General features: G+C 59.6%; 50 protein-coding genes (1 of these 50 running past the window's edge). 35 read left to right on the forward strand and 15 right to left on the reverse strand.

Annotation, left to right across the window (positions count from 1 at the left end; all coding sequences use genetic code 11):
• Window positions 1-88: 88 nt before the first annotated feature.
• The 4 genes from gyrB to dnaA are packed head-to-tail and all read right to left on the reverse strand — an operon-like array spanning window position 89 to window position 6,296.
• Window positions 89-2,506 carry a DNA topoisomerase (ATP-hydrolyzing) subunit B gene (gene gyrB, locus D8U60_RS12710; RefSeq protein ID WP_130900231.1) on the reverse strand — a complete coding sequence of 806 codons (2,418 nt, stop codon included), beginning with the start codon at window positions 2,504-2,506 and terminating at the stop codon, window positions 89-91.
• Window positions 2,507-2,511: 5 nt separating this feature from the next.
• Window positions 2,512-3,615, reverse strand: a complete 1,104-nt coding sequence (recF, locus tag D8U60_RS12715; RefSeq protein WP_016772389.1) for a DNA replication/repair protein RecF — start codon at window positions 3,613-3,615, stop codon at window positions 2,512-2,514.
• 14 nt (window positions 3,616-3,629) lie between these two features.
• Complete coding sequence (gene dnaN, locus D8U60_RS12720; protein ID WP_016772390.1) at window positions 3,630-4,733, reverse strand: DNA polymerase III subunit beta; 1,104 nt, start codon at window positions 4,731-4,733, stop codon at window positions 3,630-3,632.
• A gap of 39 nt (window positions 4,734-4,772) precedes the next feature.
• A complete protein-coding gene (gene dnaA, locus D8U60_RS12725) occupies window positions 4,773-6,296 on the reverse strand; it encodes a chromosomal replication initiator protein DnaA (RefSeq protein ID WP_024014947.1) in 1,524 nt (507 codons plus the stop codon).
• A gap of 566 nt (window positions 6,297-6,862) precedes the next feature.
• Between dnaA and rpmH the strand changes: the two genes are divergently transcribed.
• From rpmH to D8U60_RS12845, 23 genes are all read left to right on the forward strand, one after another.
• On the forward strand, window positions 6,863-6,997 hold the full coding sequence (rpmH, locus tag D8U60_RS12730; RefSeq protein WP_003213577.1) for a 50S ribosomal protein L34: 135 nt from the start codon (window positions 6,863-6,865) through the stop codon (window positions 6,995-6,997).
• A gap of 16 nt (window positions 6,998-7,013) precedes the next feature.
• Window positions 7,014-7,415 carry a ribonuclease P protein component gene (rnpA, locus tag D8U60_RS12735; RefSeq protein WP_024014946.1) on the forward strand — a complete coding sequence of 134 codons (402 nt, stop codon included), beginning with the start codon at window positions 7,014-7,016 and terminating at the stop codon, window positions 7,413-7,415.
• Complete coding sequence (yidD, locus tag D8U60_RS12740) at window positions 7,408-7,653, forward strand: membrane protein insertion efficiency factor YidD (RefSeq protein ID WP_027901580.1); 246 nt, start codon at window positions 7,408-7,410, stop codon at window positions 7,651-7,653. The genes rnpA and yidD overlap by 8 nt, the downstream gene beginning before the upstream one ends.
• Window positions 7,654-7,655: 2 nt before the next feature.
• Window positions 7,656-9,335 carry a membrane protein insertase YidC gene (yidC, locus tag D8U60_RS12745; RefSeq protein ID WP_071173916.1) on the forward strand — a complete coding sequence of 560 codons (1,680 nt, stop codon included), beginning with the start codon at window positions 7,656-7,658 and terminating at the stop codon, window positions 9,333-9,335.
• A gap of 81 nt (window positions 9,336-9,416) precedes the next feature.
• Window positions 9,417-10,784 (forward strand): tRNA uridine-5-carboxymethylaminomethyl(34) synthesis GTPase MnmE, encoded by a 1,368-nt coding sequence (gene mnmE, locus D8U60_RS12750; RefSeq protein ID WP_130900232.1) that lies wholly within the window; start codon window positions 9,417-9,419, stop codon window positions 10,782-10,784.
• Window positions 10,785-11,336: 552 nt separating this feature from the next.
• Window positions 11,337-13,235, forward strand: coding sequence for a tRNA uridine-5-carboxymethylaminomethyl(34) synthesis enzyme MnmG (gene mnmG / locus D8U60_RS12760; protein WP_130900233.1), 1,899 nt, complete (start codon window positions 11,337-11,339; stop codon window positions 13,233-13,235).
• A complete protein-coding gene (gene rsmG / locus D8U60_RS12765; protein WP_016772399.1) occupies window positions 13,232-13,876 on the forward strand; it encodes a 16S rRNA (guanine(527)-N(7))-methyltransferase RsmG in 645 nt (214 codons plus the stop codon). The genes mnmG and rsmG overlap by 4 nt, the downstream gene beginning before the upstream one ends.
• An 18-nt stretch (window positions 13,877-13,894) precedes the next feature.
• Entirely contained in the window at window positions 13,895-14,692 is a 798-nt protein-coding gene (locus D8U60_RS12770) for a ParA family protein (RefSeq protein WP_016772400.1), read from the forward strand.
• A 9-nt stretch (window positions 14,693-14,701) separates the two neighbouring features.
• Window positions 14,702-15,574, forward strand: coding sequence for a ParB/RepB/Spo0J family partition protein (locus D8U60_RS12775; protein WP_130900234.1), 873 nt, complete (start codon window positions 14,702-14,704; stop codon window positions 15,572-15,574).
• A gap of 148 nt (window positions 15,575-15,722) precedes the next feature.
• A complete protein-coding gene (locus tag D8U60_RS12780) occupies window positions 15,723-16,130 on the forward strand; it encodes a F0F1 ATP synthase subunit I (protein ID WP_016772401.1) in 408 nt (135 codons plus the stop codon).
• Between the two features lie 16 nt (window positions 16,131-16,146).
• Window positions 16,147-17,016, forward strand: a complete 870-nt coding sequence (gene atpB, locus D8U60_RS12785) for a F0F1 ATP synthase subunit A (RefSeq protein ID WP_016772402.1) — start codon at window positions 16,147-16,149, stop codon at window positions 17,014-17,016.
• Window positions 17,017-17,149: 133 nt separating this feature from the next.
• On the forward strand, window positions 17,150-17,407 hold the full coding sequence (gene atpE, locus D8U60_RS12790; RefSeq protein WP_003097235.1) for a F0F1 ATP synthase subunit C: 258 nt from the start codon (window positions 17,150-17,152) through the stop codon (window positions 17,405-17,407).
• A gap of 58 nt (window positions 17,408-17,465) precedes the next feature.
• A complete protein-coding gene (locus tag D8U60_RS12795; RefSeq protein WP_016772403.1) occupies window positions 17,466-17,936 on the forward strand; it encodes a F0F1 ATP synthase subunit B in 471 nt (156 codons plus the stop codon).
• 12 nt (window positions 17,937-17,948) lie between these two features.
• Window positions 17,949-18,485 (forward strand): F0F1 ATP synthase subunit delta, encoded by a 537-nt coding sequence (locus D8U60_RS12800; RefSeq protein ID WP_016772404.1) that lies wholly within the window; start codon window positions 17,949-17,951, stop codon window positions 18,483-18,485.
• Between the two features lie 21 nt (window positions 18,486-18,506).
• Window positions 18,507-20,051: a F0F1 ATP synthase subunit alpha gene (gene atpA / locus D8U60_RS12805; RefSeq protein WP_016772405.1), complete on the forward strand. Its 1,545-nt coding sequence runs from the start codon at window positions 18,507-18,509 to the stop codon at window positions 20,049-20,051.
• 50 nt (window positions 20,052-20,101) lie between these two features.
• Window positions 20,102-20,962 carry a F0F1 ATP synthase subunit gamma gene (atpG, locus tag D8U60_RS12810; RefSeq protein WP_007911960.1) on the forward strand — a complete coding sequence of 287 codons (861 nt, stop codon included), beginning with the start codon at window positions 20,102-20,104 and terminating at the stop codon, window positions 20,960-20,962.
• A 27-nt stretch (window positions 20,963-20,989) separates the two neighbouring features.
• Window positions 20,990-22,369, forward strand: a complete 1,380-nt coding sequence (atpD, locus tag D8U60_RS12815; RefSeq protein ID WP_016772406.1) for a F0F1 ATP synthase subunit beta — start codon at window positions 20,990-20,992, stop codon at window positions 22,367-22,369.
• A gap of 45 nt (window positions 22,370-22,414) precedes the next feature.
• Complete coding sequence (locus tag D8U60_RS12820) at window positions 22,415-22,840, forward strand: F0F1 ATP synthase subunit epsilon (RefSeq protein WP_016772407.1); 426 nt, start codon at window positions 22,415-22,417, stop codon at window positions 22,838-22,840.
• 118 nt (window positions 22,841-22,958) lie between these two features.
• Window positions 22,959-24,326, forward strand: coding sequence for a bifunctional UDP-N-acetylglucosamine diphosphorylase/glucosamine-1-phosphate N-acetyltransferase GlmU (glmU, locus tag D8U60_RS12825; RefSeq protein ID WP_130900235.1), 1,368 nt, complete (start codon window positions 22,959-22,961; stop codon window positions 24,324-24,326).
• A gap of 206 nt (window positions 24,327-24,532) precedes the next feature.
• Window positions 24,533-25,309, forward strand: coding sequence for a DeoR family transcriptional regulator (locus D8U60_RS12830; RefSeq protein ID WP_130900236.1), 777 nt, complete (start codon window positions 24,533-24,535; stop codon window positions 25,307-25,309).
• A 2-nt stretch (window positions 25,310-25,311) separates the two neighbouring features.
• Complete coding sequence (gene glmS / locus D8U60_RS12835; RefSeq protein WP_076564725.1) at window positions 25,312-27,144, forward strand: glutamine--fructose-6-phosphate transaminase (isomerizing); 1,833 nt, start codon at window positions 25,312-25,314, stop codon at window positions 27,142-27,144.
• 77 nt (window positions 27,145-27,221) lie between these two features.
• Window positions 27,222-28,148 (forward strand): LysR family transcriptional regulator, encoded by a 927-nt coding sequence (locus D8U60_RS12840; RefSeq protein ID WP_024014886.1) that lies wholly within the window; start codon window positions 27,222-27,224, stop codon window positions 28,146-28,148.
• Between the two features lie 104 nt (window positions 28,149-28,252).
• The gene (locus D8U60_RS12845) at window positions 28,253-28,879 is read left to right on the forward strand and encodes a glutathione S-transferase (protein ID WP_024014885.1); all 627 of its coding nucleotides are present in this window, start codon (window positions 28,253-28,255) and stop codon (window positions 28,877-28,879) included.
• A 7-nt stretch (window positions 28,880-28,886) separates the two neighbouring features.
• Here D8U60_RS12845 and D8U60_RS12850 read toward each other — a convergent pair whose 3' ends face one another.
• Genes D8U60_RS12850 through D8U60_RS12885 form a run of 8 tightly spaced genes read right to left on the reverse strand, consistent with a single transcriptional unit; the run spans window position 28,887 to window position 37,875 of the window.
• On the reverse strand, window positions 28,887-30,017 hold the full coding sequence (locus D8U60_RS12850; protein ID WP_130900237.1) for a glycosyltransferase family 4 protein: 1,131 nt from the start codon (window positions 30,015-30,017) through the stop codon (window positions 28,887-28,889).
• Complete coding sequence (locus D8U60_RS12855) at window positions 30,018-31,148, reverse strand: glycosyltransferase family 1 protein (RefSeq protein ID WP_130900238.1); 1,131 nt, start codon at window positions 31,146-31,148, stop codon at window positions 30,018-30,020.
• Window positions 31,132-32,499, reverse strand: coding sequence for a glycosyltransferase family 1 protein (locus tag D8U60_RS12860; RefSeq protein WP_130900239.1), 1,368 nt, complete (start codon window positions 32,497-32,499; stop codon window positions 31,132-31,134). The genes D8U60_RS12855 and D8U60_RS12860 overlap by 17 nt, the downstream gene beginning before the upstream one ends.
• Window positions 32,496-33,749 (reverse strand): ABC transporter ATP-binding protein, encoded by a 1,254-nt coding sequence (locus D8U60_RS12865; protein ID WP_024014881.1) that lies wholly within the window; start codon window positions 33,747-33,749, stop codon window positions 32,496-32,498. Before D8U60_RS12865 ends, D8U60_RS12860 begins: the two co-directional genes overlap by 4 nt.
• Window positions 33,749-34,546 (reverse strand): ABC transporter permease, encoded by a 798-nt coding sequence (locus D8U60_RS12870; RefSeq protein WP_130900240.1) that lies wholly within the window; start codon window positions 34,544-34,546, stop codon window positions 33,749-33,751. The genes D8U60_RS12865 and D8U60_RS12870 overlap by 1 nt, the downstream gene beginning before the upstream one ends.
• Window positions 34,547-35,989, reverse strand: a complete 1,443-nt coding sequence (locus tag D8U60_RS12875; protein WP_130900241.1) for a mannose-1-phosphate guanylyltransferase/mannose-6-phosphate isomerase — start codon at window positions 35,987-35,989, stop codon at window positions 34,547-34,549. It lies immediately after the preceding gene.
• Window positions 35,990-35,992: 3 nt separating this feature from the next.
• A complete protein-coding gene (gmd, locus tag D8U60_RS12880) occupies window positions 35,993-36,964 on the reverse strand; it encodes a GDP-mannose 4,6-dehydratase (protein ID WP_016772418.1) in 972 nt (323 codons plus the stop codon).
• The gene (locus D8U60_RS12885) at window positions 36,961-37,875 is read right to left on the reverse strand and encodes a GDP-mannose 4,6-dehydratase (RefSeq protein WP_122612815.1); all 915 of its coding nucleotides are present in this window, start codon (window positions 37,873-37,875) and stop codon (window positions 36,961-36,963) included. Before D8U60_RS12885 ends, gmd begins: the two co-directional genes overlap by 4 nt.
• Window positions 37,876-38,303: 428 nt before the next feature.
• Here D8U60_RS12885 and D8U60_RS12890 point away from each other — a divergent pair, with 428 nt between their 5' ends.
• The 6 genes from D8U60_RS12890 to D8U60_RS12915 all read left to right on the forward strand — a co-directional run bounded on the left by D8U60_RS12890 (window position 38,304) and on the right by D8U60_RS12915 (window position 46,602).
• The gene (locus tag D8U60_RS12890; RefSeq protein WP_122880256.1) at window positions 38,304-39,881 is read left to right on the forward strand and encodes a glycosyltransferase; all 1,578 of its coding nucleotides are present in this window, start codon (window positions 38,304-38,306) and stop codon (window positions 39,879-39,881) included.
• Window positions 39,875-41,176: a glycosyltransferase gene (locus tag D8U60_RS12895; protein WP_130900242.1), complete on the forward strand. Its 1,302-nt coding sequence runs from the start codon at window positions 39,875-39,877 to the stop codon at window positions 41,174-41,176. The genes D8U60_RS12890 and D8U60_RS12895 overlap by 7 nt, the downstream gene beginning before the upstream one ends.
• On the forward strand, window positions 41,173-42,327 hold the full coding sequence (locus D8U60_RS12900; RefSeq protein WP_130900243.1) for an acyltransferase: 1,155 nt from the start codon (window positions 41,173-41,175) through the stop codon (window positions 42,325-42,327). The genes D8U60_RS12895 and D8U60_RS12900 overlap by 4 nt, the downstream gene beginning before the upstream one ends.
• On the forward strand, window positions 42,321-43,160 hold the full coding sequence (locus tag D8U60_RS12905) for a class I SAM-dependent methyltransferase (RefSeq protein ID WP_122612811.1): 840 nt from the start codon (window positions 42,321-42,323) through the stop codon (window positions 43,158-43,160). Before D8U60_RS12900 ends, D8U60_RS12905 begins: the two co-directional genes overlap by 7 nt.
• Before the next feature lie 135 nt (window positions 43,161-43,295).
• The gene (locus D8U60_RS12910; protein ID WP_130900244.1) at window positions 43,296-44,480 is read left to right on the forward strand and encodes a DUF3142 domain-containing protein; all 1,185 of its coding nucleotides are present in this window, start codon (window positions 43,296-43,298) and stop codon (window positions 44,478-44,480) included.
• Window positions 44,467-46,602 (forward strand): hypothetical protein, encoded by a 2,136-nt coding sequence (locus tag D8U60_RS12915; RefSeq protein WP_130900245.1) that lies wholly within the window; start codon window positions 44,467-44,469, stop codon window positions 46,600-46,602. The genes D8U60_RS12910 and D8U60_RS12915 overlap by 14 nt, the downstream gene beginning before the upstream one ends.
• On the opposite strand, the gene D8U60_RS12920 is transcribed toward D8U60_RS12915, so the two are convergent.
• The gene (locus D8U60_RS12920) at window positions 46,599-47,228 is read right to left on the reverse strand and encodes a LysE family translocator (RefSeq protein WP_016772426.1); all 630 of its coding nucleotides are present in this window, start codon (window positions 47,226-47,228) and stop codon (window positions 46,599-46,601) included. The genes D8U60_RS12915 and D8U60_RS12920 overlap by 4 nt on opposite strands.
• A gap of 145 nt (window positions 47,229-47,373) precedes the next feature.
• Here D8U60_RS12920 and D8U60_RS12925 point away from each other — a divergent pair, with 145 nt between their 5' ends.
• Window positions 47,374-47,847: an Lrp/AsnC family transcriptional regulator gene (locus tag D8U60_RS12925; protein WP_122612807.1), complete on the forward strand. Its 474-nt coding sequence runs from the start codon at window positions 47,374-47,376 to the stop codon at window positions 47,845-47,847.
• A 99-nt stretch (window positions 47,848-47,946) separates the two neighbouring features.
• Here the strand turns inward: D8U60_RS12925 and lpdA are convergent, their stop codons facing one another.
• Window positions 47,947-49,347 carry a dihydrolipoyl dehydrogenase gene (lpdA, locus tag D8U60_RS12930; protein WP_071171353.1) on the reverse strand — a complete coding sequence of 467 codons (1,401 nt, stop codon included), beginning with the start codon at window positions 49,345-49,347 and terminating at the stop codon, window positions 47,947-47,949.
• Between the two features lie 210 nt (window positions 49,348-49,557).
• Between lpdA and D8U60_RS12935 the strand changes: the two genes are divergently transcribed.
• The 5 genes from D8U60_RS12935 to cfaB all read left to right on the forward strand — a co-directional run bounded on the left by D8U60_RS12935 (window position 49,558) and on the right by cfaB (window position 56,877).
• Window positions 49,558-51,519, forward strand: coding sequence for a protease modulator HflK (locus tag D8U60_RS12935; RefSeq protein WP_130900246.1), 1,962 nt, complete (start codon window positions 49,558-49,560; stop codon window positions 51,517-51,519).
• Window positions 51,516-52,559 carry a protease modulator HflC gene (locus tag D8U60_RS12940; protein ID WP_130900247.1) on the forward strand — a complete coding sequence of 348 codons (1,044 nt, stop codon included), beginning with the start codon at window positions 51,516-51,518 and terminating at the stop codon, window positions 52,557-52,559. Before D8U60_RS12935 ends, D8U60_RS12940 begins: the two co-directional genes overlap by 4 nt.
• Window positions 52,556-53,605 (forward strand): protease modulator HflK, encoded by a 1,050-nt coding sequence (locus tag D8U60_RS12945; RefSeq protein ID WP_130900248.1) that lies wholly within the window; start codon window positions 52,556-52,558, stop codon window positions 53,603-53,605. Before D8U60_RS12940 ends, D8U60_RS12945 begins: the two co-directional genes overlap by 4 nt.
• Window positions 53,602-55,512, forward strand: a complete 1,911-nt coding sequence (locus D8U60_RS12950) for a cation-translocating P-type ATPase (protein WP_130900249.1) — start codon at window positions 53,602-53,604, stop codon at window positions 55,510-55,512. Before D8U60_RS12945 ends, D8U60_RS12950 begins: the two co-directional genes overlap by 4 nt.
• 177 nt (window positions 55,513-55,689) lie before the next feature.
• The gene (gene cfaB, locus D8U60_RS12955; RefSeq protein ID WP_071171358.1) at window positions 55,690-56,877 is read left to right on the forward strand and encodes a C17 cyclopropane fatty acid synthase CfaB; all 1,188 of its coding nucleotides are present in this window, start codon (window positions 55,690-55,692) and stop codon (window positions 56,875-56,877) included.
• A 10-nt stretch (window positions 56,878-56,887) separates the two neighbouring features.
• Here the strand turns inward: cfaB and cls are convergent, their stop codons facing one another.
• On the reverse strand, window positions 56,888-57,671 hold the 3' portion of the coding sequence (cls, locus tag D8U60_RS12960; RefSeq protein WP_130900250.1) for a cardiolipin synthase. Its footprint extends 656 nt past the window's final position; only the last 784 of its 1,440 coding nucleotides appear in the window; the start codon falls outside the window, past its right edge; the stop codon is at window positions 56,888-56,890.

Consider the following 57,671-nt stretch of genomic DNA (forward strand, 5'->3'; position numbering starts at 1 on the left):
GAGCATTTTCTTTGAGCGCTGCGCAGATTGCTAGGTTTTCACACAGTCTGATTGGCCGGGGTTTTTCATAAGCGGGTAGCAATCAGGATCAGAAATCCAGGTTGGAAACCGCCAATGCGTTGCTCTCGATGAAGTCTCGGCGCGGTTCGACCGCATCACCCATCAGGGTGTTGAAGATCTGGTCTGCACCGATGGCGTCTTCGATGGTGACTTTCAGCATGCGTCGCACGCTTGGGTCCATGGTGGTTTCCCACAGCTGATCAGGGTTCATTTCGCCCAGACCTTTGTAGCGCTGGATGGTGTGGCGCTTGGTGCTTTCGGCCATCAGCCAGTCGAGGGCTTCCTTGAACTCGGTAACGGCTTTCTTGCGTTCGCCACGCTGGATGTACGCGCCTTCGTCGAGCAGAGTGCTCAGTTGCGCGCCCAGGGTGACCACGGTTTTGTAGTCGTTGCTGCCGAAGAAGTCGCGGTTGAAGGTGACATAGTTCGACAGGCCGTGGGAGATCAGTTCGACCTCTGGCAGCCAGACGCCACGTTCACGGTCTTCGCGCAGGCTGGCCTTGTAGACCAGGCCGGACTTCTCGTTGGTACGCAGACGGACTTCGTACTGGGCCAGCCACTCTTGCATCGCTGCATGGTCGCCCAGGATTTCAAGGCTGACGGCCGGCAGGTAGATGAAGTGCTCGGTCAGCTCCTGTGGGTACAGGCGCGACAGGCGCTTGAGGGTCTTCATGACCATGCGGAAGTCGTTGACCAGACGCTCCAGCGCTTCACCGGAAATGCCTGGGGCTTCTTCGTTCAGGTGCAGGCTCGCATCTTCCAGGGCCGACTGCGTCATGTACTCTTCCATGGCGTCGTCGTCTTTGATGTATTGCTCTTGCTTGCCTTTCTTGACCTTGTACAGCGGTGGCTGGGCGATGTAGATGTAGCCGCGCTCGATCAGCTCCGGCAACTGACGGAAGAAGAAGGTCAGCAGCAGGGTGCGGATGTGCGAACCGTCAACGTCAGCATCGGTCATGATGATGATGTTGTGATAACGCAACTTGTCGATGTTGTACTCTTCGCGACCGATGCCGCAGCCCAGCGCGGTGATCAGCGTGCCCACTTCCTGGGACGAGATCATCTTGTCGAAACGGGCTTTCTCGACGTTGAGGATCTTGCCCTTCAACGGCAGGATCGCCTGGGTCTTGCGGTTACGTCCCTGCTTGGCAGAACCGCCCGCGGAGTCACCCTCCACCAGGTACAGTTCGGACAGCGCCGGGTCTTTCTCCTGGCAGTCAGCGAGTTTGCCCGGCAGGCCGGCGATGTCCAGCGCGCCTTTGCGGCGGGTCATCTCACGGGCCTTGCGCGCGGCTTCACGGGCGCGGGCGGCGTCGATCATCTTGCCGACCACCAGCTTGGCTTCGTTCGGGTTCTCCAAGAGGAAGTCGGAGAAGTATTTGCCCATCTCCTGCTCGACCGCAGTCTTCACTTCGGAAGACACCAGCTTGTCTTTGGTCTGCGAGCTGAACTTCGGATCCGGCACCTTCACCGAAATGATCGCGGTCAGGCCTTCACGGGCATCGTCACCGGTGGTGGCGACTTTATGCTTCTTCGCCAGACCTTCCTGCTCGATGTAGTTGTTCAGGTTACGCGTCAGTGCCGAACGGAAGCCCACCAGGTGGGTGCCGCCGTCGCGCTGCGGAATGTTGTTGGTGAAGCACAACAGGTTCTCGTTGAAGCTGTCGTTCCACTGCAAGGCGATTTCCACGCCGATGCCGTCTTCACGCTGGATGTTGAAGTGGAACACTTGGTTGACCGCAGTCTTGTTGGTGTTCAGGTATTCAACGAACGCACGCAGGCCGCCTTCGTACTTGAACAGTTCTTCCTTGCCGCTGCGCTCGTCCTTGAGGACGATGCCGACACCGGAGTTGAGGAAGGACAGTTCACGAATGCGCTTGGCGAGGATGTCCCAGCTGAAGTGAATGTTCTTGAAGGTTTCGCTGGAAGCCTTGAAGTGGATCTGGGTACCGGTGGTTTCGCTGTCGCCAACGATGGCCATCGGTGCCTGAGGCACACCGTGGACGTAGGTCTGTTCCCAGATCTTGCCACTGCGGCGAACAGTCAGGACCAGTTCTTCGGACAGTGCGTTCACTACCGACACACCTACACCGTGCAGACCGCCGGATACCTTGTAGGAGTTGTCGTCGAACTTACCGCCAGCGTGGAGGACGGTCATGATGACCTCGGCGGCGGAAACGCCTTCCTCTTTATGCACGTCTACCGGGATGCCACGACCGTTGTCTTTAACGGTGATGGATTCGTCCGGGTGGATGATGATGCTGATGTCGTCGCAATGGCCGGCGAGGGCTTCGTCGATCGAGTTGTCGACCACCTCGAACACCATGTGGTGTAGACCGCTGCCATCGTCGGTGTCACCAATGTACATACCGGGACGTTTGCGTACGGCATCCAGGCCTTTCAGCACTTTAATGCTCGTTGAGTCGTACGTATTTTCTTCGCTCAATGCCTTCACTCCCGATGGTCGTGGGTCTGGGTGATACGGCCCTGTTCCACGTGGAACAAAGCGACTGGCGTTTCCGTCTGCCAGCCTTCCCTCAGTAATTCGTGATCTACACAGGTGATGAACACCTGGCAGCGTAAGTCTTCCAGCAAGCGGCACAGCGCGCGACGGTGGCTCTCGTCCAGCTCGGACGGCAAGTCATCCACCAGATAAATACACTGTCCGCGGCGGGCCTGGCTGACCAGGTGCCCTTGGGCAATCCGTAGTGCACAGACCACAAGCTTCTGCTGACCCCGGGACAGGATGTCCGCGGCATTGTGTGCGCCCAATCTGAGACGCAAATCAGCTCGTTGCGGTCCGGCCTGGGTGTGCCCCATCTGCTGGTCCCGTTGCACGGAACCGGCGAGTACGGCGCTCAATTCGCGGTCCTTGTCCCAGCCTCGGTAATAGCTGAGCGTCAAACCCTCGAGCTCAACCAGTTCGCTCAAGGTCTGTTCGAAGACCGGTTTCAAGGCTGTGATGTAAGCGCGGCGGTATTCATCGATTTCAGCGCTGGCCTGGCACAGTTCCCTGTCCCAAACCGCTTGCGAAACGGCGTCAAGTGTACCATGCCGCAGCCAGGAGTTTCTCTGGCGCAGCGCCTTCTGCAAACGCTGCCAAGTGGCCATGAAACGCGGTTCAACGTGGAACACACCCCAGTCGAGAAACTGCCGGCGAATCTTCGGCGCGCCTTCCAGCAGACGGAAGCTGTCGGGATTGATCAACTGCAACGGCAGGATCTCCGCCAGCTGCGCAGCACTACGGGCGTTCTGGCCATCGATGCGAATCTGGAACTCGCCCTGACGGTCGCGAGAAATCCCCAGCGCACTGTGTCCGCCTTCAGCCAGCTCAACCTGACCAAATACAGTACAGGCGAGCTGTTCGTACTGAATGACCGGCAACAGCCGCGTGCTGCGAAACGAACGGGCAAGCCCCAGCAGATGAATGGCTTCCAGAACACTGGTTTTGCCGCTGCCGTTGGCGCCGTAAAGAATGTTGATGCGGGGGGAGGGGGAGAAGGTCACCGGGTGCAGATTACGCACCGCGGTGACCGAAACACGACTTAACGACATTCAGGATCAGCTGATTACAGACGCATCGGCATGACAACGTAAGCCGAGTCGTCATTGTCGGACTCTTGCACCAGCGCACTGCTGTTGGAGTCGGACAGGATCAGGCGAACCTGCTCGGTGGTCATCACGCCCAGCACGTCGAGCAGGTAGCTGACGTTGAAACCGATCTCCAGCGAGCCGCCGTTGTACTCAACGCCCACTTCTTCTTCCGCTTCTTCCTGCTCCGGGTTGTTGGCCTGGATCTTCAACTGACCGCTGGCCAGCTGCAGACGGATACCGCGGTACTTCTCGTTGGACAGAATCGCCGTACGGCTGAACGCTTCACGCAATGCCTGACGATCGCCGAGTACCAGTTTGTCGCCACCTTTCGGCAGGACGCGCTCGTAATCCGGGAATTTACCGTCGACCAGTTTCGAGGTGAAAGTGAACTCGCCCGTGGTGGCGCGGATGTGATGCTGACCGAGGACGATGCTGACATTGCCGTCCGGCTCGGTGAGCAGACGCGCCAGTTCGAGGATACCTTTGCGCGGTACGATCACCTGATGACGATCCGGCTGACCGATATCGGCCTGCATCGAGCACATCGCCAAACGGTGACCGTCGGTGGCCACGGCGCGGATCACACCAGCCGAAACTTCCAGCAACATGCCGTTGAGGTAATAACGCACGTCCTGCTGGGCCATGGCGAAGCTGGTGCGTTCGATCAAGCGACGCAGTTTGCTCTGCTCCAGGCTGCACGTCAGCGAGCCCGGGCCTTCTTCAACAGTCGGGAAGTCGTTGGCCGGCAGGGTCGACAGGGTGAAGCGGCTACGGCCGGCCTTCACCACCAGCTTCTGCTCGTCGACCTTGATGTCGATGAGCGCGTCGTTGGGCAGGCTCTTGCAGATGTCCATCAGCTTGCGCGCCGGCACGGTGATGGAGCCCGTTTCGGCCGGCTCTTCGAGTTGCACACGACCGACCAGCTCGACTTCCAGGTCGGTACCGGTCAGCGACAGTTGCTGGCCTTCGACGACCAACAGCACGTTGGACAGTACCGGCAAGGTCTGTCGGCGCTCGACGACGCCTGCGACCAGTTGCAGGGGTTTCAACAGGGCTTCGCGTTGAATGGTGAAATGCATGGTCTAGTCCCTTGCCTTAATAAGCTGCGCTGGTGTTCATCAAGTGGTCAGTGTACGCAGCAGGTTCTTGTAGTCCTCGCGGATGTCCGCGTCGGATTCCTTAAGTTCGTTGATCTTGCGGCAGGCGTGCAGCACGGTGGTGTGGTCGCGGCCGCCAAACACATCGCCGATTTCCGGCAGGCTGTGGTTGGTCAGTTCCTTGGACAACGCCATGGCGACCTGACGCGGACGAGCCACCGAGCGCGAACGGCGCTTGGACAGCAGGTCGGAAATCTTGATCTTGTAATACTCGGCGACGGTGCGCTGAATGTTATCCACAGAGACCAGTTTGTCCTGCAACGCCAGCAAGTCTTTCAGGGATTCGCGGATCAGCTCGATGGTGATGTCGCGGCCCATGAAGTGCGAGTGGGCGATTACGCGTTTCAGCGCACCTTCCAGCTCACGGACGTTGGAGCGAATGCGCTGGGCAATGAAGAACGCGGCGTCATGCGGCAACTCGACTTTGGCCTGATCGGCCTTCTTCATCAGGATCGCCACGCGGGTTTCCAGTTCCGGCGGCTCGACGGCAACCGTCAGGCCCCAGCCGAAGCGGGATTTGAGGCGTTCTTCAAGGCCTTCGATTTCTTTCGGGTAGCGGTCACTGGTGAGAATGACCTGCTGACCACCTTCAAGCAACGCATTGAAGGTGTGGAAAAACTCTTCCTGGGAACGCTCCTTGCGGGCAAAGAACTGAATATCGTCGATCAGCAAGGCGTCCACCGACCGGTAGAAACGCTTGAATTCGTTGATGGCGTTCAGTTGCAACGCCTTGACCATGTCGGCCACAAAGCGCTCGGAATGCAGGTACACGACCTTGGCATTCGGATTCTTCTTTAATAGATGGTTGCCCACCGCGTGCATCAAGTGGGTTTTACCCAAGCCGACGCCACCATAAAGGAAGAGCGGGTTGTAACCGTGCTTGGGATTGTCCGCCACCTGCCAGGCCGCCGCACGGGCGAGCTGGTTGGATTTACCTTCAACGAAGTTTTCGAAGGTGAACGTGCGATTCAGGTAACTGGTGTGCTTGAGCGCACCTTCTACCTGCACGGTGCGCTGCTCCGCGCGAACCGGGGCCTGCTGCGAAGCGGCGCCGGCCATCGGGTCGAAGCTGTCGCGGGAAGGTTCTTCGCTGACTTCAGCGGCCTTCTGTGTGGAACGTTTGGCCGGAGCAGGGGCTGGCGTCGGTGCCGGATTGCTCGCTGGCACATTATTGGCCTGCGCCTGAGCAACCTGCGCGGCCGCCAGCGGCGCATTGGGTGCAGCACGAGGTGCCGAGCTGCGTTTGCTGCCTATTAACAAGGACAGCGCCGGCGTCGAGCCATTGCCGTGCTCATCCAGCAGTTCAAGGACGCGGCCCAGGTACTTTTCGTTGACCCAGTCCAACACGAAACGATTCGGTGCGTAGACGCGCAACTCGTCGCCTTCGGCTTCGACCTGTAGTGGACGGATCCAGGTGTTGAATTGTTGGGCAGGCAGCTCTTCGCGCAAAAGCTCCACGCACTGCTGCCAAAGTTCCACTGACACGGATATCCCCTAAGTTGAAAGCCGGTGAGGCAAAAACAAGCGGCCATTGTAGCGGCGAGCGATTCACTTATCCACATGCAGGTAGGTTCGTCACCATCATTTATCAACGCGTTAACGCATTAAAAGGCGACCAACGGCATGTGAATAAGCCCTGTGGATAAATGCCCCTGAGAGCACTGGACAACTGGGGGCTAAACCCGGTGGATAACCAGCCTGTGGATAACAGCCCATTCCACGCACAGCTTATCCGATAGCGCAGCACAGGCTGAACACGGTTTTCCACTGTAGTTGTCATTCTCTGTACATCCCGTGGAATAAGGCTCCATGACAGTTATCCACAGAAGATGGTGTGCCTAGCTTTTACAAGCTTTACAGAAAAGCTTTAAATAATTCCCTTCTTTATTTCTATATCTGGCGGACAGGCTTTCAAGCTGAAACCGCGCCCGGATCTATTTATAAGGAAACGCTGGTTGGAAATTGACCTGAAGGCTTGCTTTCTCTAGAATCCCCGGTCTCTTAAAACGGGGGCCATTCCGGCCCGTTGTGGACGAACCAGGTAACACGACATGAAACGTACTTTCCAACCAAGCACTATCAAACGCGCTCGTACCCACGGTTTCCGTGCTCGCATGGCTACCAAGAACGGCCGCGCAGTCCTGTCGCGTCGTCGCGCCAAAGGTCGTGCGCGTCTGGCAGTTTGATAATCCGGTACTGGAGGTGAGTCAGGACTTCAGTCGGGAAAAGCGTCTGCTTACCCCCCGGCATTTCAAGGCAGTCTTTGACTCCCCTACCGGCAAGGTTCCGGGGAAAAATCTCCTGCTCCTTGCACGCAACAACGATCTTGATCACCCCCGTCTCGGGCTGGTTATCGGGAAAAAGAGCGTAAAGCTCTCCGTTGAGCGCAATCGCCTCAAACGTCTGATGCGCGAATCGTTCCGTCTGCACCAGGATTCACTGGTCGGCTGGGACATCGTTATCGTCGCGCGCAAAGGTTTGGGTGATGTAGAAAACCCCGAATTGATTCAGCATTTCGGCAAACTCTGGAAGCGTCTGGCACGCAACAAGCCCGTTCCGGCAGTCAAAACCGAAACTGTAGGGGTAGACAGTACCGATGCGTAAACTGGCCCTCGTTCCGATCCAGTTTTATCGCTATGCCATTAGTCCTTTAATGGCCAGCCACTGTCGCTTCTACCCCAGTTGTTCCTGCTACGCGTATGAAGCCATTGAAAATCATGGCCTTCTGCGCGGTGGCTGGCTGACCTTTCGTCGTTTAGGTCGCTGTCATCCGTGGAATCCCGGTGGTTATGACCCGGTTCCACCTGTCCCTACCTCCCGTTCTTCTTCGATGGCCGAGTAATCATGGATATCAAACGCACGATCCTGATCGTCGCCCTGGCAATCGTGTCCTACGTCATGGTTCTTAAATGGAACCAGGATTATGGCCAGGCTGCCCTGCCGACTCAGAATGTTGCTTCCAGTACGACTACATCCGGTTTGCCGGACACCGCCACTGGCACAAATGCCGCCAGTGACGATATTCCGCGCGCCGCCAGCGATACCAGCGCACCTGCCGAAACGCCGGTCGCCGCCAGCAAGGATCTGATTCAGGTCAAGACCGATGTGCTCGATCTGGCGATCGATCCACAGGGTGGCGATGTTGCGCAACTGACCCTGCCTTTGTATCCGCGTCGTCAGGATCGTCCTGACGTTCCGTTCCAGCTGTTCGATAACGGCGGCGAACGTGTATATCTGGCGCAAAGCGGTCTGATCGGTACCAACGGCCCGGATGCAAACCCGGCCGGTCGTCCGGTTTATTCCTCGGAGAAGAAGGTTTACCAACTGGCTGACGGTCAGGATCAACTCGTCGTTGACCTGAAATTCAGCAAGGACGGCGTCAACTACATCAAGCGTTTCACCCTGAAACGTGGCCTGTACGACGTCGCTGTCTCCTACATTGTGGATAACCAGAGCGCTCAGCCCTGGAACGGCGCAATGTTTGCCCAGTTGAAGCGCGATGCCAGCGCTGATCCTTCGTCGACCACTGCTACTGGCACCGCGACTTACCTGGGCGCTGCCCTGTGGACAAGTTCCGAGCCGTACAAGAAAGTGTCGATGAAGGACATGGACAAGGCGCAGCTCAAGGAAACCGTCACCGGTGGTTGGGTAGCCTGGCTGCAGCACTACTTCGTGACCGCGTGGATTCCGGCCAAGGGCGAAAACAATATCGTCCAGACCCGTAAAGACAGCAAAGGCAACTACATCATCGGTTACACCGGTCCTACTCTGACCGCTGCTCCAGGTGCAAAAGTTGAAACCAGCGCTGTGCTGTACGCCGGTCCGAAAAGCCAGGCTGTGCTGAAAGAGTTGTCCCCAGGTCTGGAACTGACCGTCGACTACGGCATTCTGTGGTTCATTGCCCAGCCGATCTTCTGGCTGCTGCAACACATCCACGCCATTGTCGGTAACTGGGGCTGGTCGATCATCTTCCTGACCATGCTGATCAAAGGGATTTTCTTCCCGCTGTCGGCCGCCAGCTACAAATCGATGGCGCGCATGCGTGCCGTGGCTCCGAAACTGGCTGCGCTGAAAGAGCAACATGGCGATGACCGGCAGAAAATGTCGCAAGCCATGATGGAGCTGTACAAGAAAGAGAAGATCAATCCACTGGGCGGCTGCTTGCCGATCCTCGTGCAGATGCCGGTCTTCCTGTCGCTGTACTGGGTTCTGCTGGAAAGCGTGGAAATGCGTCAGGCGCCGTTCATGCTGTGGATCACTGACCTGTCGATCAAGGATCCGTTCTTCATTCTGCCGATCATCATGGGCGCAACCATGTTCATCCAGCAGCAGCTGAACCCGACGCCTCCGGATCCGATGCAGGCGAAGGTCATGAAAATGATGCCAATCATCTTCACCTTCTTCTTCCTGTGGTTCCCCGCTGGTCTGGTGCTGTACTGGGTTGTGAACAACTGCCTGTCGATTGCACAACAGTGGTACATCACGCGTAAGATCGAAGCGGCGACGAAAAAAGCCGAGGCGTAACTTGCACTGTGGATAACACCACTCAAAACGCCCCCTAGTGGGGCGTTTTGCTATCTGCCACTTTTGTCTGGATGCCGCTTTATGAGCACACCCCGTGAAACCATCGCTGCTGTCGCCACTGCTCAAGGGCGCGGCGGTGTGGGCATCGTCCGTATTTCCGGGCCGTTGGCCAGCATGGCGGCAAAAGCCATCAGCGGCCGAGAACTGAAACCGCGTTACGCCCATTACGGGCCGTTTTTCAGTGACGATCAGCAAGTGCTGGATGAAGGTCTGGCTTTGTATTTCCCGGGGCCGAACTCGTTCACCGGCGAAGACGTGCTGGAACTCCAAGGTCACGGCGGCCCGATCGTGCTGGACATGTTGCTCAAGCGCTGCCTGGAACTGGGCTGCCGTCTGGCCCGTCCGGGGGAATTCAGCGAGCGCGCCTTCCTCAATGACAAACTCGATCTGGCCCAGGCCGAGGCAATCGCCGATTTGATCGAAGCCAGTTCTGCCCAGGCTGCGCGCAATGCGCTGCGTTCATTGCAGGGTGCGTTTTCCCAGCGTGTGCATAACCTGACCGAGCAACTGATCGGTTTGCGTATCTACGTTGAAGCCGCCATCGACTTCCCGGAAGAGGAAATCGACTTTCTCGCCGACGGCCACGTATTGAGCATGCTCGACAAAGTACGCGATGAGTTATCCACAGTGCTGCGCGAAGCGGGGCAGGGCGCGTTATTGCGTGATGGCATGACGGTGGTGATTGCCGGCCGTCCCAACGCGGGCAAATCCAGCCTGTTGAATGCATTGGCCGGTCGCGAGGCTGCCATCGTCACCGAGATTGCCGGCACCACGCGGGATATCCTGCGCGAACATATCCACATCGACGGCATGCCGTTGCATGTTGTCGATACTGCGGGCCTGCGTGATACCGATGATCATGTGGAAAAGATTGGCGTGGAACGGGCCTTGAAAGCCATTGGAGAAGCGGATCGGGTTTTACTGGTAGTCGATGCGACCGCACCGGAGGCACTGGATCCTTTTGCCTTGTGGCCAGAATTTCTCGAGTCTCGACCGGACCCGGCGAAAGTCACGCTGATCCGGAACAAAGCCGATCTGACCGGTGAAGCGGTTTCTCTGGAAACCAGTGACGACGGCCACGTGACCATCAGTCTCAGCGCCAAATCCGCCGAAGGCCTAGACCTGCTGCGGGACCACCTCAAGGCGTGCATGGGTTACGAGCAGACTTCGGAAAGCAGCTTCAGCGCACGTCGCCGGCATCTGGAAGCACTGCGTCACGCCAGCGCGGCACTGGAACATGGCCGCGCGCAACTGACCCTGGCCGGGGCAGGCGAATTGCTCGCCGAAGATCTGCGCCAGGCTCAGCATTCCCTGGGTGAAATTACCGGGGCGTTCAGCTCGGATGATCTGCTTGGAAGGATCTTCTCCAGCTTCTGCATCGGCAAATAACCCTCCTGCTATTCACAGACAGGTCCATTCGCGACCTGTCTGCTTCCCTCTTTTCTAAAATCCTCCAAGAGTGCCGGGCAGATTTTTTCTCCCTGAGCGGTTTTCGGCTGCCTGGTACCTCTTCGTCCATCAAATTTTTGTGGATTAAGCCCTGTGAATAACTGCCACTGAGGGCAGTTGATAAATGGGGTTGAAAACTGGATATAACCTGCACTGTGGATAACCACCCCTTTCATCCACAGGCTTAAACCGGTTATCCAATGGCCTCATTGCTACATGAACACAGAGTTTTGAATCTCTGTACATGTTGAAAAATAAGGCCTGTAGCGATGTATCCACAGAAAGGTGGTTCAGTAAGAATAAACATAAAAACAAAGGTTTTATAAATTTCTCTCTTTTTTATTCTTTTAACCTCGAGTTCTCCACAGCTGGTTAAATTTTGTGCAAAGGGTTCTTTAGAAAGGGCGAAGTCCCTATACTTGCCGACCAGGTCCAGAAACCTGAGCTCAACTATTTCCTGAATGACCTACTTAAGCAGGCACGAGGTGCGTGGTGGATTTCCCTTCCCGTTTTGAAGTGATCGTCATCGGCGGCGGTCATGCCGGTACCGAGGCAGCACTGGCGTCAGCACGCATGGGGGCAAAAACCCTGTTGCTGACGCATAACGTGGAAACCCTCGGTGCCATGAGTTGTAACCCGGCCATCGGAGGCATCGGCAAAAGCCACCTGGTCAAGGAAATCGACGCCCTCGGCGGCGCGATGGCCATGGCTACCGATAAGGGCGGCATCCAGTTTCGCGTGTTGAACAGCCGCAAGGGTCCGGCCGTACGGGCCACCCGTGCACAAGCCGACCGGATTCTCTACAAGGCAGCTGTTCGCGAAATCCTGGAAAACCAGCCGAACCTGTGGATATTTCAACAGGCTGCTGACGACCTGATCGTCGAGCAGGAACAAGTCCGTGGTGTGGTTACACAGATGGGGCTGCGTTTCTTCGCCGATTCTGTGGTGTTGACCACCGGTACATTCCTCGGCGGACTTATCCACATCGGTTTGCAGAATTTCTCCGGCGGTCGCGCCGGTGATCCACCGTCGATTGCTCTGGCCCACCGTCTGCGTGAGTTGCCCTTGCGTGTCGGGCGTCTGAAAACCGGCACGCCGCCGCGTATCGATGGCAAGTCAGTGGATTTCTCGGTGATGACCGAACAACCGGGCGATACGCCAATTCCGGTGATGTCGTTCATGGGCAACAAGGAACAGCATCCCCGGCAGGTCAGCTGCTGGATCACCCATACCAATGCCCGCACCCACGAAATCATCGCGGCGAACCTCGATCGTTCGCCGATGTATTCCGCTGCCGGTGAAATCGAAGGCGTCGGCCCGCGTTATTGCCCGTCGATCGAAGACAAGATTCATCGCTTTGCCGACAAGGAAAGCCATCAGGTGTTCATCGAACCGGAAGGTCTGACCACCCATGAGCTGTATCCGAACGGGATATCCACAAGCCTGCCGTTCGACGTGCAATTGCAGATCGTGCAATCGATCCGCGGTATGGAAAACGCGCACATTGTGCGTCCGGGTTATGCGATCGAGTACGACTACTTCGATCCGCGCGACCTGAAGTACAGCCTGGAAACCAAAGTCATCGGCGGTCTGTTCTTTGCCGGTCAGATCAACGGCACCACCGGTTACGAAGAAGCTGGCGCTCAAGGTCTGCTCGCCGGGGCCAACGCCGCGCTGCGGGCCAAGGGCAAAGAGGCCTGGTGTCCGCGCCGCGATGAAGCGTACATCGGCGTTCTGGTCGACGACCTGATCACCCTCGGTACCCAAGAGCCGTACCGTATGTTCACGTCGCGAGCCGAGTACCGCCTGATTCTGCGCGAAGACAACGCCGACCTGCGTCTTACCGAAAAAGGTCGCGAGCTCGGTCTGGTCGATGACGCGCGCTGGGCGGCCTTCTGCAAGAAACGCGAAAGCATCGAGCTTGAAGAACAGCGCCTGAAAAGCACTTGGGTAAGGCCGAATACCCCTCAGGGCGATGCTATTGCTGACAAGTTCGGCACGCCGCTGACCCACGAGTACAACCTGCTCAACCTGTTGAGCCGTCCGGAAATCGACTACGCAGGTCTGGTCGAAGTGACCGGGCAGGGCGCCGAAGATCCACAGGTCGCCGAGCAGGTTGAGATCAAGACCAAATACGCCGGTTACATCGACCGCCAACAGGACGAAATCGCCCGTCTGCGCGCCAGCGAAGACACGAAATTGCCTGTGGATATCGATTACACCAACATCTCCGGTCTGTCCAAGGAGATCCAGAGCAAGCTCGGTGCCACACGTCCCGAAACGCTGGGCCAGGCTTCGCGGATCCCGGGCGTAACTCCGGCAGCGATTTCGCTGTTGATGATTCATTTGAAAAAACGCGGCGCGGGCCGTCAGTTGGAGCAAAGCGCTTGAGTGCCAAGGTCACTTCGCAACACGCCGAAGAGTTATCCACAGGAGCCCGCGAGCTCGGTGTCAATCTCACAGAAACCCAGCACGAATTGCTGCTGGGTTATCTGGCCCTGTTGATCAAATGGAACCAGGCCTACAACCTGACCGCCGTGCGCGATCCGGACGAAATGGTTTCGCGGCACTTGCTCGATAGTCTCAGCGTGATGTCGTTTATCGAGAACGGTCGCTGGCTCGACGTCGGCAGTGGCGGTGGCATGCCTGGTATCCCGCTGGCGATCCTGTATCCGGACTCGCAGGTGACCTGTCTGGACAGCAACGGCAAGAAAACCCGCTTCCTGACTCAGGTCAAACTGGAGCTGAAGCTGGATAACCTGCAAGTTATCCACAGTCGCGTCGAAGCCTTCCAGCCTGCGCAGCCATTCAACGGGATCATTTCCCGGGCATTCAGCAGCATGGAAAACTTCACCAACTGGACTCGCCACTTGGGCGATGCCGATACACGCTGGCTGGCAATGAAGGGCGTTCATCCGGCCGATGAGCTGGTAGCATTGCCGGCAGATTTCAAACTCGATAGCGAACACGCCCTGGCCGTCCCCGGTTGCCAAGGCCAACGCCATCTGCTGATACTGCGCCGCACGGCATGATTGGGAACACAAGCAAGAATGGCTAAGGTATTCGCGATAGCGAACCAGAAGGGTGGTGTGGGCAAAACCACCACCTGCATCAACCTCGCAGCATCCCTGGTCGCGACCAAGCGCCGGGTGCTGTTGATCGATCTCGATCCACAGGGCAACGCCACCATGGGTAGCGGTGTGGATAAACATGGTCTGGAAAACTCGGTCTACGATCTGCTGATCGGTGAATGCGACCTGGGCCAGGCCATGCACTTCTCCGAGCACGGCGGCTATCAACTGCTGCCGGCCAACCGCGATCTGACCGCGGCCGAAGTGGTGCTGCTGGAAATGCAGATGAAGGAAAGCCGTCTGCGCAGTGCGCTGGCGCCGATCCGTGACAACTACGACTACATTCTCATCGACTGCCCACCGTCGCTGTCGATGCTCACACTCAATGCACTGGTCGCCGCTGATGGGGTGATTATTCCCATGCAGTGCGAATACTTTGCGCTGGAAGGTTTGAGCGACCTTGTGGATAACATCAAGCGCATCGCTGAACTGCTCAATCCGAACCTGAAAGTCGAAGGCCTGCTGCGGACCATGTACGACCCGCGCCTGAGCCTGATGAACGATGTTTCGGCGCAGCTCAAGGAACACTTCGGCGATCAGCTGTACGACACGGTGATCCCGCGCAACATTCGCTTGGCCGAAGCACCGAGCTACGGCATGCCGGCGCTGGCTTACGACAAGCAATCGCGTGGCGCTCTGGCCTATCTGGCTCTGGCGGGCGAGATGGTTCGTCGTCAGCGCAAAAATTCACGCATTGCTGCTGCTCAGCCAACTTAAGGAATCCCCATGGCCGTCAAGAAACGAGGTCTCGGACGTGGACTGGATGCACTGCTGAGTGGTCCGACGGTCAGCGCGCTGGAAGAACAAGCCGCGCAGGCCGACACCCGCGAACTGCAACACCTGCCGCTGGACCTGCTGCAGCGCGGCAAATATCAGCCGCGCCGCGACATGGACCCGCAGGCCCTGGAAGAGCTGGCGCAGTCGATCAAGGCCCAAGGCGTGATGCAGCCGATCGTGGTGCGCCCGATTGGCGGCGGTCGGTTTGAGATCATTGCCGGTGAACGCCGCTGGCGCGCCAGTCAGCAGGCCGGGCAGGAAACCATCCCGGCGATGGTTCGCGATGTGCCGGATGAAACCGCCATTGCGATTGCGCTGATCGAGAACATCCAGCGTGAAGACCTCAACCCGATCGAAGAAGCCGTCGCCTTGCAGCGCTTGCAACAGGAATTCCAGCTGACTCAGCAGCAGGTTGCCGAGGCTGTGGGTAAGTCGCGGGTGACTGTGGCTAACCTGTTGCGACTTATTGCACTGCCTGAAGTGATCAAGACCATGCTGTCGCACGGTGACCTGGAAATGGGTCACGCACGTGCCTTGCTCGGTCTACCGGACAATCAGCAGGTCGAAGGGGCGCGACATGTTGTCGCACGAGGGCTGACTGTGCGCCAAACCGAGGCACTGGTTCGTCAGTGGTTGAGTGACAAACCGGAGCCTGTGGAAGCTGCAAAACCCGACCCGGACATCGCTCGCCTCGAGCAGCGCCTGGCCGAGCGCCTAGGCTCTGCGGTGCAGATTCGCCATGGCAAGAAGGGCAAAGGCCAATTGGTGATTGGTTATAACTCGCTCGACGAGCTTCAAGGTGTGCTCGCACACATCCGCTGAAACATTTCCTCATGTAGCGCGCAGTCGGAAATCACTACCTGACAGTTGAATAGGGGCAGAACCGCCCCTATACTCTGCGCGCATTTTGTCGGCACAAATTATGCCAAGTTATTGAATTTCGGCAGCCGACCATTGGAGAGCAACTGTGATGGAAACCCGCACGCCAAACCGCTTGCCTTTCCATCGCCTGGCGGTTTTTCCGGTGTTGATGGCTCAATTTGTCATTCTGCTCATTGCCGCTTTGGCGCTCTGGCAATGGCATGGAGTCGTTGCCGGATACTCGGGACTTTGCGGAGGCCTGATAGCCTTGCTGCCCAATGTTTATTTCGCTCACAGGGCATTTCGGTTTTCCGGCGCCCGAGCAGCCCAGTCCATCGTCCGGTCTTTTTATGCCGGCGAGGCAGGCAAACTTATTTTGACGGCAGTGCTGTTTGCACTGGTGTTCGCAGGTGTGAAGCCACTGGCGCCGATCGCAGTATTCGGCGTGTTCGTGCTGACGCAGTCGGTCAGCTGGTTCGCTCCCCTGCTGATGAGAACAAGACTTTCGAGACCTTAGGGCGTTTGAGGCAACCATGGCAGAGACAACCGCTTCGGGCTATATCCAGCACCACTTGCAGAACCTGACTTTCGGTCAGCTACCCAACGGCGGCTGGGGCTTTGCCCACACCGCAGCAGAGGCCAAGGAAATGGGCTTCTGGGCTTTCCACGTCGATACCCTCGGCTGGTCGGTCGCGCTGGGTCTGATCTTCGTTCTTCTTTTCCGCATGGCGGCGAAGAAAGCGACGTCGGGTCAGCCGGGTGCCTTGCAGAACTTCGTTGAAGTATTGGTCGAATTCGTCGATGGCAGCGTGAAAGACAGCTTCCATGGCCGTAGCCCGGTGATTGCACCGCTGGCGCTGACCATCTTCGTCTGGGTGTTCCTGATGAACGCCGTCGACCTGGTACCGGTCGACTGGATTCCTCAGCTGGCCATCCTGATCTCCGGCGACGCCCACATCCCGTTCCGCGCCGTGTCGACTACCGACCCGAACGCGACTCTGGGCATGGCGTTCTCGGTGTTCGCACTGATCATTTTCTACAGCATCAAGGTCAAGGGCATCGGCGGCTTCATCGGCGAACTGACCCTGCACCCGTTCGGCAGCAAGAACATCTTCGTTCAGGCCCTGCTGATCCCGGTGAACTTCCTGCTCGAATTCGTCACCCTGATCGCCAAGCCGATCTCTCTGGCTCTGCGTCTGTTCGGCAACATGTATGCCGGCGAGCTGGTGTTCATTCTGATCGCTGTGATGTTCGGCAGCGGCCTGCTCTGGCTCAGCGGCCTGGGCGTTGTTCTGCAGTGGGCGTGGGCTGTATTCCACATCCTGATCATCACCCTGCAGGCGTTCATCTTCATGATGCTGACCATCGTCTACCTGTCGATGGCGCACGAAGAAAACCATTAAGACCAGTCTCGACTAGTCTGATGTTCCTCTCGGTCAAACGGGAGGGAGCTCCTTGCGGGGCAGCTGAAACGATTTGTTTTACCGCTTTAATCTAAAAAACCTAAACCATACGACGTAAAAGTCGGGAGGAAAGATGGAAACTGTAGTTGGTCTAACCGCTATCGCTGTTGCACTGTTGATCGGCCTGGGCGCACTGGGTACCGCAATTGGTTTCGGCCTGCTGGGCGGCAAGTTCCTGGAAGGCGCAGCGCGTCAGCCAGAAATGGTTCCAATGCTGCAAGTAAAAATGTTCATCGTTGCCGGTCTGCTCGACGCCGTAACCATGATCGGTGTTGGTATCGCTCTGTTCTTCACCTTTGCGAACCCGTTCGTTGGTCAGATCGCTGGCTGATTACTCGGATCTTCCGGGTAATTTGGTGTGATGGACAACGTAACTGCGAGGTGTTGGCGTGAACATTAATGCGACCCTGATTGGCCAGTCCGTTGCGTTCCTGATTTTTGTACTGTTCTGCATGAAGTATGTATGGCCTCCGGTCATCGCTGCTCTGCACGAACGTCAAAAGAAGATCGCTGATGGTCTGGACGCTGCCAGCCGTGCAGCTCGCGACCTGGAGTTGGCCCAAGAGAAAGCGGGTCAGCAACTGCGCGAAGCGAAAGCTCAGGCAGCTGAAATCATCGAGCAAGCCAAGAAACGCGGTAACCAGATCGTCGAAGAGGCTGTTGAAAAAGCCCGTATCGACGCTGACCGTGTGAAGGTTCAGGCTCAAGCCGAGATCGAACAGGAACTGAACAGCGTCAAAGACAAGCTGCGTGCCCAAGTGGGCTTGCTGGCTGTTGGCGGCGCCGAGAAGATCCTGGGTGCCACAATCGATCAAAACGCGCACGCAGAGCTGGTTAACCAACTGGCTGCTGAAATCTAAGCGAGGGCGATCATGGCAGAACTGACCACGTTGGCCCGACCTTACGCTAAGGCGGCCTTCGAGCACGCTCAGGCCCACCAGCAACTGGCCAATTGGTCAGCCATGCTCGGCCTGGCAGCAGCGGTGTCGCAAGACGACACCCTGCAGCGCGTGCTCAAGGCCCCGCGACTGACGAGCGCAGAAAAGGCCGCCACGTTCATTGACGTGTGCGGCGACAAGTTTGATGAAAAGGCACGCAATTTCATCAACGTCGTTGCCGAAAACGACCGTCTCCTGCTTCTGCCGGAGATCGCCGCTCTGTTCGACCTGTACAAGGCCGAACAAGAGAAATCGGTAGACGTTGAAGTGACCAGTGCATTTGCATTGAACCAAGAACAGCAAGACAAACTCGCCAAGGTTCTCAGTGCACGACTCAACCGGGAAGTGCGCCTGCAAGTTGCGGAGGACGCTGCCTTGATTGGTGGTGTCGTGATCCGCGCCGGCGACCTGGTTATCGATGGCTCGATTCGCGGCAAAATCGCGAAACTTGCCGAAGCATTGAAATCTTGAGTTTGAAGGGGCAGCAGAGCAATGCAGCAACTCAATCCTTCCGAAATAAGTGAAATTATCAAGGGCCGCATCGACAAGCTCGATGTGACCTCCCAAGCCCGTAACGAAGGCACTGTCGTCAGCGTATCTGACGGCATCGTGCGGATTCACGGTCTGGCCGACGTCATGTACGGCGAGATGATCGAGTTTCCGGGCGGCGTCTACGGTATGGCCCTCAACCTGGAGCAGGACTCCGTAGGTGCCGTGGTATTGGGCTCCTACCAGTCGCTGGCTGAAGGCATGAGCGCCAAGTGCACCGGCCGCATCCTCGAAGTTCCTGTTGGTAAGGAATTGCTGGGCCGCGTAGTCGATGCTCTGGGTAACCCTGTTGACGGCAAAGGTCCACTGGGCAACACCGAGACCGACGCGGTCGAGAAAGTTGCTCCAGGCGTGATCTGGCGTAAGTCGGTAGATCAGCCTGTACAGACTGGCTACAAGGCTGTCGATGCCATGATCCCTGTCGGCCGTGGCCAGCGTGAGCTGATCATCGGTGACCGTCAGATCGGTAAAACCGCTCTGGCGATCGACGCGATCATCAACCAGAAAGACAGCGGCATTTTCTGCGTCTACGTAGCCATCGGTCAGAAGCAATCGACCATCGCCAACGTGGTTCGCAAGCTGGAAGAAAACGGCGCCCTGGCCAACACGATCATCGTGGCTGCCAGTGCTTCGGAATCTCCTGCGCTGCAATTCCTGGCACCGTACTCCGGTTGCACCATGGGTGAATTCTTCCGCGACCGCGGTGAAGACGCGCTGATCGTTTATGACGATCTATCCAAGCAGGCAGTGGCTTACCGCCAGATCTCCCTGCTGCTGCGCCGTCCACCAGGCCGTGAAGCTTACCCAGGCGACGTGTTCTATCTCCACTCCCGTCTGCTGGAGCGCGCATCCCGCGTTTCGGAAGAATACGTAGAGAAGTTCACCAACGGCGCAGTGACCGGCAAAACCGGTTCCCTGACCGCACTGCCGATCATCGAAACCCAGGCTGGCGACGTTTCCGCGTTCGTTCCGACCAACGTGATTTCCATCACCGACGGTCAGATCTTCCTGGAATCGGCCATGTTCAACTCGGGCATCCGCCCTGCAGTGAACGCCGGTGTTTCGGTATCCCGTGTGGGTGGTGCCGCTCAGACCAAGATCATCAAGAAGCTCTCCGGTGGTATCCGTACCGCTCTGGCTCAGTACCGTGAACTGGCGGCATTCGCCCAGTTCGCTTCTGACCTGGACGAAGCGACCCGCAAGCAACTTGAGCATGGTCAGCGCGTTACCGAGCTGATGAAGCAGAAGCAATACGCACCAATGTCGATCGCTGACATGGCGCTGTCGCTGTATGCCGCTGAGCGTGGGTTCCTGACTGACATTGAAATCGCCAAGGTCGGCAGCTTCGAACAAGCGCTGATCGCTTTCTTCAACCGCGATCACGCCGATTTGATGGCCAAGATCAACGTTAAAGGTGACTTCAATGACGAAATCGACGCTGGCATGAAAGCCGGTATCGAGAAGTTCAAGGCCACCCAAACCTGGTAAGCCGCAGCGGGAGCCGCGAGGCTCCCGCTTGCTAACCTGATAGGTGTTACATGGCAGGCGCAAAAGAGATTCGCAGTAAGATTGCGAGCATCAAAAGCACGCAAAAGATTACCAGCGCCATGGAAAAAGTGGCGGTCAGCAAAATGCGCAAGGCACAAATGCGCATGGCTGCTAGCCGTCCTTATGCGGAGCGTATCCGCCAGGTAATTGGGCATCTGGCCAACGCCAACCCGGAATACCGCCACCCGTTCATGATCGACCGCGAAATCAAGCGCGTCGGTTATGTCGTCGTGAGCAGTGACCGTGGTCTGTGCGGCGGCTTGAACACCAACCTGTTCAAGGCCCTGGTCAAGGACATGGCGGTAAACCGCGAAAACGGCGTCGAGATTGATCTGTGTGTAGTCGGTAGCAAGGGTGCGGCCTTTTTCCGCAACTTCGGCGGTAACGTCGTTGCAGCTATCAGCCACCTGGGTGAAGAGCCGTCGATCAATGACCTGATCGGCAGCGTCAAGGTGATGCTGGATGCCTACCTGGACGGCCGTATCGACCGCCTGTCCGTGGTGTCCAACAAGTTCATCAACACCATGACGCAACAGCCTACCGTGGAGCAGTTGATTCCACTGGTGGCAACCCCGGATCAGGATCTCAAGCATCACTGGGACTATCTCTACGAACCGGACGCCAAAGAGCTGCTTGACGGCTTGATGGTCCGTTACGTCGAGTCGCAGGTCTACCAGGCGGTGGTCGAGAACAACGCGGCTGAACAGGCTGCGCGGATGATCGCGATGAAGAACGCTACCGACAACGCCGGTGATTTGATCAGCGATTTGCAGCTGATCTACAACAAGGCGCGTCAGGCTGCGATCACCCAAGAGATCTCGGAAATCGTCGGCGGCGCTGCCGCGGTTTAACGGTTCAAATATTCAGAGGATCCAGCTATGAGTAGCGGACGTATCGTTCAAATCATCGGCGCCGTTATCGACGTGGAATTTCCACGCGACAGCGTACCGAGCATCTACAACGCGCTGACTGTACAAAGCGCGGCCGCAACCACCCTGGAAGTTCAGCAGCAGCTGGGCGACGGCGTGGTGCGTACCATTGCGATGGGTTCCACCGAGGGCTTGAAGCGCGGTCTGGAAGTCACCGACTCTGGCGCAGCCATCTCCGTACCGGTCGGTAAAGCGACCCTGGGCCGGATCATGGACGTCCTCGGTAACCCGATCGACGAAGCTGGCCCGATCGACACTGAAGAGCGCTGGGGCATTCACCGCGCAGCACCTTCGTTCGCCGAGCAAGCAGGCGGCAACGACCTGCTGGAAACCGGCATCAAGGTTATCGACCTGGTCTGCCCGTTCGCCAAGGGCGGTAAAGTCGGTCTGTTCGGTGGTGCCGGTGTAGGCAAAACCGTAAACATGATGGAACTGATCCGTAACATCGCCATCGAGCACAGCGGTTATTCCGTGTTCGCCGGTGTGGGTGAGCGTACTCGTGAGGGTAACGACTTCTACCACGAGATGAAGGACTCCAACGTTCTGGACAAAGTGGCACTGGTTTACGGTCAGATGAACGAGCCGCCGGGAAACCGTCTGCGCGTAGCACTGACCGGCCTGACCATGGCCGAGAAGTTCCGTGACGAAGGTAACGACGTTCTGCTGTTCGTCGACAACATCTATCGTTACACCCTGGCCGGTACTGAAGTATCCGCACTGCTGGGCCGTATGCCTTCGGCAGTAGGTTACCAGCCGACCCTGGCTGAAGAGATGGGCGTTCTGCAGGAACGTATCACTTCGACCAAGGAAGGTTCGATCACCTCGATCCAGGCGGTATACGTACCTGCGGACGACTTGACCGACCCGTCGCCAGCGACCACCTTCGCCCACTTGGACGCCACCGTCGTTCTGTCCCGTGACATCGCTTCCCTGGGTATCTACCCAGCGGTAGATCCACTGGATTCGACTTCGCGTCAGCTGGACCCGAACGTGATCGGTCAGGACCACTACGACACCGCTCGCGGCGTTCAGTATGTTCTGCAGCGTTACAAAGAGCTGAAAGACATCATCGCGATCCTGGGTATGGACGAGCTGTCGGAAGCCGACAAACAGTTGGTTAACCGTGCTCGTAAGATCCAGCGCTTCTTGTCGCAGCCGTTCTTCGTGGCTGAAGTCTTCACCGGTGCTTCGGGTAAATACGTTTCCCTGAAAGACACCATTGCTGGCTTCAAAGGCATCCTCAACGGTGACTACGACCACCTGCCAGAACAAGCGTTCTACATGGTTGGCGGCATCGAAGAAGCGATCGAGAAAGCCAAGAAACTGTAATCCCGGCGCCCGGCAACGGGCGCTAATTTAGGTTGAGGCAATCAGATGGCTATGACAGTCCATTGCGATATCGTCAGCGCGGAAGGGGAAATCTTTTCCGGCCTGGTCGAGATGGTGATTGCGCACGGTGCACTGGGTGATCTTGGTATCGCTCTGGGTCACGCGCCGCTGATCACTAATCTCAAGCCGGGTCCGATCCGCCTGATCAAGCAAGGCGGGGAAGCCGAGGTGTTCTACATCTCCGGTGGTTTCCTCGAGGTTCAGCCGAACATGGTCAAAGTACTTGCCGATACCGTGCAACGTGCCGCCGACCTGGATGAAGCTCAGGCTCAGGCAGCTCTCAAGGCTGCCGAGAATGCCCTGAACGAAAAAGGCGCGGACTTCGATTACGGCGCCGCTGCCACACGTCTGGCCGAGGCTGCAGCCCAGCTGCGCACCGTCCAGCAGATCCGCAAGAAGTTTGGCGGTTAATCCGTCAGCCGCTTATTGTGCGATTGATAAAAAAGGGTAGCCTCGGCTACCCTTTTTTCTTTTCCGAATTCCCACAAACCGGTCGCAGTTGCTGACCACCCAGGATTGGTAGCCAGTCATGTCTCTCGAAATCGTTATCCTCGCGGCCGGTCAAGGCACTCGCATGCGCTCGGCGCTGCCCAAGGTGCTGCACCCGATTGCCGGCAACTCCATGCTCGGCCATGTTATCCACAGCGCTCGGCAACTTGATCCACAGCGCATTCACGTGGTGATCGGTCACGGTGCCGATGTGGTGCGTGAGCGTCTGGCAGCTGATGACCTGAATTTCGTGTTGCAGGACAAGCAACTGGGCACTGGCCATGCCACCGCCCAGGCGGTGCCGTTCATTGATGCCGAGACTGTGCTGATTCTTTACGGCGATGTGCCGCTGATTGAAGTCGAAACCCTGCAACGTCTGCTCAAGCATGTCGTGCCGGGCCAGATGGGTTTGCTCACTGTCGAGCTGGACGACCCGACCGGTTACGGCCGCATCGTGCGTGATGCTGACGGCAGGGTCGCGGCAATCGTCGAGCACAAAGACGCCAGCGAAGCGCAACGTTCGATCACTGAGGGCAACACCGGCATCCTCGCTGTGCCGGCCGATCGTCTGGCTGACTGGATGAGTCGCCTCTCGAACAATAACGCGCAGGGCGAGTACTACCTCACCGACGTGATCGAAATGGCGGTCAGCGATGGTTTGGTCGTGGCTACCGAACAACCGCACGACCCGATGGAAGTGCAGGGCGCAAATGATCGCAAGCAGCTCTCTGAACTGGAGCGTCATTACCAGTTGCGCGCCGGCCGTCGCCTGATGGCTGAGGGCGTGACCCTGCGTGACCCGGCGCGTTTCGATGTGCGTGGCGAAGTCAGCGTAGGCCGCGATGTGCTGATCGACATCAACGTGATCCTGGAAGGCAAGGTGATCATTGAAGACGACGTACAGATCGGCCCGAACTGCGTGATCAAGGACAGTACCCTGCGCAAAGGCGTGGTAATCAAGGCCAACAGTCATATCGAAGGTGCCATTCTCGGTGAAGGCAGCGACGCCGGTCCCTTCGCGCGTTTGCGCCCGGGCACTGTGCTCGAAGCGCGCGCCCATGTCGGTAACTTCGTTGAGCTGAAAAATGCTCACATGGGCGAAGGTGCCAAGGCTGGCCATCTGACCTATCTGGGCGATGCCGAAATCGGCGCACGCACCAACATCGGCGCCGGCACCATCACCTGCAATTACGATGGCGCCAACAAGTGGAAAACCGTCCTGGGTGCTGACGTGTTCATCGGCTCCAACAACTCGCTGGTCGCCCCTGTGGATATCTCCAACGGTGCAACCACTGCGGCCGGATCGACCATCACGCAAAATGTGGATAACGCTCAGCTGGCGGTTGGCCGAGCCCGTCAGAAGAACATCGACGGCTGGAAGCGGCCGGAAAAAATCAAGAAATCCTGATTTATCCACAACCTCTTGTGGGAGCGAGCCTGTTCGCGAATGCGGTTTGTCAGTCACGTCTTCAGTGGCTGAGACTCCCTTTCGCGAGCGGGCTCGCTCCCACAGTCATTTCAATCTTTCTGAATTTTTCTCCCCGCGTCTTGACGGCAACCTTTCGATAGAGTTTCATTGCTTGCGTTATCTTTCGAATCGAAACTTAAGCCGCCATGTCCAAACGCAACACTCCTCAGCGTCGTCATAACATCCTCGCCTTGCTCAACGAGCGGGGCGAAGTCAGTGTGGATGAGCTGGCCAAGCGTTTCGAAACTTCCGAAGTTACGATTCGCAAGGATCTTGCAGCTTTGGAAACCCATGGTCTGTTGCTGCGTCGTTACGGCGGTGCGATCACCATGCCGCAAGAGCTGGTCGCAGAGACGGCGCAGAGTATTTCCAAGTACAAGCAGGCGATCGCCCGCGCGGCGGTCAAACGCATCCGCGAGCACGCGCGCATCATCATCGACAGTGGCAGCACCACCGCCGCGATGATTCCCGAACTGGGCCAGCAACCGGGTCTGGTGGTGATGACCAACTCGCTGCATGTCGCCAATGCCTTGAGCGAACTGGAACACGAGCCAGTGCTGCTGATGACCGGCGGCACTTGGGATCCACACTCGGAATCCTTTCAGGGCCAGGTCGCCGAGCAGGTACTACGCTCTTACGACTTCGACCAACTGTTCATCGGCGCTGACGGCATCGATCTGGTGCGCGGTACCACGACCTTCAACGAACTGCTCGGCCTCAGCCGGGTCATGGCCGACGTTGCGCGAGAAGTCATCGTCATGGTCGAGGCCGACAAGATCGGTCGCAAGATTCCCAACCTGGAGCTGCCCTGGAGCAGCATCCATACCCTCATTACCGATGATCGCCTGCCCGTCGAGGCACGCGATCAGCTTCAGGCCCGTGGGATCACTTTGATCTGTGCGGCTGTCAGTCAGGAGAAATAACCATGTGTGGCATTGTCGGCGCAGTAGCTGAACGTAATATCACCGCCATCCTTCTCGAAGGCCTGAAGCGCCTCGAATACCGCGGCTATGACAGCGCCGGTGTGGCGGTTTATACCAACGACCAGACCCTGGAGCGCATGCGCCGTCCGGGCAAGGTCAGCGAACTGGAAACCGCGCTGGCCGAACACCCGCTGGCCGGCCGTCTCGGTATCGCCCACACCCGTTGGGCGACCCATGGCGCGCCGTGCGAGCGCAATGCCCACCCGCATTTTTCCGGTGACATTGCGGTGGTGCACAACGGCATCATCGAGAACCACGAAGCCCTGCGCGAACAGCTGAAAGCGCTGGGCTATGCGTTCAGCTCGGACACCGACACCGAAGTCATCGCCCACCTGCTGACCCACAAGCTCAAGGAACAACCGGACCTGACTGCCGCGCTCAAAGCGACCGTCAAGGAGCTGCACGGTGCCTACGGTCTGGCAGTGATCAACGCACAGCAACCGGATCGTCTGGTCGCCGCGCGCAGTGGCAGTCCATTGGTGATCGGCCTGGGCCTGGGCGAGAACTTCCTTGCTTCCGACCAACTCGCTCTGCGTCAGGTCACTGATCGCTTCATGTACCTGGAAGAAGGCGATATCGCTGAAATCCGTCGCGACAGCGTGCAGATCTGGGACGTAAACGGCAACGCTGTCGAGCGCCAGACCGTGCAGTACACCGACGGTGCCGAAGCCGCCGACAAGGGCGAGTTCCGCCACTACATGCTCAAGGAAATCCACGAACAACCGGCCGTGGTCCAACGCACCCTCGAAGGTCGCCTGGGCAACAATCAGGTGCTGGTTGAGGCCTTCGGTCCACAAGCTGCCGAGCTGTTTGCCAAAGTGCGCAATGTGCAGATTGTCGCCTGCGGCACCAGTTATCACGCCGGCATGGTCGCGCGTTACTGGCTCGAAGAACTGGCCGGTATTCCGTGCCAGGTCGAAGTCGCCAGCGAATTCCGTTATCGCAAAGTGGTGGTGCAGCCGGACACGCTGTTCGTGACCATCTCGCAGTCCGGTGAAACCGCTGACACCCTCGCGGCGCTGCGCAATGCCAAGGAGCTGGGCTTCCTCGCCAGCCTGGCGATCTGCAACGTCGGCATCAGCTCGCTGGTGCGTGAATCCGATCTGACGCTGTTGACCCAGGCCGGTCGCGAAATCGGTGTGGCCTCGACCAAAGCCTTTACCACACAACTGGTAGGCCTGTTGCTGCTGACCCTGTCGCTGGGTCAGGTGCGCGGCACTCTGGCTAACGGCGTCGAAGCCACACTCGTCGAAGAACTGCGTCGCCTGCCGACCCGTCTCGGCGAAGCGCTGGCGATGGACAGCACCGTGGAAAAAATCGCCGAGCTGTTCGCCGAAAAAAACCACACCCTGTTCCTCGGCCGTGGTGCGCAATTCCCGGTCGCGATGGAAGGTGCCTTGAAGCTCAAGGAAATCTCCTACATCCATGCCGAAGCCTACCCGGCCGGCGAGCTCAAACACGGCCCGCTGGCACTTGTGGATAACGACATGCCAGTGGTGACCGTCGCGCCAAACAACGAACTGCTGGAAAAGCTCAAGTCCAACCTGCAGGAAGTCCGCGCTCGCGGCGGCGAGTTGATCGTGTTCGCGGATGAGAAGGCTGCGATGACCAACGGCGAAGGTACCCACGTGGTGCAAATGCCGCACATCCACGACATTCTCTCGCCGATCCTTTATACGATTCCGCTGCAACTGCTGTCTTACTACGTCGCCGTGCTCAAGGGCACCGACGTTGATCAGCCGCGCAACCTGGCGAAATCGGTCACCGTGGAATAAGTTATCCACCGTTGATCTAAGCTCTCCCACAATCGCAGCCTCGGCTGCGATTGTCATATCCGCCGCCGAGGAATCCCATGGACCGCTTTCAGGAAATGCAGATCTTCGTTGTCGTCGCCCAAGAGCAAGGCTTTTCGGCGGCGTCGCGGCGTCTGGGTCTGTCGGCGGCGAGCGTCACCCGGGCGGTGGCGGCGCTGGAGCAGCATATCGGTACACAGTTACTGGTGCGTACCACGCGCACCGTGCATCTCACCGAAGCCGGGCAACGTTACTGCGATGACTGCCGGCGGATTCTTGCCGAAGTGCAGGAGGCCGAGGATTCGGCGGCAGGCAGCCATGCCTTGCCGCGCGGGCAGTTGACGATTACTGCGCCGGTGCTGTTCGGCGATCTGTTCGTCACGCCGGTGATGGCCGATTACCTTTGTCGTTATCCGGATGTGTCGATCAACGCGCTGTTGCTGGACCGGGTCGTCAACATGGTCGAGGAGGGCATTGATGTCGCGGTGCGCATCGGTGAGCTGCCGGACAGCAATCAGCATGCGATTCGCGTCGGGGAAGTGCGGCGAGTAATCTGCGCTTCGCCGGGGTTTCTGGCTGAACACGGCCGACCGGAGCATCCCCAGGCCTTGGCCGCGCTGCCAGTGGTGGCGACGTCGGCGATCGGTCAGCAACGCAACTGGCCGTTTCTCGATGGCGGTGAAGCACTCAGTGTGCGCACCGAACCGCGCCTGACCGTCACGGCCAATCAGTCGGCGATCACCGCCGCGCGCAAAGGCCTGGGTCTGACGCGAGTGCTGTCCTATCAAGTGGCGGACAAAGTCGCGGCGGGGGAGCTGGAAATCGTCCTCGCCGAGTTTGAATTGCCGCCGTTGCCGATCCATGTGGTGTATCAAGGCGGGCGCAAGGCACCGGCGCGGATCCGCAGTTTTGTCGACTTCGCCGTGAAGGCGCTGCGCGAGCATCCGGCCTTGAGCGCAGCGGCGTTATTGCACGAGATGAAATAATCGATTGCAGCGGCTGGTTATTCTGTTGTTCCGGCAACCCATAGATGATGACTCCATCGGCGCGCTCATCCCCGTAGCGACGTCACTTTTCAGCGGAGTCGACCATGCAAGCGATCAAACTCTACAACTTCCCCCGTTCCGGCCACGCCCACCGTGTCGAGTTGATGCTGTCGCTGCTGCAACTGCCGACCGAGCTGATCTTCGTCGATCTGGCCAAGGGTGAGCACAAGCAGCCGCAGTACCTGGCGATCAACAGCTTCGGCCAAGTGCCGGCGATTGATGACAATGGCGTGGTGCTGGCCGATTCCAATGCGATTCTGGTTTATCTGGCACAGAAATATGGCAACGGACGCTGGCTGCCGACCGACCCGGTGGGCGCAGCGCATGTGCAGCGCTGGTTGTCGGCAGCGGCGGGACCGATTGCCTTTGGCCCGGCGGCGGCACGCCTGATCACGGTGTTTGGTGCGCAACTGAATGCCGAGGAAGTCATTGGCCGTGCGCACAATCTGCTCAAGGTGATGGAGCTGGAGTTGGGCAAAACGGCGTATCTGGCTGGCGAAGAGCCGACCATCGCTGACGTGTCTGCCTACAGCTACATCGCCCATGCGCCGGAGGGCAATGTCGCGCTGGATGACTACGCCAATGTTCGCGCCTGGCTGGCACGAGTCGAAGCGTTGCCGGGTTTTGTCGCGATGCCGCGTACGGTGGCCGGGTTGCAGAAAACCGCGTGACCTCCACTCAAGCGTAGGACAGAGCCTTTTCAGCCAGCAGTTCCTGATACAGCGCTGTCCACTTGCGACCCATCTCATCGGCGGTGAACAACTGCCGATAGCGCGCTTCGGCTTTGACGCCCATCTCGGCAGCAAGCGCAGGGTTTTCCCAGAGCGTACGCATGGCTTCACGAAAGGCCTTTGGATTGCTCGGTGGCACCACCAGTCCGGTTTCGTTGTGGATATTGATGAAACTGGTGCCGGTGCCGATTTCGCTGGAGATCATCGGTTTGCCGTACATCGCGCCTTCGAGCAACGAAATCCCGAAAGCCTCGGAGCGCAGGTGCGAAGGGAAGACAATCGCGTAACTCAATTGCAGCAACGCCACTTTGTCCTCGTCACTCAGACGGCCGAGAAAATGAATATTGCGCAGGCCCAGCGCGGCGGCCTGTGCATGCAGTTCCTGCTCCAGCGGACCGGCACCGACGATCACCACGGGATAATCGATGTCTTTGAGCGCATCGAGCAGGATGTGCAGCCCCTTGTAATAACGCATCACCCCGACGAACAGAAAAAACTTATCCCCAAGCTGTTGTCGCCAGCGGTTCATGCGTTCGGTATCGGGCTGTGGATAACCTGCTTTATTCAGGCCGTAGGGGATAACGCGGGTCTTGTGCTGAAACTGCTGCAGCACATCGCTGGTGTGCAGATAGTTCGGCGATGCAGCAACGATGCGGTCGGCGCTGGCGAGGAAGCGATTCATCAGTGGCCGATAGAGCTTGAGCAGATGCTTCTGGCGAATGATGTCCGAGTGATAGGTGACCACGCTCGGCTTGTTCACGGCGCTGGCGAAATGCACCAGGTCCATGAATGGCCACGGGAAGTGATAGTTGATCACGTCGGCTTCGGCGGCCAGCTCACGGAACTGCTTGAACACGCTCCAGGAAAAACCGGTCGAGGCGAACTGAATATCCAGCTTCGCCCGATGTACTTCGTGCTGGCCCAGTTGCACCACGGGCGGTGTCGGATCGGTGCTGAGGGTCAGCACTTGCCCATCAATGCCATGCTGGGCGCCGCTTTCGCACAACTGAAAGATGACTTGTTCGATGCCGCCGACCGAATCGGGCAGGTACGTCTTGAAGAAATGAAGAACGCGCATTCAACCTCCCATGGCCTGGCGGTAGGCACCAGCCGTAGCCTGTGCACAACGCTTCCAGGAAAAAAGCCCTGCTTGCTGCAATCCCGCTTCGCGGCAGGCCTGCCAATGCAGCGAGTCGTCAAGCAGACGGCTCATTGCATCGCGCAGGCCCTCGGCATCGTCCGCTTCAATATAGTTGCCAGCCGCACCGGCCACTTCCGGCATCGCCGAAGAACGGGTGGTCACCACCGGCGTGCCACTGGCCATGGCTTCCAGCACCGGCAAGCCAAAGCCTTCATACAATGATGGAAATACCAGCGCCCGGGCGCCGGCCAACAGTTGCGCCAATTGCTCATCGGGCAGATAGCCGAGCAGGCACACGTGGCCGCTGGCCAATGCCTGGCGCAGTGGCTCGCTGAACTGCTCGCGCTGCCAACCGGCCATGCCCGCAATCAACAAGGGAAAGCGCTGGCGCACAGCGTCTGGCAGCAGGGCGTGGGCCTGCAACGCCAGGCTCAGGTTCTTGCGTGGCTCGAGGGTGCCGACACAGAGGAAATATTCCCGTGCCTGGACGGCGTGAGCCTTGAGCACACTGTCGATTTCCTCAAGTGGCCGAGGACGGAAGCGTTCGGCCACACCCAACGGCGCCACCACGAATCGCTGTGCAGGGAGATTGAAGTAGGCCTGCGCCTCGTCAGCGATCGCCTGCGAATCGGTCAGAATGACCCGCGCCTGCTCCACGCCGGCGGCCAGACGACGTTCGATTTCCCTCAAACGTGCTGGTGGCTGGGTTTCTGGAAAATGCAGGTGCGTCAGATCATGCAGGGTGATCACGGTCGGGCCGTCGAAGGCCAGGGGCCACAGGCTCGGCTCGTGATAAAGATCGAGCCCTTGTGCACGCCCCTGATCAAAACGTTTCTGCTCCAGCCAGCGGCGTGCCTGATAAGCCCCGGGAATTTGCCGCAGCAATGGCGTCATGCGCGAGTAGCCGGGCATGGCTGCGGCCGGCAGGGCCGAACTCCAGCCCCATCCGTGAAACAGGCTTACGTCCACATCGGGTTCGCTGCGCAAGGCGTTGACCAGTTCGGCGACGTAGTGGCCAATGCCGGTGCGCGGTGCTTGCAGGATGCGGGCGTTAAGAGCAATGCGCATGCGGCCTCGCTTGCACGCGCGGGGCCTGCTGAACATGGGCAAGGCTGCGTGTCGCCAATTGCTCACTGGCCTCGCGCCAGCCGATCCAGCGCCAGTCAGCGACGTCGCGGGCGGCGGGAAACTGTCCGCTGCGCTGATAGGTTTCGATCAGATCGGCAAGGCTTTGTGGATTCTGCAGATCGAAATAAGCCATGAACTCGCCACCGATTTCGCGGAATACCGCGATGTCGCTGCCCATTGCCGGCAAACCGCGCTGCATGGCTTCCACCAACGGCAGGCCAAAGCCCTCGACGAATGAGGGAAAGACCAGCGCACTGGCCTGCGCATAGGCGAATTCGAGGCTGGTGTCGCTCAGGTCATTGAACATGAACAGGCGCCGATTCAGTTCCGGATGATTGCGAATCCGCTCGAGCAGTGCGTCGCATTTCCAGCCGATACGCCCGGCGATGCACAAGCGTGCCGTCGAGCCGGCAGCCCAGGCGCGTTCGAAGGCGTCGAGCAGGTACCCATGGTTCTTGCGCGGCTCGATGGTGCTGACCATCAGAAATACCGGGCCGGATGCAGCGAACAGATCCTTGAGGCGTGGTTCGATCGTTGCCGCGCCGTGATGCAGGTCGAGCTCGGACCCCAGATAAAAGTAATCGAACCAGCGGTTTTCAGTCTGCTCGGCACCGATTCTGCGCTGCAATTCGTCACGTAGCTGATCACGCACCGTGGCGGAAATTGCCATGTAGCCGTCGGCCGTGCGGGTAATCCAGTCGAACCACTCATTGAAAACTTCGACCAGACGCGTGTCGTAAAACTGCGGATGCGTCAGCGGAATCAGGTCGTAGATCACCGCGATCATGCCGACGCCGTCGCGTTTGAGCTGCTCGACATGGGCGAAAAAGTCCGAGTGCCAGGATGAATCCAGCAGCACCAGTTGATCGCCCGGATGGTGTTGAAGCGGCGAGCAACGTTGAAGCAGCTGCCTGCGGTTGATCCGTCTGACCAGCCGAATCGGCAGGCCGAGCACGGCAAACTGGGTCAACCGATAGCTGACATAAAGGAGCCGCCGCGCCAGTTTCGACGTGCATAGCGCATCGCGGCGCTGATGCCACTGCCAGAAACGATGGGCGAGGCGCTCCAGGCGTTCACCGAAGGTTTCCAGGCTGTTCCAGAACGGTGTATCGAGAGGCGCCAGTTGCAGCACGCGGTAGAGCTGGCGATTGATCACCACCACCGGCATGCACTCAACGCCGTCAGCGCTGGCGGGCAGCTGCTTGATGACGTTGCGCACCACGCGCTGAATCCCCGAATTGACCTTGGGGTGTTTGAATACGTGAGTGCATTCAACCAAGAGGCGGGTCATGGCGCACGCTCGACAGGCCGGGCCTCGGTTTCACGGGTAATGGTGGTTTTTGCGTCGAGCCAGGCACAACCGACGAAATCCTCCCGTGGGTTGTTGATCACGTGGAACACCAGTGCGTAGTCACGCCACTCGAAATTGCGATCCAGGTGCGAGTCCAGACGCGACAGGCTAAGGGACACCGAATAGTTGCCTTTGCCCAGGCCCATGATGAAGGCGAAGCGATAAGTGAAGCGTTCACCGGCGCGCAGATCGGTCAATGCCTTGTTCAGCCGGTGGGTGTTGATGCCGTACATCATCTGGCCCAGTCGATCCTTGAGGATAAAGCCCAGCACCAGCCGTTCGATGTCCTCGCGTACCTCGACCTGCACTTCGAGCACCACCGGTTGGCCGACTTCGACAGCGTCAATGCTGCGCTGGTTTTCATCGAGCAGGCGTACGCTGAGAATCGCCGCCTCGCCGGTGCCGGAAACCGTTTGCACCTCGCCGCCGGCGAGCGTTTCCTGGCGTACGACCTGACCCTCCCGTTCGGCCATCAGCGCATTGTAATAATCCAGAACCGGCTCCGGTTTGCCGCGCATGGCCACGCGCCCGTCCTTGAGCAGGATCGCCGAGTCGCAAATCGACTGAATCGCGAAACGATCATGGGACACGATCAATAACGTCGTGCCGGATTTACGAAAGCTGCGGATGCGTTCGAAGCTCTTGTGCTGAAAATAGGCGTCGCCCACCGACAGCGCTTCGTCGACGATCAGGATGTCCGGGCGCCGAGCCGTGGCGACGCTGAACGCTAAACGCATCTGCATGCCGCTGGAGTAAGTCCGCACCGGGTGATCGATGGCTTCGCCGATTTCGGCAAAACGCTCGATATCGGGCATCAGGGCCTGGATTTCTTCAAGCTGCATGCCCAACAACTGACCGGCCATGATTGCGTTCTGCCGACCGGTAAAGTCCGGATGGAAACCCATGCCCAGCTCCAGCAGGGCTGCGACGCGCCCTTGCAATTCAATCTTGCCTTGGGTGGGTTGAGTGGTGCCGGTGATCATTTTCAGCAAGGTGCTTTTGCCTGCACCGTTGGCGCCGACGATACCCACCGCTTCACCCGGAGCAATCTCGAATTCGACATCTTGCAGCACCCAGTGCTGTTGATGGCGGATCGGCGAAAACGGAATCAGCCACTCAGCCAGCCGCGCCCAGCGGTTGGGGTATTGCTTATAGGCCTTGCCCAGGCCGGTGACGCGAATATGTCCCATCAGAGTTCATCCACCATTTCGCCGACGCGCTGGCGAAACAGTCGCAGACCGATCAGACAGAACACCACGCCGGTAATGAAAACCGGCAGCAGCGAACTCCATACCGGCCACTGACCGTAGAGAAACAGGTTCTGGTAACTGCTGAACAGGTTGGTCAGCGGGTTGAGTTGCAGCAGGCGCTGCACCCATTCCGGCAGGATCGTGATCGGGTAGACGATCGGTGTCAGCCAGAACCAGAACTGCAGGCAGATGCCGAACAACTGGCCGACATCGCGAAAGAATACGTTCAATACGCCAACGACCATGCCCAGCCCGGCGCAGAACATCATTTGCAGAGCAATCAGCGGAATCAGCGCCAGCAAAGCCATCCCCGGCCAGCGCCCGGTGACCAGCAGAAATCCGAGAAACAGGCTGATGATGATGGCGAAATTGATCCCGGCGTTGATCAGGACGATCACCGGCAGGCAGATCCTCGGGAAGCTGATTTTCTTCAACAGATTGGCGTTTTCCAGAAACATGTTCTGACTGCGCAGGGTGATTTCGGAAAACAGTCCCCAGGCCAACAGACCAGCGCACAGGTAGACACTGTAGGCCATGCTGTCGTCCACACCGGGCAGGCGCGCGCGCATGATCTGGGAAAAGATCACCGTGTAAACGATGATCATCGACAGCGGATTGAAGATCGGCCATAGCGCGCCGAACAGCGAGTTGCGATAACGCGCTTGAAACTCGCGCTGCACGCTGCCGAGGATGAACCCACGGTAGTTGTGCAGCGAGCGGTACAGGGAAAGCAGCATTCAGACCGTCCTGCCGTATTGATCTTCGAAGCGAACGATATCGTCCTCGCCCAGGTACTCGCCGCTTTGCACTTCAATGATGACCAGATCGATCACTCCGGGGTTCTCCAGGCGATGCTTGTGGCCGGCGGCGATGAACGTTGATTCATTCTTGGCGACCAGGGTCGTGCCGGAGCCGTTGTTGGTGACCTTGGCCATGCCTTCGACCACCACCCAGTGCTCGTTGCGGTGATGGTGCATCTGCAACGACAATTTGCCACCGGGTTTGACCACGATGCGCTTGATCTTGAAGCGCGGACCTTCCTCCAGAACGGTGTAGGTGCCCCAGGGACGGCTGACCGTACGATGCAGCCGATAGGCTTCGTGGGACTTGTCCTTGAGTTGCTTCGCCACGCGGCGTACATCTTGTGCACGGTCGGCATGGGCCACCAGCACCGCATCGGCGGTGTCGACGATGATCAGGTTATCCACACCGACGGTTGCCACCAGCCGGCCTTCGCTCTGCACGAAGTTGTTGTGGCTGTCGATGAAGATCGCTTCGCCACTGGCGCGGTTGTTGTCGGCGTCGGCGGGAATCAGCGCGGCGACCGCATTCCACGAACCGATGTCGCTCCAGTCGAAACCGGCAGGTACCACCACGACTTTTTCCGAGCGCTCCATCAGTGCGTAGTCAATGGAGATGTCAGTGATTTCGGCAAACAGGGCCGGTGACAACTCCTGTTGCAGGCAGCCGACCGTTTCGACCGGTGCGCTGATGGCCATGCAGGCGCGGGTCTGTTCCAGCAACTCGGGTGCGTGCAGTTGCAGTTCGGCAATGAGCGTCGCGGTGGTGAAGCAGAACATCCCCGAATTCCACAGGAAGTTGCCGCTCTCAAGGTAATGCGTGGCGGTCTGCAAGTCGGGTTTCTCGACGAAGCGCTGCACCTTGGCCGCACCCTTGGCGTCCAGCGGCGCACCGGTTTCGATGTAGCCGAAGCCGGTTTCCGGCGCGGTCGGAACTACGCCGAAGGTCACCAGATAACCGTCCTTCGCCAGATTCACTGCGTGCTCGACCGCACTTTTCAAGGCGTCCTGATTGACGATCAGATGATCCGCCGGCATCACCACCATGATTGCGTCGTCACCATGCAGCGCTTGCAATGACAGTGCTGCCGCTGCGATCGCCGGTGCGGTGTTGCGCCCGCTCGGCTCCAGCAGAAAGTGCCCGCGATGGCGCGACACATGCGCCGCGCAATAGTGATCCTTGCTCTGGAAGTAATACTCGCGGTTGGTCACGGTGACGATGTCGCCCCAGCCGTCCAGCAACGCCGCCGCGCGCTGGTAGGTCTTGCCAAGCAGCGACTGGCCGTCGGGCAGGGTCATGAACGGCTTGGGGTGGCCCTCGCGGGACACCGGCCACAAACGGGTGCCGGCACCGCCGGACAGAATCACCGGAATCAGCATGGCCTACTCCTTGGCGACGCGTTTCATGTCCGCATCCATCATCATGCGGATCAAGGTATCCAGGTCGGTTTTCGGTTTCCAGCCCAGTACACGCTGGGCCTTGGCCGGGTTGCCGAGCAGCACTTCGACTTCGGCCGGGCGGAAGAACGCCGGGTCGATCTTCACGTAATCGCGGTAGTTAAGGCCGACGTGATCGAAGGCAATGCGGCACATCTCGCGCACCGTGGTGGTGACGCCCGTGGCGACCACGAAGTCGTCGGGTTTGTCCTGCTGCAGCATCAGCCACATGGCTTCGACGTAATCGCCGGCAAAGCCCCAATCGCGTTTCGCGTCGATGTTGCCCAGCGCCAGGTCCTGCTGTTTGCCCTGCTTGATGCGCGCGGCGGCGTCAGTGACCTTGCGGGTAACGAATTCGATGCCGCGCAGCGGTGATTCATGGTTGAAGAGGATGCCGCTGCTGGCGTGCAGGTTGAAGCTTTCGCGGTAGTTGACGGTAATCCAGTGGCCGTAGAGCTTGGCCACGCCGTAAGGGCTGCGCGGGTAGAACGGCGTGTTCTCGTCCTGTTGCTCAGCCTGGATCAGGCCGAACATTTCGCTGGTCGAGGCCTGATAAAAACGCGTGTGCGGACTGAACTGGCGGATCGCTTCGAGCAGGTGTGTCACGCCCAGCCCATCGACGATGCCGGTGGTCACCGGTTGATCCCACGAGGCGGCGACAAAACTCTGTGCGGCGAGGTTGTAGACCTCGTCCGGTGCCGATTTGATTACCGCACGCTGCACCGAGCAGGCGTCCGCCATGTCGCCGTCGAGGTAGACGATATCGGCTTCGATACCCGTCTCGCGCAGGCGCCAGCGTGAATCGCTGCTGCGCCGGGCGACGAGGCCGTGAACCTTGTAACCCTTGTCCAGCAGCAGTTTGGCCAGATAGGCGCCGTCCTGGCCCGTGATCCCGGTAATCAGTGCACTTTTTGTCATTGTTGTCGTACTCGCGTCTCCCAGTCGGACAGGATCGCCCGCAGGGATTGTTGTGTGGTGGTGGCTGGCGCCCATCCTGTGGCGCTGGCCAGTTTTGCGTGACTGCCGCAGACGCGGCGCTGGTCGGCGCGCCGCATGCGCGCCGGATCCGCCACCAGTTCTACGTCGACTTCGGCCAGATCGGCCAATTGCTCGATCAGGCTGCGAATGCTTTGCTCGCGGCCCGAGCAGATGTTGTAGACCTGCCCCGGTGCGCCGTTTTCCAGCAGGGCGAAATACGCTGCGATCACGTCGCCGACATCAAGAAAATCCCGCGTAACGTCGATATCGCCGACTTGCAATTGCGGCGCTTGCAGACCCTGTCTGATACGGCAGATCTGCCGGGCTGCGCTGGCGATGACGAAGCTGTCTTTTTGCCCGGTGCCGATGTGGTTGAACGGACGCGTCACCAGCACTGGCCAGCCTTCACTCAGGCCCCATTGCAAACTGAGGAACTCCGCTGAAAGTTTGCTCACCGCGTAAGGATTGCGCGGCAGCGGCGGTTGTTGCTCGGTGATTGGCAGATGCTCTTCGGCGACTTGCCCGTAAACGTCGCCGGAGCTGACGTACAGGAAAGTGCCCGAAAAACCGCGAGCCTTGAGCGCCTGCAGCAGGTTGAGGGTGCCGAAAAGATTGATATCGAAGGTGCGGGCCGGGTCACGAAAGGCTTCCGGCACGAAGGTCTGGCCGGCCAGATGAATGACTGCATCCGGCAACTCAGGCCAAAGGTCGATGAGGCTGTCGGCGTTCGTAAGGTCGTAGGCCGATGCGGCAGGCAGCAGCTCCCACGACGAGCCCGGCGACGCCAGACGAGACTGAATGTGTTGTCCCACGAAGCCGCTGAGGCCCGTGACGAACAGACGTTTTTTCAAACAGCGACCCCTTGGTCATGACTCGCGCCGCTTTCCTTGCACGCTTTGAGGAAAGCCCTGTCAGACCGGAGGAAATATCCGGTGAAACAGCAGGCGAAGCCGTTGTTGTAGTTGTTTGGTTGCCAATCTGTGCCAATTGCTCGGCAATTTCAACCGGGCAAACCGTGACTGGTCAGTTCTCGTCAGCATAGTCCGATTTATTCTCGCCCGGCGGTTCCCGGACTCGCGATGGATGTGTTTAGAATGGCCTTCGTCGCGAGTTGGCCGGTTGTTTTTCCGGACGCCGCGACGCGGGGTGAAACTGACCACTAAAACAAGAACAGAGACGTGCCCGATGATGACGGACGAGTGCCGGCCCTGCCGACCCTATCCGCCGCGCGGCCGTCATAGCATGAAGTCGCCGGGATGGTGCTTCATCGTGGGATGCCATGAATTTCATTCTCTACTCGGACGTCAACGACAGCTCCATCAGTGCCAGTCTCGGGCGTCCGGAATACAGCTATTACTTTGTCCTCAAAGCCTATCGCCCGGTGCTTGAAAGCCTGGGGCGCGTGCACGTGGCCGGATCTGTCGCCGACGTCGATGTGATTTACCGGCAATTGCTCGCCGCTGGCGACGACAGTGTGTTCCTGTCCTTCACCCCGCCGCAGAAAACTCCGGTTGATCTGCAATGCCCGACGATTTGCGTGGTGGCCTGGGAGTTCGATTCGATCCCCGATGAACAGTGGGACGACGATCCGCGTCAGGACTGGACACGCATGCTCGCGCGCCACGGTCGGGTCATCACCCTGTCGAGCCACACGGCAACGGCCATCCGCCGCGCCATGGGCGACGCGTTCCCGGTGCTGGTTTTGCCGACGCCGTTGTGGGACAGCTTCGCAACGATTCGTCAGCAACACCAACCGATGCCTGTCAAACCGGGCACTGCACTGGCAATCAAAGGGTGCATATTCGATTCGCGCACCCTCGGCTTGTCAGCCGATGCGCTGATCCCGACGCCAATCAGCCCTGAAGAGCAGGCTGCACTGGCCGCAGCAATTGAAGCCGCGCGCCCGCCACCGTTGACGTTCAAACGCCGACTGGTCATCGCTCGACATTACCTGCGGCTGTGGGCGCTGGACTTGGGACGCGAACAGGCGGAACCGGTGCCGCGGGTGAAGTTTCTGCACAACTGGTACTGGGAAGGCATTCGCGATCTGCTGCCGGACGCTCTGCATGGCTGGCTGCAACAGCGTTGGTCTGAGGTGTGCGGCGCTGCGCCGGTGCCCGTGATCGAACCGGCGCCACTCGATCTGCCGGACACCTCATCGGTGGTCGAAACCACAATTGAGGGTGTGGTGTATGTCTCGGTATTCAACCCCAAGGATGGCCGCAAGAACTGGCATCGACTGATCAGCGCATTCTGCTGGGCGTTCCGCGAAACGCCCGACGCGACGCTGGTGCTCAAGATTACCCAGAATGATCTGGCGTCCTATTACAGCGAGTTGATGACCCTGCTGGCGCAACTCACGCCGTTCGCCTGTCGGGTCGTGGTGATGCACGGTTACCTCGACGACGCGCAGTACGCCAGGCTTTATCAGGCGGCCAGTTTCTACGTCAACGCGTCACGCTGCGAAGGGTTGTGCCTGCCCTTGATGGAGTTCATGTCCAGCGGGAAACCGGTGATCGCCCCCGATCACACGGCGATGAAAGACTACATCGATGAGTCGGTGGCGTTCGTGGTCAAGTCCAGTGAAGAGCTGACGATCTGGCCGCAGGACACGCGGATCATCTACCGCACGCTGCGGCACCGCCCCGACTGGGGCTCGCTGAAAAGCGCCTACGAAAACAGCTATCGAATGGCCAAGGCTCAGCCGCAGGAGTATCAGCGGATGTCTGCCGCCGCCGTCGCGCGCATGCAGCAATACTGCGCCTTCGCGCCGGTGCGCAAACGCCTCGCGGAGTTCTTTGCGCTGACAGCAGGCCCCGCCGATGCTGCGCCTGTGACGGATAACGCCTCATGCTGATCATCATTCATTCGGAAACCAACCGGCTCACCATTGCGCAGAACCTCGGGCGTTCGGAGTACAGCTATTACTTCGTGCTCAAGGAATATCGTCCGGTGCTCGAACGCATCGGTCGGGTGGTGGAAGTGGCCGATCCGCAGACAGAAGTCGATGCGCTGTATCTGGAATGCCTGAGCCGTGGCGAGCCTTGCGTGTTTCTGTCGTTCTCGCCGCCGCATCGCACCCCCGTTCACCTGGCCTGTCCGACGCTGCCGGTGTTTGCGTGGGAGTTCAGCACGATCCCCAACGAAGCCTTCGCGGGCGAGCCGCGCAACGACTGGCGTAGCGTCTTGCATGCCTGCGGGGCGGCGATTACCCATTCCAGTTATACGGTCAACGCCGTGCGTGAGGCGATGGGTGCCGAGTACCCGATCGTCGCGGTGCCGGCGCCGGTCTGGGACCGTTTTGCGGCCCGTGGCGCGAAGATGCCCGAGCAAGCGCTGGCCGCCGCGTACAGCCTGACGATCAAAGGCCTGGTCGCGGACAGCCGCACCCTCAATCTGAATGCATTCGGGCCGGCGCACCTGCGCAGCGGCGACGGCATCGACTTCGCCGCGCCGGCCTCCGAACAGACGCTGATGCTTGACGGTGTGGTTTACACCTCGGTGTTCAATCCCGGTGACGGGCGCAAGAACTGGGAAGACATGCTCAGTGCGTTCTGTGTGTGTTTCCGCGATGTCGAAGACGCGACGCTGGTGCTCAAGCTCACTCACCATGACGCCGAAGAAGCGCTCAGCGATATTCTTCATCACTTGTACAAAAACCAGTCTTATCGCTGCCGGATCGTTCTGATCTACGGCTACCTCGCCGATCCGGACTACGAGCAACTGGTGCAGGCCACGCGGTATGTGGTCAACACCTCGTACGGTGAAGGGCAGTGCCTGCCGCTGATGGAGTTCATGTCCTGCGGCAAGCCGGCGGTCGCGCCGCGTACCACGGCGATGATCGATTACCTGAGCACCGCGAATGCCTTTCTCATCGAGTCCACGGATGAGCTGACAGCCTGGCCCCACGACCCGCGCAAGGCCTTCCGAACCCTGCGCTACGTGACCAACTGGACCTCGTTATGCGAGGCCTATCGGGCCAGTTATGACGTCGCGAAAAACCAGCCGCAGCGCTATGCCGATATGTCCGCGCAGGCAGTCGACAGTTTGCAGGCGTTCTGCAGCCAGGCTGTGGCTGAACAGCGTTTGCGAGGGTTTCTGACGCAGTTGTTCGAGCATCGTGCGCCTGCCTTGGAAGCCCCCCAGGCATGAACGGCAAGCGCATCATGGACGTTGAAGTCCTGCGTGCGGTCGCGGTGCTCGCGGTGTTGTTCCACCATCTGGCGGACAATCTTTTCACCGACCCGGTGCCGTCGCTGGCCCGGATCCACGAATGGGCGCAGACGTGGTGGGGCGTTGACCTGTTTTTTGCGATCTCCGGTTTTGTCATCGCCCGGAGCTTGATCCCGGTGCTGCAAGGCTGCACGACGGGCCAGGAGCGCTGGCGACAGGTCCGCCATTTCTGGCTGCGCCGGGCTTTTCGGTTGCTGCCTTCAGCCTGGCTGTGGCTGGCGCTGATCCTGCTGGCCTGTATGTTTTTCAATCGATCCGGTGCGTTCGGCACGCTATCCGCCAATCTTCAGGCGACCCTGGCCGGGGTGCTGCAATACGCCAATTTCCGCTTCGCCGACAGCTTCTTCCAATACGAATATGGCAGCAGTTTCGTTTACTGGAGCCTGGCGCTGGAGGAGCAGTTCTACCTGCTTTTTCCGTTGCTGATCCTGTTGTTTCGCCGACACCTGGTCTGGGCATTGCTGGCGCTGGTGGCGGTGCAGATTCTGACTGTGCGCACGCCGTTGCTGATGGTGGTACGCACCGACGCGCTGGCCCTTGGCGTACTGTTGGCGATGTGGAGTGCGCAGCCGGGTTATCAGCGCTGGCAGCCCTCGTTCTTGCGCCGACCATGGCTTGGCATTTCAGCCTTGATTGTCATTGCAGCGCTGTTGAGCTTCATGGCGACCGACCGTTTTACCTTGGCCAGTTTCCGCATCGGTTCGATCGCCGTGCTCAGTGCGCTGCTGGTCTGGATCGCCTCGTACAACCGTGACTACCTGATGCCTGCCGGACGCATTCAGCGCTGCCTGGCCTGGATCGGCAGCCGCTCCTACGGCATCTACCTGATCCACATCCCCGCTTATCTGCTGCTGCGTGAGCTGATCTTTCGCTTGCAGAGCAGCGGTCTGCCGAGCCCGGCCGGACATCCCATCCTTACGGTGCTGATTGCCTTTGGCCTGATCGCGCTGCTCAGCGAACTCAACTATCGCTTGGTCGAAATGCCGATGCGCAATCGCGGTGCTGCACTGGTCAAGCGCCTCAATGCTTCCCGAACTGCTGTTACCTCCACCGGAGCCACCTCATGCTGAGCTTTTTGAAGAAACTCTCGGCGATAACGCCTGCACAGACTGCAGCAGAACCGGTCGCTGCGGTTGCCGACAAGGTTGATCCGTTCTCGCTCGGCCTTTACGACGCGAAACTCAGCGGCTGGTACAACCAGGCAACCCACGAGCTGTATACGGGATTCGCTGTGAGTGCTGACGACACGTTGCTTGATGTCGGTTGCGGTGATGGCGGCAACGTGCACTTCTGCGGTATGCGCGGGGCGAAGATCATTCTTGCCGATATCGATGCGGCCAAGGTCGAAGCCACCCGCCAGCGTCTGAGCGACACGCCGGCCCGGGACATCGAATGCCACGTTACCGACTGCAACCCGCTACCAATTGCCGACGCAACGGCAACGCGTGTGGTCTCCACCGAGGTGATCGAGCACGTTGATGATCCCGCGCAGTTTCTTGCCGAGCTGGTGCGTGTCGGTAAACCGGGCGCGTTGTATCTGCTGAGCGTGCCGCATCCCAGCTCCGAGGACCTGCAAAAGGACATCGCCGCGCCGGAGTATTTTCAGAAACCCAACCACATACGCATCATTAGCGAAGACCAGTTCAAGGCCATGGTCAGCGAGGCCGGGCTGGAGATCATCAGCCACAGCCAATATGGCTTCTACTGGTCGATGTGGATGATGTTGTTCTGGGAAGCCAAGGTCGATCTCAGCAACCCCGATCACCCGATGCTCGAGCACTGGGCCAACACGTGGCAAGCGGTGCTGGATTCCCCGCGCGGTGCACAGATCAAGCAGGCGCTGGATGCGGTGGTGGCCAAGAGTCAGGTGATTATCGCGCGCAAACCAGCGGCATCCCTGTAGGCGCTGCGGCACGCTGCGATCTTTTGATCTGGAGTCTTGAAGCAAGATCAAAAGATCGCAGCCTCGTTTCACTCGTCAGCTCCTACACGGTTTTTGTGTAACCTTGCGGCCTGTGGTTTCGGGGATTTTCAAGGTATGCGGTTTATTGTGGGTCTGTTTCTCGGCGTCTTGCTTGCGGGTTGCGAGCAACACGTCGCGCCGCCTCTCGACCAACAACTTTACGTCTGGCAACGGCAATGGACACCTGCCCATGAACCGGCATTGCGCGACACTCGCACTGACTTCTCGACCCTGCGCGTGCTGGCATTGCAGGCCTTTCCCGGCGAGCGGTGGCGCAGGGCGCGAGTTGATCCAGCCTTGTTGAAAGCCGATGGCCGCCCTTTGATTGCAGTGATTCGCGTCGATGGCCAGTTGCAGTCGCTGGACCAGCAGCAGGTCACCGCGCAGATTCTGCAGGTCATTGCCGATTGGCAAGCGCAAGGTCTCACGCTGAACGGTATCGAAATCGACCACGATGCCGGCAATGCACGGCTGCCCGTGTACGCTGAATTCCTCAAACACTTGCGTGCGGTCTTGCCGCCATCGTTGCCTTTGAGCATCACCGCGCTACCGGCGTGGCTCGATAGCGCGCAGTTGCCGGCGCTGTTGCGAAGCGTCGACAGCAGCGTGTTGCAAGTCCACGCCGTGAGCGATCCGCGACTGGGCCTGTTCGATCCCGAGCAGGCGTTGAAATGGGCCAAGGCCTGGGCACGTATCAGCGACAAACCGTTCTATCTGGCGCTGCCGGCCTACGGCGTTGCGCTGTTGAGCGATGACGGTGGCGCGCCGGTAGTGGAAAGCGAAGTGCAACTGGAGCGCGGCGGGCAGCGCCGGGAGTTGCTCGCCGATCCGCAGCAACTCAGCCAATTGGCCAAGACTTTGCGCGAGGATCCGCCTGAGCATCTGACCGGTTTGATCTGGTTTCGCCTGCCGCTGGCCAACGATCGTCGCGCCTGGAGCCTGGCTACTTTACGCGCGGTGGCTCGCGGAGATGTGCTGAACAGTCAGTTGCGCCTGTCATTCAAAGAGCAGGGCGGTTTGTATGACATCCAGCTCGATAACCGCGGCAATCTCGACAGCCCGTGGCCCGCGCAAATCACCCTAAAGGCGCGGGATTGTGCAGGCGCCGATGCGCTCACCGGTTACTCGTTGCAACAAAGTGCCAATCTGCTTACCTTCACCCGCCTGCGTGACGGCCGCTTGCCGGCGGGCGGACAGCGCGCTGTCGGTTGGGCGCGTTGTGCACATATTGATCAAGGAGGTTCGCATGTTGACCCGTAACTGGCCCCGCCATCTGCTTTGCCTGAGCCTCAGCCTGCCGCTGGGTTCGGCGCTGGCCTGCGGCCCGGACTTCCCGATGCGCCTGCTCGACAACCGCGCGCAGACCCTCGCCGATCTGCCCGAAGGCAGTTTCAGCTTCGAAGTCAGTCGCCTCGGTAAAACCATTGCCGGGCTGAAAAATGTCACAGCGGCGACCCATAACCCCAACGACTATGCCGAAGACAACGCGGCTGAGCTGGCTCGCGAACAGGCTGAGCAGGTGGGCCTGAGCGTCGAGCAATACGCTGTGGTCAAGCGCCTGCGCGGGCTCAGCGATGCCCATCAGGCCGAGGAACAGGGCGCCAGTCTGCCGGTGGAAATCCGCTTGTACGTCGCCGGCGCGGTGGCCTTTGCCACCGGCGACCATCAATTGGCCACGGAGTATTTCAACAAGGTGCTGGCGCTGCCGGCGGACCAGCGTCCTTTGCGCAGCACGTGGGCGGCGTATTCCCTCGGGCGCATCGCCTTCGCCATGAGCAACGAGGCGCACGATCGCATCGAAGCGCTGGAAGAAGCGCGCGATGCCTTCCGGCAGGCCCGGCAACTGAGCATCGACGGCTTCAGCGATCCGTTGGAACTGGGCGTTGCCAGCCTCGGTGAAGAGGCGCGGGCGTTGCGCAGCGCGGGCGACTGGAGCGGCGCCATCGAACTGTACGAAGCACAGAACCTGCACGGTTCGGCCGTCGGCTACACCTCGCTCAAGCAACTGATGAACGAACTGGCCGAGTTGCCGGAATCTCAGTTGGCCAAACTGCTGCAGCAGCCAGCAGTGCAGCAACTGGTCACGGCATCGCTGGTCAGCCGTCAGGGCTGGTCTTTCGGTGAGCAGCCGTCGAATGAAAAGAAACTCGTCACTCTCTTGCAAAACAGCACCCGTGGCAGCCTCGACAATGCCGATCGACTGGCAGCGATGAGTTATCAACAGGGCGACTACGCGTCTGCCAAGGCCTTTCTGGTAAACGCCGGGGACGGCGGACTGGCCTGGTGGCTGCGGGCAAAACTGGCGGTGCGTGACGGCGACACGACTGCTGCTGCCGCCGCCTACGCCAAAGCCGCCCAGGCCTTTCCGCAGAATGAAGACTGGGGTTATCGCCGCACGCCGGACTGGGCGTTTGAAACGGTGCAGCCAAAATGCCGGGTCGAGGGCGAAAGCGCGATCCTGGCGCTGCAACGCGGCGAATACCTGCAAGCGTTCGTGCAGCTGTATCGCAGCAACAGCCTTTACTGGTTCGATGCCGCCACCGTTGCCGAGCGGGTGCTGACGGTCGATGAGCTCAAGCAGTACGTCGATGAGAACGTGCCGGCGCCGCCGCCATTGACGCAGCAGGAGCGCGACAACTATGTGCCGCTGTCGGTGGCCGCCAATCTGCGCAATCTGCTCGGTCGGCGCTTGCTGCGTGAGGGGCGATACGAGGAAGCGGTCGGTTATTTCGCCAGTGACGATCTGCAGCACAAGGCCCGGCTCTATGGCGAGCAACGGCTCAAGGCCGAGTCGGCGTGGTGGCCGAGCAAACGCGCCGGTGCGTTGTACAACGCCGCATGGACGGCCCGGGAGTGGGGCATGGACATCCTCGGTTATGAGATGGCCCCTGATTACGCCACCTTCGGCGGCAATTACACGCTGGAGAGCACGAAGCTGGATGTCGGCCCGCTGATTTCCACGGCGGAAGTGCAGCGCCAGCAGGCCAGCGCCGCGCAACCGGATCAGCGTTATCACTATCGTTTTGTCGCCACGGCACTGGCCAGTCGCGCCGCCGATAACTTGCCGCACACCAGTCAGGCGTTTGCTGCGGTGTTGTGCAATGCCGCCGGCTGGAACAGCAGCCTTGAAGACCAGAGTGCGCTGTATCAGCGCTACGTCAAGGAAGGTCCTTATGTGCCGTGGGCGCAAGACTTCGGCAATCAATGCCCGTACCCGGATTTTGAGAATGCCGACAAGCGCTACGTCACCCAGGTGACCGATGCCGTGCGTGGGACGCTGCGGCCGTACAAGTGGCCGGTGCAGATCGGCGCGGTCATCCTGGTCGCTGTTGCTGCGCTACTGCTGATCAGCCGTCGTCAGCGCAAGGTGCGCAAAGGCTAGGCCTGTTGAATGAAGCTCAGGCGTACGGCGAAGCCAATCAACAGACTGCCGAACAGCCATTGCTGAGCGCGCTGGGCGGTTGGACTGTGTTGCAGCCAACGGCCCAGTGCCGCGCCGGTCATGGCGACAACACTGTCGAACAGCAGGCCGACGCTGACCAGCACCAGGCCGAGCACGGCGAACTGTGTCAGCACCGGCGCGCCGCCGCTGACGATAAACTGTGGCAACAGTACCGAGCAGAACAGCAACGCCTTGGGATTGAGCAGGTTGGTCAGCAAACCGCGACGGATCGCATCGCGCCGCTGGCCGGGAGCAGGTGCCTGCTCTTGGGCTTGCACGCTCGGCACCAGCGAGCTGCGAAAACACTGGATGCCGATCCACAGCAGATAGGCCGCGCCGGCGATGCGCACCACGTCAAACGTCCACGGCGCCGTTTTGAACAGCGCCGCCAGCCCCAATGCCGCCAGTGCCACGTGGCAGCCGCGGGCGATGGCCAGGCCCAGCGCGGTGGCCAGCGCTGCACCTCGACCTTGCCGCGCACCGGTTTGCAACAGCAGGATCATGTCCGGTCCCGGCAGTAGCAGAACCACAGCCAGCGTCAAAATAAACAGCCACAGACTTGCCACATCACACCCCTTTTCGATGTCGATTTGCTCGCGCCAGTCTAGAGCGAGAGGGCAGGGCAGGTGCTTGCGTAGTCGGCTTCAATTGTTCGCAGCTTTGGCATAACCTGCTGGTTTTCAACCGTCAGACTATCGGGATCTGCCAAAGATGAAACTCGACGCCTATGACCGCAAGATTCTCGCCGCGCTGCAACGCAACGGGCGTTTGAGCAATGTCGAGCTCGCAGAAGAAATCGGCCTGTCGGCTTCGCCGTGTCTGCGCCGGGTGCGCATGCTGGAAGAGGCGGGGGTGATTCGAGGCTACCAGGCCAATCTGGATCGCGATGAAGTCGGGCTGGGACTGACGGTGTTTGTCGGGGTCAAGGTCGAGCGGCACAACGAAGAACGCGCCGAGGCTTTTTATGCGGCCGTCACTGCGTTGCCTGAGGTGGTCTCAGCGTTTCTGGTGTCCGGCGAATCGGACTTTTTGTTGCAGGTAGTGGTGCCTGACTTGCGCGCTTATGACCGCTTTGTCAGCGCGCACCTGCTGAAGCTGCCGGGGGTGAGCGATATTCGCAGCAACTTTGCCATTCACACGGTGAAAGCGCCGGGGGCTTTGCCGTTGGGGCATCTGCCGGTGTAGACCGGGTGGCGCCATTCGCGAGCAGGCTCGCTCCCACGGGGGAACGCATTCCAAAGTGGGAGCGAGCCTGCTCGCGAAGACGGCGGCAAGGTTTGGAACCTACATCTGCGTCGCCATCCCCTCGACATTCATCGCTGCCTGACGCAACGCTTCCGAACGCGTCGGGTGCGGATGGCAGGTCAGGGCAATGTCCTCGGCCGAGGCGCTGAACTCCATCGCCACACAGAATTCGCCGATCATCTCGCTCACGCTCGGCCCGACCAGATGCACGCCAAGCACTTCGTCCGTGCGCTCGTCGGCGAGGACTTTGGCAAAGCCTTCTGTTTCGTGATTGATCTTCGCCCGGCTGTTGGCGGTGAAAGGAAACTTGCCGACCTTGTAGGCACGGCCCTCGGCCTTGAGCTGTTCTTCGGTCTGGCCGACGCTGGCCAGCTCCGGTTGGGTGTAGATGACGTTGGGGATCAGCGCGTAATTGACCTCGCCAGCCTTGCCGTGGATCTGCTCGACGCAGGCCATGGCTTCGTCTTCAGCCTTGTGCGCGAGCATCGGGCCGGACGTGACGTCGCCGATCACCCAGACCCCGGCGGCTTCGGTGCGATGTTGCTTGTTGGCGAGCATGCCGCGTTTGTCGGTACTGAGGCCGACGTTCTCCAGCCCCAAGCCCTGGGTGTACGGCCGGCGCCCGATGGCCACCAGCACATAATCGGCTTCGATCAGTTCAGCCGTGCCGCCAGCGGCAGGCTCGACACTCAGCTGCACGCCTGTGGCGGAACTGGTGGCGCTGGTGACCTTGGAACTCAATTTGAAGGCAATGCCTTGTTTGCTCAGCGCGCGCTGCAAGGTCTTGCCGGCCTCGCCATCGACGCCGGGGCAGATGCGATCAAGGTATTCGACCACGGTGACCTGCGCGCCGAGTCGGCGCCATACCGAACCCAGCTCCAGGCCGATCACCCCGGCACCAATCACTACCAGATGTTTGGGTACTTCACTCAATGACAGCGCGCCGGTGGAATCGAGGATGCGCTGGTTGTCGATCTCTACGCCGGGCAGGGGAGTGGGCTCGGAACCGGTGGCGATGATTATGTCCTTGGCGCTGAGCTCGCTCTTGTTGCCTTGAGCGTCGGTCACCGTCACTTTGCCCGGGCCGTCGATATGGCCCCAACCCTTGATCCAGTCGACTTTGTTCTTGCGAAACAGAAACTCGATGCCCTTGGTCAGGCCGGCGACGCTCTCGTCTTTTTGTTTCATCATCTGCGCAAGGTTCAGCTTCGGTTCGACCTCGATGCCGAGATTGGCGAACTCCGTGCCCACCGCAGCGGCGTACAGCTCCGACGCGTGCAGCAAGGCTTTGGACGGCATGCAACCGACGTTCAGACAGGTGCCGCCGAGGGTTGCACGTCCTTCGACGCAAGCGGCCTTGAGCCCGAGCTGGCCGGCGCGGATCGCCGCGTTATAACCGCCGGGGCCACCGCCCAGAATTACCACGTCATAGTTGCTCATGCGCTTGCTCCAGATTGCTCGATGGGGATAGCCAAGATTAGTCGCGATAAAAATTATGCGCGTAATATGAGCTTCGCCGGACATTTCGGTCAAGGCTTCAGGCAAGCGACAGCTGCGGCATCCTTGAATAAGCGTAATTGTGTACGAATATTTCACAGCTTGCGTTATATCGTAACGCTATGAACGCAGAGCCTATATTTTCGGGGTGTTATGCAAGTCGATCTTGAGTTGGACGCCACGCCAGTCAACGGGCTGCCGCGCTTTCAGCAGGCAGCCGTGCAGTCACGCAAATTGCGTCGGTTGGCGTATGGACTCGGCGCAGTGGCTGTGTCGGGCTGGGTGCTGGCGTTTTTCGTCGGTTTGTTTGCGCCGCAGTCCCTGTGGTTGCCGTTGTTGGTCAATCAGGGCGCAGCGTTGCTGGTGCTGGTCGCCGGTCTGCAATCGGCGGGGTGGGTGGCGCAATGGCGCGCGCGGGTGATGCATCCGCCCGCTTCGCAATCGACCGTCGTGGAGGAGGGCGCCGCAGCCGAGGGCTGGTACGAAAGGCTGCTGGAGCGCTTGAGCCAGCGCAGCCGCCATCTGCTTGGACAAATCGGTGCGCCGACGTTGTGGCTCGGCGGCTGGGCGTTGCTGGTAGTGCTCAGTATTGAGCAGGTGTGGAATCTCACGTTGCCTGCGGCGGCCTTGGGGCTGTCGGCGAGCATCGGTGGGGCATTGGCGTTGTTGCTGGCGTTTGCCCTGCTCGTGCTGGAGCGGCACCTGGCGCAGGAACCGCCGGCGCAATGGCCGGAAGCGGCTGCGCTGGCGCAACTGACCCGGGTGGTGATCATCACCCTGTTGATCGGTGCGCTGTGTCTGTTGTTTGCCAGCGAAAACGCAGTCTGGCCGGTACGCGTGGTGGTGCTCAGCGCAGTCCTGCCAATGTTGGTTGCCGGCGAACTGCTGTTGCGCGCGTTACTGTCTGTCTTCAGCCCGCGGCGTGAACAACTGGAACCGACCCTGCTGGCGCGCAGTTTTATCGCCGATATGCTGCGTTGGCCGCCGCAGCCGTTGCTGGCGTTGCAGCACGAAATGCACAATCGGTTCGGCATCGATCTGCGGCAGATCTGGGCCTTCAGTTACATGCGCCGGGCGTTGTTGCCGGTGCTGGCGGTGGTCGCCCTGAGCGGCTGGCTGCTGACCGGCGTACATGGGATTCCCCTGCAAGGTCGCGGCATCTACGAGCGCTTCGGTAAACCGGTACAGGTGTTCGGCCCGGGTTTGCATGCCGGTTTGCCCTGGCCATTGGGGCGTGTGATTTCCGTTGAAAACGGTGTGGTCCATGAACTGGCCACCAGTGTCGGCGACAAGCCAACCGCCGTGCAATCCGATTCCGCTGAAGGCCCAGCGCCGCTGACCGCCAACCGTTTGTGGGATGCCAGCCACGTCAACGACAAATCCCAGGTCATCGCCAGCAGCCGCGGCGCGCAACAGGGCCTGCAAATCGTCAATATGGACGTGCGCTTCGTTTATCGCATCGGTTTGAACGACGAGGCGGCGCTCGCCGCGACCTATAACAGCGCCGATGTACCGACGCTGATTCGCAGCACCGCCAGCCGCATCCTGGTTCACGATTTTGCCTCGCGCACCCTCGACGGTCTGCTCGGCGACGACAGGGCTGGGCTGGCTGAGGAAATCGGTCGCGCAGTGCAAAGCGATCTGAACAGATTGAACAGCGGTGTGGAAATCCTCGCCACAGTTGTCGAAGCGATTCATCCACCGGCCGGCGCGGCGAATGCCTATCACAGTGTGCAAGCGGCGCAGATCGGCGCGCAGGCGTTGATCGCTCGCGAACGCGGGGCGGCTGCGCAGGCCACTAACGAGGCGCAGTTGCAGGCGAGTACGGCGCGGGATCAGGCAATGGCAAACGCGCAGGAGATCAACGCCGCTGCGCAAACCGCCGACCTGAAATTCAGCGCCGAACAGAAAGCCTTCGCCAGTGCTGGCCAGGCCTTCGTGCTGGAGCAATATCTCAGCCAGCTCAGTCAGGGCTTGAGTAAAGCCAGGTTGCTGATACTCGATCATCGACTTGGCGGGAGCGCAAATGCGCCAACCATCGATCTGCGTACTTTCACACTGCCGACTGATCCGTCGCCCGCCCGTACCACCGCTCAACCAGGAGCCACCCATTGAGCCAGTCGCCTGTTCATGAAGTTCACGACCACAGCGGCCACGACCACGGCCACGGCGGGCATCACCATCATCATGGGCATCACCACCATCACGGCGAGGTGCCAGAAGTCGGACCATTTCCGTGGCGGCGTATGGGCTGGGCTGCGTTGCTGGTGGCGTTTGCCATTGCCGCCGCAAGTCTGGTGCAAGTGCGCTCCGGTGAAGCCACGGTCATCACCCGTTTCGGTAATCCTTCGCGGGTATTGCTTGATCCCGGTTTGAGCTGGCGCTGGCCGGCACCGTTCGAAGCGGCAATCCCGGTGGACTTGCGTCTACGTACCACCTCAAGTGGTTTGCAGGACGTCGGCACCAAGGACGGTTTGCGCATCATCGTTCAGGCCTACGTGGCGTGGCAGGTGCAGGGTGATCCTGAACACGTGCAGCGTTTCATGCGTGCCGTGCAGAATCAGCCGGACGAAGCGGCGCGGCAGATTCGCACCTTTGTCGGCTCAGCGCTGGAGACCACGGCCAGCAGTTTCGATCTGGCGAATCTGGTCAACACTGATGCCAAACAAGTGCGCATCGGCGATTTTGAAACGCAGTTGCGTCAGCAGATCGATCAACAGTTGCTTGCTACATATGGCGTGCGCGTTGTGCAGGTGGGTATCGAGCGTTTGACTTTGCCATCGGTCACGCTCAGCGCCACGGTCGACCGCATGCGTGCCGAGCGTGAAACCATTGCTACGGAACGTACAGCGATCGGCAAACGCGAAGCGGCGCAAATTCGCTCCGCCGCCGAGCGCGATGCGCGGATCGTCCAGGCCGATGCGACGGTGAAAGCCGCCGATATCGAAGCGCAATCCCGGGTCGAGGCTGCGCAGATTTATGGGCGCGCTTACGCCAGTTCGCCGCAGCTTTACAACTTGCTGCGCTCCCTCGATACCCTCGGCACCATCGTCACGCCGGACACCAAATTGATTCTGCGCACCGATGCCGCACCTTTCCGCGTATTGGTCGACGGCCCACCGACGCTCGACAACAAAGCTGGATCGCAGCCATGAGCGAAGAAGTTCCACGTGGAACACATGCGTTGAACAGTCCGTGGATTCAGGCCGGTCGTCTGACCTTCATCGCCCTGTATGCGATCACTGTTTTGGCCGCACTGGCATGGGTGTTCTCGAATGTCCGGCAGATTGATCCGCAGAACCGCGCCGTGGTGCTGCACTTCGGCGCGCTGGATCGCGTTCAGAATGCCGGGCTGTTATGGGCGTGGCCGCAACCCTTTGAACAGGTGGTTCTGTTGCCGGCGGCGGATCGGATGATCGAGCGCCGAGTGGAAAATCTGTTGCGCAGTGACGAGGCGTTGACGGCTGACCGGGTGGCGTCCTTCGCCACGCCATTGAGTGATGCACTCGCCGGGTCTGGTTATTTATTGACCGGCGATGCCGGCGTAGTGCAACTGGACGTGCGAGTGTTTTACCAAGTCTCCGATCCCTATGCGTTCGTGTTGCAGGGCGAACATGTGCTGCCAGCACTCGATCGGCTGGTGACGCGCAGCGCCGTGGCCCTGACCGCCGCGCGAGATCTCGACACCATTCTGGTCGCTCGCCCGGAACTGATCGGCGCCGACAATCAGGCGGCCGAGCGTCGTGAGCGATTGCGCGGTGATCTGGTGCAAGGCATCAACGCGCGACTCGCTGAACTGAAGGCGAGCGGCCAGGGTATTGGCATTGAGGTGTCGCGGGTGGATGTGCAATCAAGTCTGCCGGAGCCAGCGGTCAGTGCCTTCAATGCGGTTCTGACGGCCAGTCAGCAGGCTGACAAAGCAGTGGCTAACGCGCGCACCGATGCCGAGAAACTTGCCCAGTCCGCCAACGAACAGGCAGACCGCACGCTCCAGGTGGCTCACGCGCAGGCAGGCGAGCGTCTTGCAAAAGCCTCGGCCGATACCGCAACCGTTTCGAGTCTGGCCACGTCTACCGACCCGCAAATGCTCCTGCGTCTGTATCGCGAACGCCTGCCGAAAATTCTCGTTCAGGCCGGGTCGGTCACCACCGTCAACCCGAAAGACGATTCCCGATTGATCATTCAAGGAGCCAGTCAATGACGGCGACCACCGCTGCTCCAGGCCTGTTGTCCTCGGCCGAACAACGTCGCGCCGCGCGTCAGTTGACCCTGGCGATGCTTGCGCTCGGGTTGCTGGGTCTGGGGTTGCTCTGGCGCTGGATGCTCCCGGAGCAAACCGGTGTCAGCCAGTTGCTGCTCGGTTTCGCCTCGTTGCTGGTAGCGGTTCCGGTGATGCGTTCGGCTTGGTACAGCCTGCGTTACCCGAGCCTGCACGGCATCACCGATCAGTTGATCGCGCTGGCCATGCTCGGTGCCTGGGCGACCGGTGATCTGCTCACCGCGGCGTTGTTGCCGGTCATCATGATCTTCGGCCATGTGCTTGAGGAGCGCAGCGTGATCGGCTCCCAGGAAGCGATTAATGCGCTTGGCCAGTTGACCCGCAGCCATGCGCGCAAGCTGCAAGCAGATGGTTCGATCATCGAAGTGGACAACGGCACGCTCAGCGCTGGCGATGTTGTCGAGGTGCGGGCCGGTGATCGAGTGCCGGCGGACGGTCGGGTATTGTCCGGCCATGCGAGTCTCGATACGGCGTCGATTACCGGTGAATCGGTTCCGGTGGAAGCGGGCGTCGGCATGCTGGTGTTTGGCGGCGCGATCAACCTCGATGGATTGCTGCGCGTCGAAGTCACTCGCACCGGCGACGAATCCACTTTGGGCAAAGTCATCGCCCTGATGCAAAACGCCGAGCGCTCGAAACCGCCGATCACGCGATTGCTCGAACGCTATGCCGGCAGCTACATGGTGCTGGTCTTGTTGCTGGCGGCGGTAACCTGGTTCGTCACTCATGATGCGCAAGCAATGCTCGCGGTATTGGTGGCGGCGTGTCCGTGTGCGTTGGTGCTGTCGGCGCCGGCCACGGCGATTGCCGGTGTCGCCGTCGCCGCGCGTCACGGGATTCTGATTCGCAGCTCGGCGTTCCTCGAAGAACTCGCCGATCTGACCTCGCTGGTGGTCGACAAGACCGGCACGCTGACGTACGGCACCTTGCGTTTGCGGTCGATAGACAGCTTGAATGCGGACACCGCCGAAGTGCAGACACTGGCCGCCAGTCTCGGCGCGGCGAGCAGTCATCCGGTGAGCCGGGCACTCGCCGGGATGGCCGATCAGGAAGCCTATTGGCCTCTGACCAACATCCATGAGCGCCAAGGCCTGGGCGTAGTGGCGACGACAGAGAAGGGCGAAGCTGCGCTCGGTCGTCCAGAGTTGTTCGCGCAACTGGGCATCACAACGACCCTCGTTCCTGAACACGATGGCCCGATCGCCGGGTTGGCCCTGAACGGCGAATTCCTCGCCTGGCTGCTGCTAGCAGACAGCATCAAACCGGAGGCGGGCTTTGCCTTGAACGAGTTACGCGAATTGGGGCTGGGACGCCAACTCCTGTTGACCGGTGATCGTCAGAGTGTGGCCCGAACCCTGGCGCAGGAAGTCGGGCTGAATGAAGTCCAGGCGCAAGCGCTCCCGGATGACAAACTCAATCGCGTGCTCAAGGAAATCGATCACGGCTTTCGTCCGATGGTGGTAGGCGACGGTATCAACGATTCACTCGCGCTCAAAGCCGGCGTGGTCGGCGTGGCGATGGGCGCTGGCGGGGCCGACATTGCTCTGGCGTCAGCCGATATCGTGTTGATCGGCAGCGATCTGCGTCGCCTCGGTACTTGCGTGCGCCTGAGTCGTCAGTGCCGGCGTACTTTGCAGGTCAACGTGATTATTGGCCTCGGCTGGACGCTGGCTATCGTGGTCTTCGCGGCGTTCGGCTGGCTTGGTGCGGCCGGGGCGATGATCGCGGCGCTGCTGCATAACCTGAGCACCCTGTTGGTGTTGGGCAACGCCGGACGTTTGCTGCGCTTTCAGGAGCCATTGCTCAGGCTCGACGCTCAGGCTAAATGAAAGAAAATTCATCGAACCGCCGAGTGCGCAGGCAGTCATCTATCGTAAGGCGCGTCGTCTGTGGCGTTCAGCCGATGTGTCGATCACGATAGACAAAGCCGATCGAATCGATAGCCTGCTATTTTTCCAGGTTGGTCTACCCTCAGATCAGACGTCTGAAACAAGGGGGGATTTTCCATGCTCGCGCAACTTCCACCGGCCTTACAGAATCTGCAGTTACCGCTTCGCCTGCGACTCTGGGACGGCCACGAGTTCAATCTGGGCCCGACGCCCAGCGTAACCATCGTCGTCAAGGACCCGCAGATGGTTACTCAATTCACCCACCCAAGCCTGGATGCGCTGGGTGCGGCGTTCGTCGAAGGCAAGCTGGAACTGGAGGGCTCGATCAGCGAGGTCATCCGGGTTTGCGATGAATTGAGCAATGCGCTGCTCGACGAAGACGAAGAGAGTCAGCCGGTGCGTGCGCATCACGACAAAGACACCGACGCCAAAGCCATTTCCTATCACTACGACCTGTCGAATGCGTTCTACCAGCTCTGGCTGGATAGCGACATGGCGTATTCCTGTGCCTATTTCGAAACCGGTAGCGAAACCCTGGAACAGGCGCAGCAAGCCAAATTCCGCCATCTGTGCCGCAAGCTACGCTTGCAGCCGGGCGAGTATTTGCTGGATGTCGGCTGCGGTTGGGGCGGTCTGGCGCGGTATGCGGCGCGAGAGTTCGGCGTAAAAGTGTTCGGTATTACTTTGAGCAAGGAGCAGTTGGCGCTGGCGCAGGAGCGGGTCAAGGCCGAGGGTCTGGAAGATCAGGTCGAACTGCAATTGCTCGACTATCGCGATCTGCCGCAGGACGGCCGCTTCGACAAGGTTGTCAGCGTCGGCATGTTCGAACACGTTGGCCATGCCAATCTCGCCGAATATTGCGCAACGCTGTTTGGCGCGGTGAAGGAGGGCGGCCTGGTGATGAACCACGGCATCACCGCCAAACACACCGATGGCCGCCCGGTTGGACGCGGCGCTGGCGACTTTATCGAAAAATACGTGTTCCCCAACGGCGAGCTACCGCATCTGGCGATGATCTCTACCGAGATCAGTGACGCGGGGCTGGAGATCGTCGATGTCGAAAGCCTGCGTCTGCATTACGCGCGCACGCTCGATCACTGGAGCGAACGATTGGAAGACAATCTCGAAACGGCGGCGCAACTGGTGCCTGAGCAGGCACTACGAATCTGGCGCCTGTATCTGGCCGGTTGCGCTTATGCCTTCGCGCGGGGCTGGATCAACCTGCATCAGATCCTCGCCGTGAAAGCGCATCCGGATGGCAGCCACGAATTGCCCTGGACCCGCGACGACATCTACCACCCCTGAAACGGGGCGCTCAGAGTATCGGCGAAATCAGCCGGGCGATCCGCATGCCGACCTGTTGCAGGTGGTGGATCTCCCGGCTTTCTTCTTTGGCCACTTCATCGGCCAGGGCGAAATCGTCGTTGAGCATTTGTTCCACAGCGGCGGCGAACTCGCTGTCGACGGTCAGTAACATCACTTCGAAATTCAGGCGGAACGAGCGATTGTCCAGGTTGGCGCTGCCGATGGCGCTGATCTCGCTGTCGATCAACACCACTTTCTGGTGCAGAAAACCCGGTCGATAGCGGAACACCCGCACGCCGGCACGCACCGCCTCGAAGGCATACAGGCTGGAGGCGGCATAGACGATGCGATGATCAGGCCGCGACGGCAACAGCAGGCGCACATCGACACCACGCAACACCGCCAGCCTCAATGCCGCGAACACCGCTTCGTCCGGGACAAAGTAAGGGCTGGTGATCCATACGCGTTGCGTTGCTGCGTGAATGGCTTCGACGAAAAACAGCGAGCAGGTTTCGTTGGCATCCGCCGGGCCGCTGGCGAGCAATTGGCAAAGCACGCCGTCCTCCGGATACGCATCCGGAAGGATCAACGGCGGCAGAGTACGAGCAGCCCAGAACCAATCTTCGGCGAACGATTCCTGCATGCAGGCCACCACCGGCCCGCGGACTTTGACGTGGGTGTCACGCCACGGCGCCAATGGTGGCTTCTCACCCATGTATTCATCGCCGACGTTATGCCCGCCGACAAAGCCGACTACGCCATCAACCACAACGATTTTGCGGTGGTTGCGGAAG

The organism is Pseudomonas sp. Sample_11 (assembly GCF_004307505.1).
Lineage (GTDB): Bacteria > Pseudomonadota > Gammaproteobacteria > Pseudomonadales > Pseudomonadaceae > Aquipseudomonas > Aquipseudomonas atacamensis.

Coding starts and splice junctions, on each gene's coding strand:
- recF (WP_016772389.1), bottom strand. CDS start 3,615: ATGTCGTTAAGTCGTGTTTCGGTCACCGCGGTGCGTAATCTGCACCCG.
- dnaN (WP_016772390.1), bottom strand. CDS start 4,733: ATGCATTTCACCATTCAACGCGAAGCCCTGTTGAAACCCCTGCAACTG.
- rpmH (WP_003213577.1), top strand. CDS start 6,863: ATGAAACGTACTTTCCAACCAAGCACTATCAAACGCGCTCGTACCCAC.
- yidD (WP_027901580.1), top strand. CDS start 7,408: ATGCGTAAACTGGCCCTCGTTCCGATCCAGTTTTATCGCTATGCCATT.
- yidC (WP_071173916.1), top strand. CDS start 7,656: ATGGATATCAAACGCACGATCCTGATCGTCGCCCTGGCAATCGTGTCC.
- mnmE (WP_130900232.1), top strand. CDS start 9,417: ATGAGCACACCCCGTGAAACCATCGCTGCTGTCGCCACTGCTCAAGGG.
- D8U60_RS12770 (WP_016772400.1), top strand. CDS start 13,895: ATGGCTAAGGTATTCGCGATAGCGAACCAGAAGGGTGGTGTGGGCAAA.
- D8U60_RS12775 (WP_130900234.1), top strand. CDS start 14,702: ATGGCCGTCAAGAAACGAGGTCTCGGACGTGGACTGGATGCACTGCTG.
- D8U60_RS12780 (WP_016772401.1), top strand. CDS start 15,723: ATGGAAACCCGCACGCCAAACCGCTTGCCTTTCCATCGCCTGGCGGTT.
- atpB (WP_016772402.1), top strand. CDS start 16,147: ATGGCAGAGACAACCGCTTCGGGCTATATCCAGCACCACTTGCAGAAC.
- atpE (WP_003097235.1), top strand. CDS start 17,150: ATGGAAACTGTAGTTGGTCTAACCGCTATCGCTGTTGCACTGTTGATC.
- D8U60_RS12800 (WP_016772404.1), top strand. CDS start 17,949: ATGGCAGAACTGACCACGTTGGCCCGACCTTACGCTAAGGCGGCCTTC.
- atpA (WP_016772405.1), top strand. CDS start 18,507: ATGCAGCAACTCAATCCTTCCGAAATAAGTGAAATTATCAAGGGCCGC.
- atpG (WP_007911960.1), top strand. CDS start 20,102: ATGGCAGGCGCAAAAGAGATTCGCAGTAAGATTGCGAGCATCAAAAGC.
- atpD (WP_016772406.1), top strand. CDS start 20,990: ATGAGTAGCGGACGTATCGTTCAAATCATCGGCGCCGTTATCGACGTG.
- D8U60_RS12820 (WP_016772407.1), top strand. CDS start 22,415: ATGGCTATGACAGTCCATTGCGATATCGTCAGCGCGGAAGGGGAAATC.
- glmU (WP_130900235.1), top strand. CDS start 22,959: ATGTCTCTCGAAATCGTTATCCTCGCGGCCGGTCAAGGCACTCGCATG.
- D8U60_RS12830 (WP_130900236.1), top strand. CDS start 24,533: ATGTCCAAACGCAACACTCCTCAGCGTCGTCATAACATCCTCGCCTTG.
- glmS (WP_076564725.1), top strand. CDS start 25,312: ATGTGTGGCATTGTCGGCGCAGTAGCTGAACGTAATATCACCGCCATC.
- D8U60_RS12840 (WP_024014886.1), top strand. CDS start 27,222: ATGGACCGCTTTCAGGAAATGCAGATCTTCGTTGTCGTCGCCCAAGAG.
- D8U60_RS12845 (WP_024014885.1), top strand. CDS start 28,253: ATGCAAGCGATCAAACTCTACAACTTCCCCCGTTCCGGCCACGCCCAC.
- D8U60_RS12850 (WP_130900237.1), bottom strand. CDS start 30,017: ATGCGCGTTCTTCATTTCTTCAAGACGTACCTGCCCGATTCGGTCGGC.
- D8U60_RS12855 (WP_130900238.1), bottom strand. CDS start 31,148: ATGCGCATTGCTCTTAACGCCCGCATCCTGCAAGCACCGCGCACCGGC.
- D8U60_RS12860 (WP_130900239.1), bottom strand. CDS start 32,499: ATGACCCGCCTCTTGGTTGAATGCACTCACGTATTCAAACACCCCAAG.
- D8U60_RS12865 (WP_024014881.1), bottom strand. CDS start 33,749: ATGGGACATATTCGCGTCACCGGCCTGGGCAAGGCCTATAAGCAATAC.
- D8U60_RS12870 (WP_130900240.1), bottom strand. CDS start 34,546: ATGCTGCTTTCCCTGTACCGCTCGCTGCACAACTACCGTGGGTTCATC.
- D8U60_RS12875 (WP_130900241.1), bottom strand. CDS start 35,989: ATGCTGATTCCGGTGATTCTGTCCGGCGGTGCCGGCACCCGTTTGTGG.
- gmd (WP_016772418.1), bottom strand. CDS start 36,964: ATGACAAAAAGTGCACTGATTACCGGGATCACGGGCCAGGACGGCGCC.
- D8U60_RS12890 (WP_122880256.1), top strand. CDS start 38,304: ATGAATTTCATTCTCTACTCGGACGTCAACGACAGCTCCATCAGTGCC.
- D8U60_RS12895 (WP_130900242.1), top strand. CDS start 39,875: ATGCTGATCATCATTCATTCGGAAACCAACCGGCTCACCATTGCGCAG.
- D8U60_RS12900 (WP_130900243.1), top strand. CDS start 41,173: ATGAACGGCAAGCGCATCATGGACGTTGAAGTCCTGCGTGCGGTCGCG.
- D8U60_RS12905 (WP_122612811.1), top strand. CDS start 42,321: ATGCTGAGCTTTTTGAAGAAACTCTCGGCGATAACGCCTGCACAGACT.
- D8U60_RS12910 (WP_130900244.1), top strand. CDS start 43,296: ATGCGGTTTATTGTGGGTCTGTTTCTCGGCGTCTTGCTTGCGGGTTGC.
- D8U60_RS12915 (WP_130900245.1), top strand. CDS start 44,467: ATGTTGACCCGTAACTGGCCCCGCCATCTGCTTTGCCTGAGCCTCAGC.
- D8U60_RS12925 (WP_122612807.1), top strand. CDS start 47,374: ATGAAACTCGACGCCTATGACCGCAAGATTCTCGCCGCGCTGCAACGC.
- lpdA (WP_071171353.1), bottom strand. CDS start 49,347: ATGAGCAACTATGACGTGGTAATTCTGGGCGGTGGCCCCGGCGGTTAT.
- D8U60_RS12935 (WP_130900246.1), top strand. CDS start 49,558: ATGCAAGTCGATCTTGAGTTGGACGCCACGCCAGTCAACGGGCTGCCG.
- D8U60_RS12945 (WP_130900248.1), top strand. CDS start 52,556: ATGAGCGAAGAAGTTCCACGTGGAACACATGCGTTGAACAGTCCGTGG.
- D8U60_RS12950 (WP_130900249.1), top strand. CDS start 53,602: ATGACGGCGACCACCGCTGCTCCAGGCCTGTTGTCCTCGGCCGAACAA.
- cfaB (WP_071171358.1), top strand. CDS start 55,690: ATGCTCGCGCAACTTCCACCGGCCTTACAGAATCTGCAGTTACCGCTT.